This is a genomic window from Nautilia lithotrophica, assembly GCF_054656815.1.
In genome coordinates this window covers 459883-517046 of record NZ_BAAHXN010000002.1, presented here as the reverse complement: position 1 = coordinate 517046, position 57164 = coordinate 459883, and the positions used below count along the sequence as shown (strand labels likewise).

Sequence of the window (57164 nt, the reverse complement as noted above, 5' to 3'; positions counted from 1 at the left end):
TTTGGTCCGCTTGCATCAGCTGTAATAAACGGCAAGTTGATTTCTGTTTCATCTTTTGTTGACAATTCTTTTTTAGCTGTTTCAGCTGCATCTTTTAATCTTTGAAGAGCCATTTTATCCTGGCTTAGATCTATTCCAGTTTCTGCTTTAAATTCACTAATCAACCAGTCAACGATTCTATTATCAAAGTCGTCCCCTCCAAGGAATGCGTTTCCGTCAGTTGCTAATACCTGGAATGTTCCATCACCAATTTCCAGAACTGTTACGTCAAATGTTCCCCCACCAAGGTCGTAAACTAAGATTTTTTCTTCACCTTTTTTGTCAAGTCCGTAAGCTAATGCCGCTGCAGTCGGTTCGTTAATAATTCTTAGGACATTTAATCCTGCAATTTTACCTGCTTCTTGAGTTGCTTTTCTTTGGCTGTCGTTGAAATATGCTGGCACTGTAATAACAGCTTCGGTTACTTCTTCACCAAAGAACTCTTCAGCGTCTTTTTTAAGTTTCATTAAAATTTTTGCTGAAATTTCTTGTGGAGTATATACTTTTCCATCAACTTCTACGGCACATGCTCCGTTTTTATCTACAATTTTATATTGAACATGTTTTTTAGCTTCCTGAGCTTTTTGCTCATTACACATCATACCCATAATTCTTTTTACAGAATAGATTGTTCTTTCAGGGTTTGTAATTGCCTGTCTTTTAGCAGGTTCACCTACTAAAATTTCACCTTTATCAGTAAAAGCAACTACTGATGGAGTAGTGTTTCTACCTTCTTTATTAGGAATAATTTTTGCGTCTTTTCCATCATAATACGCCATTGCTGAGTTTGTTGTTCCTAAGTCAATTCCTATAACTTTTCCCATTATTTCCTCCTTAAAATTTATTATTTTTTATTAATTGTAACCATTGAAGGTCTGATAACTCTACCTTTTAAAGTATAACCTTTTTGGTAGATGTCAACTATTTGACCCTCTTCATGTTCTTCACTGCTAACCTGTTGAATTGCCTGATGAATTTCAGGGTTAAATTCATTATGTTCCACAGGTTCAATTCCATGATTTTTGAACGTGTCAAGCATTTTTTTAAGTGTTAGCTCAACACCTTCAAGCAGTTTGTCAAATGCTTCTGCTTTATTTTCAATATCACCTGCATGGGCTATCGCAAGCTCTAAAGAATCAACAACCGGCAACAGATCTTTTGCAAATTTTTCATATGCATACTCTATTGCATTATCCGCTTCTTTTTGAAGAAGCTTTTTGTCATTTTCACATTTTGCGTATGCTCTTAAAGCTTCGTCAAGTTTTGCTTGAAGTTCTTCATTTTGTTTTTGAAGAGCTTCTATATCAACCTGATTTTCATTTTTTTCTTCATGCTGTTTTTCATGGTGCTTTTTTTTGCTCATTTATTCCCCTCCTTTCACGGGTTTGGTAATTTCAAAGAAATCAGTATAAACATCCCCTATAATAAGGACATGTTTATATAAATTTTCCTCATTTTGTAAAGTTTTCATAATCAAATAATTATTTAGAAAACTGACACCTTTAGGAAATTTGTTAAATTCATAATTTTCAAAAGTGTGACTTGCAATATTTTCTTTATATATAAATTTTCTATTATATGTTTTGTATTTATAAAGATGTTTTATTTTGTCATACTCTTTTTTAAGTCCTATATGTAAAAGATATTTTCTAAGTTCGTCTAATAAAATACCTTTTACGGAACTAAAAAGAGTATATAAATTATGGTCATATTTAAAAACGACCTCATCTTTTTCAAATTCCAAAACAATAAATTTATTATTAAGGTTATATACATCAACAAGCAACTGATTTTCAAACATCTCTATCATAATATATATATCTAATTCTTTGGCTTTTTCTTCTAAGTCAATTTTGTCATTGATAGTCCTGTTTTTCAGACTATCCTGCCAAAATGATTTCATAGCTTTGACACTCGGATATGACCCGCTGGAAAAATGTTCTTTTACAACCAGGTCATACTCTTCAAGTTCTTTTAAATAACTTCTTATACTTGAAGCAGAAAACGGCAAATTTGCTATTTCTTTTAATTTAGTTGAGCTAAGCGGTTTACTTTTCATTAAGTAAACCTGTATTAATTCATTTAATACTAACTCAACTTTTTCTTTCATTTTGGCACTCTTTTTTGTTTTTTGACAATGTGATTATACAATATTATAAAGAATATGTCAAGTTTTTTAATTGTATTTTTTAAAAAACTTGAGTTAATCTGACTAAATCTTCTCATAAAATCGTAATATTGATATAAACATTGCCGTAACCGCTGGTCCAATAATGATTCCCCAAAGCCCGAATGATGAAAGCCCAGCCACAATAGAGAAGAAAATAAGAAGAGAATTAAGTTCCGTATCAGCCTCAAATGTTTTTTTGACAAACTCTATTATAATAGGTTTTATAAACGTATCAGCTATAATTGATATCATTATAATAGAATAAACAGCGACAACTATAGCACCCGTCGTGTTACCTATAGAATATAAATACAAACTGACAGGGCCCCACATTATAACCCCTCCAATTACCGGAATCAAAGAAGAAAAGGCATACATTATAGTAAAGAAAAAGAAATTAAAACCATAAACCGAAGCAATTATTCCAAAAAGTATTCCTTCAAGAATAGCTGTAAAAACGGTTGAATAAAAAACTACACTCATCACTTCGCTTGTTCCAAAAAAAAGTTTTTCCAATTGTCTTTCTTCCAAAGGAATTACATTCTTAAAAAATTCCATAATCTCTTTGCCATATAAAGTCGCAAAAAAGAAAAACACAACAATTAAAAAGGCATCTTTTATAAACACGGCGCTTTTTGCGGTCAATGTTCCTATTATAGGCACAATTGTATTATAAATTTGGGCAATGTTATCCGGATTTATATATTCCTGGGCTTTATTAGCTACAAACCCCGGAAGATACTGCAATAAATCCTGTGCCTTTACGATTATATTTTTTATATCTTCTATATCAATATGTGAAATAAATTTTCCTGCCGTTATTACAAAATATAAAATAGGCCCAAAAATTAAAAGCGCAAATAATAATGTAACAATGGTAGATGATAAATATTTGTTTTTTATTTTATTACTAACAATAACGCCTACTTTTCCAAATGCAATAGCCATAAGAGAGGCTATCGCAATATCCAAAAGATAAGGCTTATAGGTAAGATATACAAAATATCCGACTACCAGTGTTAAAAAAGTTAAAAATTTCATCCTTTTTCCTTAAAAAAGACTTCCGGCCGGAAATCTTAATATCTCATACGCTTTACGGGTAGCCATTCTGCCTTTTGGTGTTTTTTCCACAAATCCGTTGGCTATCAAAAAAGGTTCGATTACATCTTCTATAGTCCCTTCATCTTCACTTAACGCCGCCGCTATTGTTGAAAGACCAAGAGGTTTTTTTGCATCCGCCAGAAGCGTTAAAAACTTAATATCCAGTTCGTCAAATCCGTGTTCATTTATTCCGAGCTCATCAAGTGCGTATTTTGTTGTTTTGTGTGAAATTTTTTTCTCATCTTCAATTTCTGCGAAATCCCTCACTCTTTTAAGAAGCCTCAGTGCGATTCTTGGTGTTCCACGTGAGCGTTTAGCTATTTCTTCCGCGGCATTTGGTTCTATTTCTTTATTAAGTTTTTTACTTGCAAGCCTTATTATTTCGGCAAGTTCAAACGTATTGTAAAAATTAAGCCTAAAACTCATACCAAATCTGTCACGAAGAGGATTGGAAAGCATTCCAGCCCTTGTAGTGGCACCTATAAGTGTAAACTTCGCAACATCAAGCTTTATAGTTTGTGCCGCCGGTCCGCTTCCTATAACTATATCAAGTCTAAAATCTTCCATTGCGGAATATAGCACCTCTTCAATTGAAGCTTTAAGGCGGTGAATTTCATCTATAAATAAAATATCCCCGTCTTCCAGGTTTGTAAGAATAGCAGCCAAATCTCCGGATTTTTCAAGCATTGGCGCCGAAATGGTTTTAAGATTGCTTCCCATTTCACTTGCAATTATATTTGCAAGAGTTGTTTTTCCAAGCCCAGGGGGTCCGAAAAAAAGTATATGATCAAGCGATTCACCTCTTTTTTTGGCGGCCTGGATAAAAACTTTCAGGTTTTTTTTAATCTGCTCCTGACCAATATATTCATCTAAATTCTGAGGTCTTAAAGATTTTTCATAAGCCTCGTCAAAACTTACTTTTTCAACTTCAACAATTCTCATTAATAAATTTCCTCTTCACCCGGGAATTTCCCGTTATTTACATCATTTACGTATTTTTTAACAGCTTCCCTTACAAGCTCGGCTCCGTTTAAATACCTGCGGACAAATTTAGGTTTGAACTCTTCAAAAAATCCAAGCATATCACTCCATACAAGCACCTGTCCCGTCGTATATCTTCCCGCTCCGATTCCTATAGTCGGAATATTTACACTCTCGGTAATCTCACGTGCCACATCTTCTTTTACACCTTCAATTACAAGCAAAACTGCACCCGCTTCTTCCACGGCTTTAGCGTCTTCAAGCAGTTTTTTTCTTGAATTTTCGTCTTTTCCTTTTACTATATAACCGCCTTCGCTTCTGCTGAACTGCGGCATAAGACCGATATGTCCCACCACCGCTATTGCGTTGTCTGTTAGTAATTTAATGTGGTCTGCCTTCTCAACACCGCCTTCAAGTTTTACCGCATCGGCTTTCGTTTCTTTATAAATTCTTACGGCATTTTCAAGTGCGATTTCCGGTGTCACATAACTTCCAAACGGCATATCGCAAACTATATAAGCTTTTTTTGCGCCGTTACATACTGCTTTTGTATGATATATCATCTGATCGATAGTAGCATTTAAAGTATCGCTTTCTCCAAAAAAACTCATATTAAGACTGTCTCCAATTAAAATAATATCTGCAATATCATCAAAAATTTTTGCAAAAAGCGCATCATATGCGGTAATCATAGTTAGTTTGTCTTTTTTATACAATGTTTTCAAAGTATTTTTCATTACCATCCTTTGGTATAATTTCACTAACTTAATTATACCAAAGGAAAACGATGAAAAAATTAATTTCATACGTAACAACAGGTTATCCTGATAAAAATTTTACCAATGATTTGATTTGGACATTAAAAGAAGCCGGAAGCGACGCTATAGAACTTGGTATTCCGTTTTCAGACCCGGTGGCAGATGGACCTATTATTCAGGAAGCAAACAAAAGAGCCCTTGAGAGAGGCTTTAGATTAAACGATGTTTTTGAAGTAAGTGAAAACGTTGCAAAAGATATCGATACTTACTGGATGGGATATTTTAACAATTTCTACCACAAAGGGTATGATTTTATGGTGGAAAAAGCAAAAAATTCCGGTGTTAAAGGGTTCATTATTCCGGATCTTCCTTATGAAGAAGCCGTTGAATATAAAGAAAAATTTCCGCTAATTTCTTTTGTAGCTCCTACTGATTCAAAAGAAAGGATTCGAAAAATTTTAAAAAACCCGAAAGAATTTATATATATGGTAGCATATGCTGGTATTACCGGTGCAGACAAACAAGAAGACTTGAGCGAAATTATAAACACTATAAAAGAAATCACTGACACACCTCTATATATAGGTTTTGGTGTAAACGAAAAAACAGCCCGCCAAAAAGCCCAGGGAGTTGATGGCGTAATTGTGGGAAGCGCATTTATAAAAGTGCTTCTTGAAGATATAAATAATTCGGAAAAACTTAAAAAAATATCAAAAATAGCCAAAATCATCAAAGAAGAAATCAATTCATAACAATCGGGAATATCCCTAATCCCTTTCCCATCTTTAAATACGACATTATTTGTCAAAAAAATATTTTATAATTCATTAATAAAATTACGCTTTCCTTAAAAAAACCTTAAGTTTTACTTGATTTTTTAAGGAAAATTTGATATTATTACACAGGTCATTCGCGGATAGGCTTCAATGAAGCCCTTCCGGGGATGACATGGATTTCGACAGGGGTAGAAAGCCCTAAGCTGCACGCGCGCCTGGGTAAGCGCTAAAACGGCCCAAAAAAAATAAACGCAGCAAATAATACAAATTACAGCCCAGCAGTAGCTAGAGCTGCTGCTTAATCGTTAGTAGTTAGGGCGCCTCTCTCCAACAAGGTCTTCCGCCGCCTTGGAGAGAGAGTAAAGTGCGGATAGGAGGTTTTCCACCGGGTGCGGGAAAACTTCCGAAACCAAAGCACCCCTCTCTTCCAATAAGGCTTTGTCCGCTGAGCCTGGAAGAGCAGTATAATCAACGGACTAAGCGTGTAGACGCTTAGGGTAATCTGCTTCTGGACTGGGGTTCGATTCCCCACATCTCCACCATTTAAGATTTAGTGACAGACACTAAATTTTATATTAAAACCCATAATAATTTTAAAGCTTTTACTTCTTATATTCAATAAACACATTTTCTATCCAACTTTTATAATAAGTTTATTATCACCATTAAATGTTTGAAAAATGTATTCAAGTATTTTTAAAAATCATCATCTTTTTACAAATCAAAAACATTTGCCTGATTTTTGAAATTAAATTATTTGTTTCTTTGAAAAAAAGTATATGTCTTTTACCTTTAATATAAACTAAATCCAAAATTTGATTGATAAATAAATGTAATTCCTCTTTTTATGTAAGTTTAATTTTAAGTTTTTTTGTTTTAGTTTAACAAACTTATTTGAATCTTTATTATTTATATAAATTTCAATACATTGTATATTAGAGTTTTTAAAAAATTTTTCCCAAGAATACTATTCATAAAATACTCTATTTTATTAGTATCAATATTAAAAAATTTTCCTATTTTTTAATATAATAAGAAATATATAATATTTATTTTATAAATATTGTCAAAATCAGCCATTCCAAGCGCTTCAAATCTAAGCTGACTCACTCTTTTAACCAAAAGAGGGATAGAAATAATAGAATCAGTTTCCGAATATATTGTTTTGATATTTAGTGGAATTAGAGTATGCATTTTATACCTTCTTATATATTTATCATTTAAATGTTCTATTATGACTGCTTTATGAAAAAAGAAAAATAAGTCTATCTTTTGTTGATTCTTTTATCGGATATTTAAGCGATAGATTCAAATCTTTGATTTTCAGTGTTGTTTTATAATATGCTTCAAGAGATTTTAAAATATTTTTATCATCTTTAAAAGATATTAGACTATCTGGCAGTGAAAAATTACCAATGTAAAAATCACCATTTATATATAAGCCAATAGTTTTGTGAGTGGTAAAACTGTCTAAATAATCATTTGTTTTAAATACCAAATTATCTATCATACTTGTATTTGGCAAATCTCTTTCATTCGTAACATTTTTCAATTTTCCAAACCACAAAGTATAATCAACTTTTACTGTGCGAGTAGAAAAATAGTTTATTTTAAAGCTATAAATTCCGCTTGTTATATAAAAACTCTCGCTTGCTCCGTTTTTAGCATCCGTCATATCTCCACTGAAAATTATGTTTTCCTCTTTCCATTCACTATTCCAGCCTATTTTTTGCTTTTCGTTTGTAGCGCTAAAATCCAAATCAATACTTTCTCCAACAACATTATGCCAATATACTCCAACAACATTAAATCCGGAAATTTTAGTGCCAAATGGCACATCGCCTAAAAACTGCTTACCACTGACAGGTACTGCATAGTCTTTTATTTTGTCAAAATCCAGGCTAAACTTTTTTTCTTCTATTTTCAATAAAACTTTTTCCTTGATTCTATTTAACAAAATGTTTTTAACTTCTAAATATTTCTCAATATTGCCGAAATCTTCTTTTTGTATAAAAATTTTGCCGTTTCTAATTTTGTAAAATCCATAACCGATGTTGTTTTCAATTAAGTATATTCTATAATTAACGGCATTATAAAGTTTCGTTAAATAGCTTATATCCATATTTTCAATAATTTTTAAAAATTTAATCATGTCAAAATTGTTTTTTTTAATACTCTCTGTAATTAATAAATAATCAGGCAGTTTATATGGTTTATGATACTTTTTACTGAATTTTGAGATTTTATTTATAAGTTTTTTATTTGATTCTTTAACGGCAAGAAATAGTGTTTTAAATCGGTTGAAATTCTCGCAAAGCGGAATAATTCCGTATTTTTCTATATATGAATGAATATATTTTATAATTTTCTTTTGATTAATTTTAAAACTTTCAATGGTTTCATCGTTTTTAACAAACAATGTTTTATTGGTTGCTATATAATTTAAAAATCCAAAAAATTCATCAATATTTTTCGGAATTATCGATAAATGTTTGTATAAAATATATTTTATTTCTTTTGAAGGAATTGAAGTAATGTCTATATCAAGATTTGAGATATAATTTTTTATAAATTCAATTTCTTCATTGCTCCATTGTAAAGTTGTATATAAATCTTTAATCACTCTTTTATTAAATTCTTCTATTGATATACTCTCAATAAATATAGCTTCTTTTTCAATTTCTTTAAAATAGGGATTATCAATATAAACATCCTCTCCTTGTAGATTAAATCCGTATGTGGAAACATAATGCAATATTTGCTTAAATGCTCTAATTTCATCTGGAGTATTTTTAACTATTTTAAAAGTTGAAAAGGTTTTTGAAGTTCTGGCTTTTGTAATTTCACTATTTAAAATTTCTTTTATTGAAATTAAACTTTCTTTGGAAAATTTATCGATATTTTTAATAACAAACGGATATAAATCTTCAAAATTTTCATTTCTTCCATTGTCATATACGAATTTTTTGTATCTCTTATACGAAAATTCCTGAAAATTCATATTTTTCCTTTAAGTGTATTAAGGAGCTGAGAGGTAAAAACACCCTAAAATAACCTCTTTTAGCCCCGGCGGGAAGTATCTGTAGCTGTTCCAAATTTAAGGAACTTCCTTTGCCTTGAAAATTATAAGAAGTTTAAATTTCTATTGTGGCGGGTTTTGTTAAATTCTAAAACTTTTTTGCAAATCTGTTTTAACTTCACTCCAAACATCAAGTTTTGCAGTTACTATTCTTAACCCGTAAGCGTCAATAAGCCTCCATAAAATATGATTAACTTCAATATCAAGCTCGTAAATTTTTAAACTGCAAGGGCTTAAATCAAAATTCTCAAAAAGTATCCAATCTTCAAATATAACATCGCCTGCTATATTAAAAAATTCAATATGCCCCATTAAGTTATAATCCCACAAATTCATATTTTTGATAAAGCTTTTTGTTTTGTAATATTTCTTTTTTAAATCATTCATTAAAGCATTATAAATTTTATTCTTGTTCTTAATAATCGGAATAAGAGTTTTTTTATACTCTTTTTCCAATTCATTAACTTCTTTTGGTGTAATTCTTTGATTTTTATGATATATATCATAATTTTCATCTATCATTACATCAAGATAACTTATATAAAACGGGAAGAGTTTTGGCTGAATGATAAAGTTTTTTTCTTTTTTCTCTATTGCATTCCAGTTTAGAATAAAATGTTTTGCGTAAATATCCTGATATAAAAAATGTAAATCATAATCCCTTATAAAATGAGTGCAAAACCGCTCACCCAATTTCTCTTTTGCTTCTTTTGATACATTAAAGGTTAACAATGAAACCTTCAAATCTAAAATTTTTCGTGAGTATCTTTTGGTATACGCTATATCTTCAAAGTAATTTACCAATTTATATACATTTTCATTTTCCATCTCATAAAATCTATTTTCTCTTTTTTCAAAAGTGTTAACGTTTACATAACACTTATCCAAATAAATTAAATAATAAATATGACTATCCTGTAAAACAAATGAAATAGCCATTTTAAATTCCTTGCAATAATTTATAATTATTTTTAATTTTTTTATTAAGGTAATTTAACATCCCAACTTCTTAATATTTCAACTAAACTTTCAATGTTTTCGTCAGACATATGTCCTCTACTGAAATGAGGTATCAATATTATTCTTTCATTTTCAAATATTTTAAAATGTTCTTTGTTTTTAAAATTTTTATTCTTAAGTTCAAAAACTTCCATAAACTCATCCCAATATGTTTTTCCAAAACATATAATTGCTTTTGGGGCATATTGTTTTTTCAATTTTCTTATTAAAGGAAATCTGATTGTTTTAACAGTCTCTATGTAAGTATTTAAATTATTTTCGGTTATTCCAAATAATTCTTCATAACATTTAGGAAAATTTTTATATATTGTTTTTCGACCAAGCGGATATATATTACCATTAAATATTTTGCTGTTTTTTTTCCATAAAATATTATCTCTATATTCAGTCCAATTGTTACAATTCGCAGACAGCTTACACCCTATTTTTGCACAACCATTTGCAACAGGCCAATTTAAATTAGAACCTTCTTCTTCAATAAAAGATTGGCATAATTTTGACTTTATCTCTTTTTTTACCTCCTTAATATCATTTTTACACCACTCACCACCTTCTTCAATACCAATTGTCCATAATCCATTTATAGGGTCACCCCAACCTATAAAATTTAAAAGACATTCAAATTCTTTAGTAAATACATTCATTTTCTATCCTTTTTTTTAATTTTTCATAATTAAATCAAATATTTTTTGTTTATATGTTTTACATATTCAAATTACATTTCTTCCCATGTTTTCTTTCTCTCTTCCCATATTTCTAATGCATCTATATACTTCATAACCCAAAGCAAAGTTGTATCGTTAATAAAATCCTCACCAAAAAGATTTCCCCATTTTTCAGTAATAATTTCATACTCTTTTGAGTTAATATCCACATCAATAGCAATAGTTCCAAGATATGGAAAAATTAAAATCTCAAGAGGTAAATAATCTCCTACTTCAGTTAGTTTAACATTAGGCAAATTCTCTTTCATAAACTTTAAAAACTCTTCTCTTGTTTTGTAGTCAACATTTTTTTTATCAATTAGTTCGAACATATCGTTTAACTTTTTTCTCTTTGTCAATACTTTATTGTAAACTTCGTTGAATACAATATAAATCGTGTCTTTTTTTCTAACATTTATAATGTATTCACATATAGTCATCATAGTTCTTGCCATTCTTAATCCTTTAAATTTATTCCGGTAAAAATCAGATTAATTTCTATTTCTTCATTTTCAGTTGTTTCACTTCCAAATATTATATCCGCATCCTCATCTGATATTTCATAAATAAAATTCATAAATTTTTCAATCTCAATGAGTGATAAATCATCGCTGATTTTAAATTTTACAATTACACCTTTCGGATTAAATCTGAATTTTTTAATTTTTTCTACACATTCATCTATTTGTTTGCAATTAATCGTTTTTACATATGCAAATCCTTCATGTGAAAAAACCGTATCCAAATCATTAATGTCTAAATTTATATCGTTTTTGTTTTTAATATCTATTATTTCACTTATTTTCATATAGCTTCCTTAAATTCATTTACAAAATCAACAATCACTTTATAATCCTTATTATTTACCCTTGAATTTGCAAAACCTCGTGCCTGAATAAGTTTTTTGCTTGTAATATCGAGTTCTATTGCGTATTTTAGTCTGTTTTCTTCGTAAACGCCAAAAATCAATGATTTATTGTTATGGATTTTAATATAGGATTCAAGGCAGTTTTTCAGCTCAAATGAATATCTAACTAAATCAAATGAAGTTTTTGGTAGTTCAAAAATAAAATTTTTAAATTGATATTTTCTATTAAATTTATAAACATATTCAATTTCATCAGTTGTTTTTAACAATGTATTTTCAATACTCTTTTTATCTATTATCGTTATTTCTTTATCTCTAAAAAGAGAAATATATTCACTTAAATTTTTTGATTTTATGGTTTTTTGTAAAAAGTTGTAAATTTTTCTTTGAGTAAAATTGTTTTTTAAAAACTTTGCAAACTCTAAAATTTCCTCATCATTTGAATAAAAAACGGTATTTAAATTTGTAGCTTTTTTAATCAGTTCTCTTTGTAAATTCACATCATCTATCGCATTAAACACAAGCAAATCAAAATAGTAATTATATTTCCACTTTTTAATTAACTTTTTATATCTGTAAAACACTGCTTTTTTAATTGATTTAGGTTTGTCTGTTAAAAATTTCTCTAAAAATTCTTTTACACTTAATTTATGTATTTTTTCAATATCTACATAACTCCATAGTGCCATTTCCGGGTCTTTATGGATTATTAAAAGTAAAACAAAAGCGTTTATTTTCATTCTCTCCAAAAGAAAATAATATTTTTTCCATTTGTTTTCTCTAATCATTACAAGCTTTACAAATTCGGCTATTAAATCATCTTTGTTTTTAGCATCTCCTGACAAATCTTCAAATTTCAAAAAATCCTCATATTTAAAAATAACTTTTCTTTCAATTTTAATGTTTCCTCTGAATACAGGATACTCAAAAAATGCAACATATCCGTTTTTAATTTTCTCAATTTCGAGTAAATTGACATTATAATTTTTTATATCATCATAATCATAAAATCTACTATTTCCGCATTTACATATTTCATTACCATTATTTGAAACAAACTCACTTCCACATTCGCAAAAGTAATGATAATCAATTTTTGAAGGGGTTTTAGGAACTGGAAGGATAAAAGATTTCATTATTCCCCCTTTTTTGAGGGAATAATAATATTTTTCCTGCTCTATTGTGGCGGGTTAATTTTTGTTTTCTAATATATCTATTTTATTCGTTATTTCGTTTATTATTTTTTCAAGACATTTCTCTTTATTTTTTAAATATTCTATGTATAAATTTTTATAATTATCATCATTAAAAGAATTAATCCAGTTTTTTTCGAAACACCTGTTTTGAGAATCGTCAATACACGTATAACAGCTTTTGCTTTTACATAACTCAAAAATACAAGGTAAATTATCGCATTCGTTTTTTATATATTTACATAAATAAAGTTTATAATAATTTTGATATGTAGTAAGCATATAGATATATTTTAAATTTTCTTTTTTAAATAGAATATATGCCATTTTATTAAAATCACCAAAAGGAATGTGACCTTCTAAATATTCGTAATTATTTGTTATGTAATTTTTTATTGATTCAATTATATCAACTCTGATTAATTTAAAAATTTCTTCTAAAACTTCATCTAATTTTTCCTCTTCAATAATTTTTTGACATTCTTCATCGTTTTTTACATAGTTATCAAATTCTTCTTTATTTTCAACTAATGTAATCAATACGTCCTTGTTTTTTTCTTTTAGCAAATAATCTTTCAGATTCATTATTCCATCCTCCTTGTTTAAAACTTTTTTGACAACTTTTATATATTGTGTTATTGCTTCTCTTAAATTGCTGATATTCTCCACCGCTTGGAGGTTTTTATACATCCAGATTAAAATTTCATCATAAGAAATACATTTTATTTTTGCTTTTTTTTCACCATTTTTGTCTAAATAACCGTTTTTTATTTTATAATAATCTAAACTATATTTTGAGGGTAAATGTTTGTCTTTTGTAAGATATAAGACCAAAATATCATCTGGATTCAACTCATCTTTGTTTTCTTTATACAAACACTCAACATATTTGAAAATTTGAGCCTCTTGGTCTCCTGCTTCAATCTTGTTTTCTAAAATAATATGTTTTTTACCGTTTGTCAGATATATATCAATTCTTCCCTGTCCCTTGTCAATACAATTTCCCACAAACCTTTCTGTAGTGACATTCCATCTATCAATATTAAATGGTATATCCAATATTTTAAAAAAATTTTCTAAAAAAATTTTTCCCTGATAATGATTGCCGTCAGGATTTAAAAATTCGGCAATTATCTTTGAATGTGTATTTTCATCATCAAATCCCTTTAAAAGTTCAATATAATTAAAATCGTTAAAACCTCTTAATCTCATTTCTTCTTTTTGTCTTCTGAATTTTTTAAGAAATTTACACACTCTTTCAAATTGTTTGTTTTTTTCTTTTTGATATTCTTTAAAAAAATTACAAATTTTTTTTATATCTTTCATCCTCTCTCCTTTCATTTTCCAATATTCTACCAGAATTACTCTTCATATTTATAAAACCTATCTTCCATAAAATTATAAATCCACAAATCCTTATTCAACTCTTTTGAAAATTTAAAAGAATACTAAGTGTCTCTACTTTTACCTTCCAAAACGTAATACCGATATTCGATTCGTCCCTTTTTCCCAATTTGGATAATACATTTTAATTGAAATTCAATGTTTTTTTTGCATATTTTTGAGCCAAAATGTCAGCTCTATCAGCACTACCACTTACAAACTTTACATCTTTAAAATCTTTCAAAAATTCATCCATTATCTCTTCAAACTTTTCATTAACGTTAAATTTTTTACTTCCAACCACAGCTATTTTCATTACTCCCCTTATTTTAGAAGAATAATATGTATTGATATCGTATTATGGCGGATTTAACTCTTTAAATAATCTTTTATATCTTCTTTTAATTCCTCATCAAGCCATTTTGGCTCAATTACCTTAATTTGAGGTAAGAAACTTTTGATAAATCTTTTTATTTCCATTTCATGGGTTATTTTTATTTCAAAAACACTTCCTCCATTAGGCAGTGTTTCTATTTCTCGTTGCGTTGGATTTAGTGGGATTCTTTTTAAGTATTTACTTGCCCACTCGTCAGCTTTTAAGATAACTCTAAAAGGTTTTTTATCAGGCTCAAACCATATATTTATTGCATTATCAAGTTTTTCAAGAAAAGCAGGGGAAATTTCAAAAGTTTTATCTGTTTTAGTTATATTTTTCATAGATTTTAGATGAAAAGTTTTGTATTTATTGCTATCAAGTGCCAAAAGATACCAATATCCTTCAAAGTTTGCAATTTTAAGAGGTTTTACTTCATATTCGTATCCGTTATCATAAATAAATTTAATAACTCTTTTTTGTTTTATGGCGTGTTCTATTAAATTAACTTCCTTAATATAATCTCCGATGTTTTCAATATGAAGTTTCATATATGTTGATAAAGAGTTTTGTTTGATTGTTTTAATAAAATCTTTAATATCATTATAAAAACCCACTTCTTTTGCAAAATTTTCAATTGCTTCAATCGCTCCCGTTATTTCAGGATTTTTGTTTGCAAGTCTGAATTTTCTACCGACTTTTTCAATTGGAAACCCTGCATCAGGTAAATATTCGTTCAAATACCTGCTGGCAGTCCTTTCACTCATTCCGTAATCATTCATAAGTCCTTTAATAGTTACATATCCGCCGCTGTAAAGAATATTGAGAATTTTAAGAAGATTGTTTAAAGTTTCTTTTGTTCTCATATATTGCCTTTTTAATACAATTATAACTTTTTAGCGTCATATTGTGGCAGGTTTAGTTTATAATAATCTTATTATTTTGGATTTTTTATCAGTTATCCTCTTATAATAATTTAGAGTATTCATCTTATTCTTATTCTTTCAAAATTAAGCATGTTCTATGTAAAATTTATATTTTTTTAAACTAAATAATTTTATTATTTTTTCGCAATAATAAATCCTTTTGGTAACCTTCCGGATAATGTGATTTTAACAATAACATCATAAACTACAATATTAAATTTTTCTTTTGTTATAATGCGTTAAAAAAGGCATACAATGAATTTCATAGAAGGAAAAATCGCTCTTATTACAGGTGCAACTTCCGGAATAGGAAAAGCAACTGCAAAAGCTCTAAACGACATGGGTGTAAATCTGATACTAACCGGAAGAGACGAAAAAAAACTAAACGAACTTAAAAACACCCTTGATGTTCAGACTCTTGCATTTACATTAGATGTAAAAGACAAAGAAGCGGTAACTAAAACCATAGAGCAAATTTTACAGATTACCCATATAGATATTCTTATAAACAATGCTGGACTTGCTTTAGGGCTAGAACCAATTGATGAAGGGAATATTGAGGACTGGGAAACAATGATTGACACAAATATCAAAGGTGTTTTATACGTGACAAAACCTATATTTAAACACATGAAAGAACGAAACGAAGGTCATATTGTAAACTTAGGCTCAGTAGCAGGCAAAACACCTTATCCCGGTGGAAATGTTTATGCAGCTACCAAAGCGGCTCTTCATTCCCTAAACGAAAGTATGAATATAGATGCATACGGAACAAACATAAAAGTATCAAACATTGCACCGGGTGCGGTTGAGACGGAATTTTCAAACGTAAGGTTCAAAGGTGATAAGAAAAAGGCAAAAAAAGTATATGAAGGATACACTCCACTTAATGCTGAAGATATCGCAAACGCAATTATATGTGTGCTAAACACTCCTCCTCACGTAAACATCCAGTATATGGATATAATGCCTACCAATCAGAGAAACCCTTATATGCTTTATAGAAATTAATTTTTCATAAGCTTCCAAATAAAAAACACAAACGGCACTTCAAAAAGCACTGAAAGTCCTATGGCTTTCAGCGTTCCCTGTGGATCCTGCGTAAAAGGAAGTCCTCCGGTATTCATACCGAAAAACCCTGTAATTAAGGTAAGTGGGAGGAAAATCGCAGAAAGAATTGTCAAAATGAACATTATATTATTCATTTTTTCATCCTGCTTTGCTTTAAAAAACTCATACAGATAATCAAGTTTTTCTATTGCGTTTTTAGAAAACCTGAATGCCCTGTCTATATGTTCGGCCAAATCTTTAAATGCAAGTTCATCCAAATTATTTTTGTAATATTTCATAAATCTCTCAAACGCTATAAGACTATGACCCATTAACCTCTCAATCAATACAAGCTCTTTTTTATATTTAAGCCAGCTGTTTGAAAAATCCACAGGCATATCATTTTCATACAAATCATCTTCCATTTTAGCTATTGCTATATGAAGTTTGGATATCTTGGCTAAGATTTTATCCACTCTTACATCAAGGTATTCATACAAATCACCAAACGTCCCCAAAAGTTCAAACTCTTTTGTTTTTCTGTCATATTTATATACTTTATTCTCTTTAATCAAAAAAGCATATGAAACCACTTCAACATTTTCTTCATTTATAAAAGGAAGTCTAAGAATTAATATCGAATAATCACCTGTTAATTCAAAGTCACTAGGATGGTCTTTGTTTTCGATATCATCAATTAAATATTTGTTTATTTTAAATTTCATAAAAATTCCTTTTTTAAAAACCTGCTGAAAAGATAAAGCGTCCAAAGATGCTGTTTATACCTTTTATGCCCGGTTTTAATTATTTCTTTTAAATACTCTTCGTTAAATATTTTCGTTTTTCTATTAACATCTATTATCAAACGAAGTTCATTCTCTTCTTTGAGCCACTCCAAAAACGGAAACGCAAAACCTTTCTTTCGGCGGTTGACTATTTCCAAAGGAACGTATTTTTTAGCTATTTCTTTTACAATCCATTTATTTTTACCTCTAATTTCTTCAGGCAGAGAAAAAACGAAGTTTACCAAATCTCTGTCCAAAAAAGGACTTCTTGCCTCAATATTGTTTGACATAAACATTTTATCAAGTTTCATTAACAAAACTTCACCTACCCACACTTTTAGATCAAAATAGGTAAAATCAAAACTTCCCCATCCTTTCACAAATCTCTTGTAATCAACTTCATGAGCGTTTTTTTTAAGGGCTCTGTTTATCTGTCTTTGAAAAAACGTTTCATTGATTCCCCTAAATACAACTTCATCCGCAAAAAACCGCCTGAATATTTCCCATTCCTTTATATCCTCGGGATATCTTTCAAGGTATTTTTTCAGCCATTTTTTATTCGGTAAAAACGCATCAAAAAAACCCAAATATTCATTATATCTTCTATATCCCAAAAACAGCTCGTCACTTCCCTCACCACTTAATACCACTTTTAAAGGTATGTTTTTGGCAAGGTAATTTGCGGGGAAAAAACTGCTGTCGGCTACAGGTTCGTCCATTGAAAAAAGCACATTTTCAAATTCGTCAAAAAACTCTTTTTTAGTGTAATTTACTTCGTAATGTTCGCTTTCGATATATTCGGCTGTTAATTTTGCATATCTTCTTTCGTCATAATTTTCATACCCTTCATAACCTATACTGAATGTTTTAATCCTGCCGTATCTTGACATAATGGCCGCAATCAGACTGCTGTCAACCCCGCCGCTCAATAATGAGCCTATCTCGACCTCCCCCATAAGTCTTTTTTCAACAGAGCTTGTTAAAAGTTTTTCAACTTCAATAATACAATTCTCAATTCTCCATTCTACATTCTCAATTCTATTAAAATCGTGCCACCTTTTAATATCCCCGTCATAATAACATCCCGCAGGTAGTTTATAAATTCCCTCATAAATGGTATTCGGGGCAATTGAAGAATTGTATGCCAGATATTCGCTTAAAGCATGGAAATTAAGATTTTTTTCAACAAAAGGCAATATTGCTTTTATTTCGCTTGCAAAAATACCGCTTTTGGTAAAATAAAGAGGTTTTTTACCGAATTCATCCCTGAAAAGATAAAGTTTTTTATCATACACGGCAATCGCAAACATTCCATCGAGTTTTTTTACGAATTCAACACCGAATCTGCTCCAAAGCTCATACAAAACCTCAACTTCTGTATTCGCATTTAGCCGGTAGTCGTCAATCAGTTTTTTATAATTATAAATCTCGCCATTAAACATTACAACAACACCATTTTTATATAACGGCTGAATATTCTTATCCCTGTTTTCGATTGCAAGCCTGTTAAATCCGAAAATCCCAAAAGGAGTCTGTATTATTCTTTGATAATCAAAGCCTCTGTGGGTCATTAGATTTAAGGCATATTTAAATTTTTCTATGTTATTATTATCTAATATTCCAAGTATTGCACACAAACCGGACCTTTTTTGTTAAAATTCTACCAAAAAGGATTTCAATGAAAGATATTTTCAAATATACGTTTTTAACAGTAGCTGAAATAAAAAAATTTTTACTTGTAATTGTTTTGGTTTCAATATTATCTGTTATACAGGCATTCCCGGTTATAAGTATTGTTTCATTTATTTTTGAAAAACTTATTTATTTAAGTATTGGGGTATTATTAATTTATATCGTTAAAATAACAAACAATGACAAAGAATATTATGCAACTCTTGAAAAGCAGCCTTTTAGCACATTTTTGCTTCATTTTATCCCGAGTGCTATGGGAATAATGCTTGGCTTATTTTTAATCATTACATTTTTTGCCGCATTTTTTATAATTATTTTAAAATTTACAAATTCTATTTTTATTTTGGCTAATCCTCACGATTTTATATTAGCTGTATCAAAAACAACTCTAATAACAAAAATACTGCTTGGTTTTTTCAGTGTATATCTGCTGTTTTATTCATACATATTTTTAGGAAAACTAGGTGAAGCTTTAAGTAAAGAAACATTTAAAGAAAGCTTCTTAAGTATAATCTCAAGCGTTATAGATTTTAAATTCTGGGTAAACACATTTAATTTAAAATATATAGGAATTTATTTTGTTTGGAGTTTATTGGTAGGAATAATTTATTCTATAATATCGTTTGCTTATCTGTTTTATATTTTTCCGCTTATTCTTACACATCCTAATATGAGTCTTATAATAATCCCTCTACTTGTAGCTATTACGACTATTATGACTTACTTTACTTTTTTCAGTGCATATTTTGCATATAAAACCACAAAGAATTAAGCGATATCCATCGCACTTTGCGGTTTTTCTTCTAATATTTGAATATTTTCAGCATTTTTAGGAACTTCAACAATTTTTGTTTTGGTAATTACCCTTTTTGGTAAATAAATCTCTTTTCCTCTTACATGAATTGTAGTAGGTGAAATTTCCATTTGATATGATACTTTTACGCCCCATACTTTATTTCCGAATTTGTTTTTATATTCCCCAGGACCTTCTATTGAAATATTTTGTGCGTTTTTTGGAAAATAAATTCTTTTAGCATATTCTCTTTTTCTTACAGGATGATAATAAACAAGCCACAATACTCTCGCTCCTTCTTTATATTTCATTTCGGTAGGAATATATGTGCTTGCTTTTTCCTCTTCTATCAATAATTTATCAAGATATGCTTCAGGCGTTGTTTCAAAATCGTTTTCATTAATTGACTGATAATATCTATCCCATTCATTTACCTGAGCAATAATGTTTATGAGCTCAATACTTCTTTCTTTTTCAGTGTTTATAAGTTTATCTATTGCTGCAAGGACACCTTCATCAAAGTGTATTTTGAAGCTTTCCAAGTAAGGCAGTGTAGAAATAATATCAACGGCTCTTTTTAATTTATCCAAACATTCTACATCTTCACATAATACTGCTGCTTTTCTAATTTCACAGAAATTGCTTCTTATATCTTCTAATATTTCTACGCTGTTTTGAAGTGTAAATACAGACGAAGTGAGTTCCTTAACAACTTCTTCAGGAATTTTTTTCAGTTCTTCATCAATATTAATTTCTTTTTTCCAAGGCTCATATTCTTTACTAAACCCTTTAAACTTAGAAACATAATTTGCAGTTTTTACACTCGCCCTATTTTCTTTTATAGCTACATCTCTTAACTTTTCGATCTCGTCACCGAATTTCTTTTTCCAAAAAGGTGAAAATGTAAGTGTGCATAAATAATCACTTCTCTTTTTTAGATCAGTAAGTTCAGCGGCACTATTAACTTTAAGCATTTCATCACGTATTAAGCAGTTAATTCTGCTGATATCTTCTATATTCTCAACTTTTCCGTATATTCTTCCCATCTTCCCCTCCTCTTTTTTATATATTATATCAGAAAAGTTGAGTATATGTCAATCAGTTTTATTAAATCTTTTTCTTGATACAAATAAATAAATTAACGCCACGGCAGGAACAACGCTAACACCAAATAAAAAACTTATATAATCAAATATATTGTTTTTACTAAGCCATAAAAAACCAGCTATAAGTGCAACATAACCAAAAATTCTAATAAAATTAAAACCGCCTTTGAAATAAAAAAGAATCGCCTCATACCATTTAAGTTTTCTTTTTTTGTATTTTTCAAGTTCTTTTTGTTGAATTTCATCCTCTTCGTCATCAAGATTATAAGGATCTTCGTATTTTTTCAAAATATCTTCCCCGACATTCCCGTTTTGTAATTGTGCTTTTACCATATTGGAATATCCTATAAAACTGCCTAAGATTATTAGAGAAACGCTAAAAAACGCTATTTGCGTGTTATACAGCCATATCATATTGTCTTCAAGATAACAAAAAACGACAATACCAACATCTACCGCAATAAGGACTCTTAACACGTTTAAAAATTCTCTCATTATACTCCTTAATTTTTATAAATGTTTTTTACAAAATTTCTTATTTTCCATTGTCCATTTTACATTTTCCATTAAATTAGCGCCTTATAAAACTTAATTCCGCCTACCCATACTTCTTCTATTAAATTTTCTTTCATTGCATCGTTAAATATTCTCAAAGTATGCTCATCAAAAATATTTTTAATATCAGTTTCACTAAAAGGTCTTTTTTTCAGTGTTGTTAAAAGTTCTTCTTTTGTCAAATTCTCTATTTTAAAATTAATTTTTTCTCTTGTCGGTATGAAAATGTGCTGATTTTCTATTTTTCTTGAAAGTTCAAACAGCTTTTCAATACTTACACCTTCAACATTGTAAGCGGGCGGTCTGTCTATTGTGGAAATATCCACTCTGTCGGGTTTGATATTTCTCAATACCTCGTTTATTTTTTCAAATTCTTCTTCTTTGTCGTTTATTCCCTTTACGACTAAAATTTCTATAATCAGTTCACCTTCATATATTTTTCTAAATTCAATCATTCCTTCAATTATTTTATCTATATCTATACTTTTATGAGGTCTGTCGATTTTTTTAAATATTTTAGGGGTTACGGCATCAAGGGAAAGTTTTACTATGTCAAATTTACAAAGAGTGTTTTGAATATTTTTATTGTGTATTGTAGATGAATTACTCAAAATCAGAAGTTTATGCTCTTTTATTTTATCAATTAATTCATCAAGATATGGATAAAGAGTCGGCTCGCCATTGCTTGTAATTGTCAATACCTCAAAATCAAATTTTTTAACGGCCTGCTTAATTTCATTTAATATCTCTTCTGGATCCGGTGGATTGTCATATATCACAACAGGCTTGGCAGGTTCAAGTTCGCAGTAAATGCAGTCGAAATTACATCTTTTCTTATCGGGGGAGAGGTCCACTCCAAGACTCATTCCAAATCGTCTTGAAGCAACAGGACCGAAAATATATTTCATAACATATCCTTAACTTTTCATTATTAGCTTTACACTTTTAATTTAATTAATGTTCGCCTTTATGCATGTAATAAAGAGCAAGCGCCAAAGCCAAAATACTGCCGGCAAGATAAAGCATCTCTATAGGGGTTGCAAATTCCATATGCATAACTTTTTTAAAGAAACTAACAATCAAAACCATAACAACTACTTTTCCGAGTTTGTCTTTAAGCTCATCAAGACTGTGGATTGCAAGAATTTTATTACCCACTTCGCTGTTTTCAGCATCATCTATTTCACTTATAAACAATTCATAAATACCAAAAGCAAAAATCAAAAGCACCACAGCAATCAGATATAAATCAACCGCCCCTATAATCCCGCCGATCAATTCTTCGTGGAAATTGTCAGGATGGTAGTGCATAAAGAAATATTTATAAGTTATAACCGCCATATGCCATATATCCGCACTCGCAATTAAAAAAAGCGCAATCGCTCCTATCATTCCGAAAATTACGGCCAAAACCGATATCAGCCTGCCCTTCCACAGAGCACCTTCAAATAATGCTTCAATAATTCCTCTTTTTTCCATTATTTTTCCCCTTCCATTTCAATCCATTTTTTAGCAATTCTAACTGCATTTGTAGCGGCACCCACTCTAATCTGATCAGCCACATTGAAGAAATGTAAAACTTTTGGGTCATATAAATCTTTTCTTATTCTTCCCACATATACATAATCCGTATCAGTCGCAATTATTGGCATTGGGTATTCGTTTTTTTCAGGATTGTCTATTACTTTTACATCTTCAAAAGCCGACAATACTTCTCTTGCTCTTTCCACGCTGACCTCTTTTTCACAATAAATGGTAATGGCTTCGCTGTGACTTCTTAAAACCGGCACCCTTACACATGTAGGTGCAACCTGTATGTTTGAATGCATAATTTTATTTGTCTCGTTTACCATTTTCATCTCTTCTTTGGTAAATCCGTTATCCATAAATTTATCAATATGAGGTATCACATTTAGAGCGATTTGATGCTGAAAAACTTCTCTTTCTTCCACTTTTTTGTCAAGTTTAAAGTTAAACAAAGCCCTCATCTGTTCAAACAGCTCTTCCATTCCTTTTTTCCCTGCACCGCTTACTGCCTGATAAGTAGCCACATCAACTCTTTTAATTCCAAATTCTTTGTGAAGCGGTGCAAGAGAAATTACCATCTGAATGGTTGAACAATTGGGATTTGCAATAATCCCCGTTTTTTTCCATAAAGCTATGTCTTCCGGGTTAACTTCAGGCACAACCAATGGCACATCCGGGTTCATTCTGAAATAACTTGTATTATCAATCACAACAGCACCCGCTTTTGCAGCGCATGGCGCAAATTTGGCACTAACACTCCCCCCAGCTGAAAAGAACGCAATATCGATTTCCTCTTCTTCAAACACTTCACAAGTAAGCTCTTTTACTTTTAATGTTTCACCTTTAAACTCAACTTCCCTTCCCACGCTTCTTGCACTTGCAAGCGGCACAAGTTTTTTAACCGGTATATCATACTCTTCAATAACCCTTAAAAGTTCCTCACCTACTGCTCCTGTCGCTCCTGCTATAGCAATGTTATACATTATTACTCCTTATATTAAAATCAAATCTTCTTTTTTTATTACATCAGAATCACTTAATATAACAGCCCTTTCTATTACATTAATAAGTTCTCTTATATTTCCGGGCCAATCATATTCAAGCAGTCTATTTTTGGCTTCCTCGCTTAATATTTTGTTTTCAAAGCCGTATTCCTGAATAGTTTTACTTAAAATACTTTCCGCAATCGGAATTATATCGTTTTTTCTCTCTCTTAAAGGCGGAATTTTTATAGGAATGGTATTAAGTCTGTAATATAAATCTTCTCTAAATTTATTGTTTTTAATCATTTCATCAATATTCTGATTTGTCGCACTGATTATTCTTACATCAAGCTTTATAGGTTTAGTCCCTCCAAGTCTGAAAAACTCTTTTTCCTGTAAAATTCTTAAAAGTTTCGCCTGAAGATTATAAGGCATTTCACCTATTTCATCCAAAAAAATCGTCCCGCCCTGTGCGAGTTCGAAAAGTCCTGGTTTACTTTGCGTGGCATCGGTAAAAGCACCTTTTTCATACCCGAAAAGTTCACTCTCAATCAGGTTTTCGGGAATAGCACTCATGTTTACTGCTATAAATTCGCCCCTACCTGAATTTTTATGAATAAATCTCGCAAATTCTTCCTTTCCGACCCCGCTTTCACCCAAAAGCATCACGTTTGCCATTGTAGGTGCAACTTTTTTTGCTATTTCAAGTATTTTGAGTGTATTTTCGTCATTTGCTATAAATTTCGGTTTAAATTCCGCTTTTTTACCTTTTGTTTTTTCTTTGACTTTTCTTTTTCTCTCAATCGCTGCTATTAAATCCTCAATTTCAAAAGGTTTTGTCAAAAAATCCTTCACACCGAGTCTCAATGCTTCTATAGCTTTATTAAGCGTTGCATTTCCAGTAATCATAATTACGTCATATTTTCCGTTTAGCTCTTTTACAAACTCAATTCCGTCCATTTTAGGCATCGTAATATCGCTTATTATCAAATCAATACTATCATCAAGTTTTTTAAGAGCATCAAGGGCATGCCTGAATTCGACCACTTCATACCCTTCACTTTTAAGTGCAAGTGAGAGTGATTTTCTCATATTTATATCATCTTCAACCACGGCTATTTTCATTTATCACCTTTTAGATAAAAGTATGCTGTCTGATTTTTTATAATAATATCAAATCTGTGAGGTAAAAAAACTATTTTAACCCTGTCATTTTTAGAATATTCAGCATTAATTATAGTTTTATATTGCAATAAATGATCGATTATTTCATTTTTATATTTTTTACATATTTTTATAGCATCATTATAATTTACATCTAATTTAAATAAAAATTTTTTATTTGAGTTTATATTAGTTAAACATTTCGAACATTCAAGTTTTGAGGAAATAAGAACAGAATTTTTAATAACAGCAGTATATGAGAGATAATAATCGGCAAAAAGAAAAAGGGGAAGACTAATTATTGTTAATATATTTATTCCATTTCCTTACATCAAGTTTAACACTCATAATAACTTTATAAATCCCGTCTTTAAAAGTCTCTTCTTGGATACATGCACCTCTGATAAGCCCGTAAACATCTGTTCTAACTTCTGAATTTTTAAGCATCAAATCTTTAACGGTTTCCCTTCCTTTTACCCTAATTCCATACATTTTTTCTGCAAGAGCCCTGTATGCATCGGCAATTGCCGCACGTCTTGCCATTACTCTTGCTTGAGGAACACTTTGTGCATTAACTGGTGCCACACCAAGTCCTTCAACCTGCAAAGTCACAATTGGACTCTGTTTAAGAACAGGTGTGTTTTCTATTGTCGCATCTACATTTATAGAATTGATTTCAACATTTTCTTTTTTATTATTTTTTGTTGCGCTATTTTTAGCTTCAGGCTGTTGAAGAGGCGGTAAAATATTAACCTCATTTTTAATCACCTGCTGTGAGTTATACGGCTGAGGCTGATTATTTTGAGTTTTTGCCGGCGTATCACTCGTAGTAGTGGCACATCCTAAACTAAACAGAGCAAAAGATGCGATTATTAATTTTTTCATTCTTAAGCCTTTTTTGTTTTCAATATCGGCATTTTTAAAAATAATTTTACTCTTCATCGTCAAAAAGAGTCCCTTCCTCTTCTTTTTCGCTTGGTGTTTTAGCAAGTGAAACAACTTTGTCATCCGAATCAAGTTTAACTACCCTTACACCTTGCGTATTTTTACCGGTTTTTGAAATGCTTTCAATTGACACCCTGATCATTTTACCACTGCTTGTTAACACCATTAAATCATGATCTTTTTCTGTTGCCACTACACCTACAAGATCACCTGTTTTGTTTGTAAGTTTCATAGCAATTACACCCTTACCTCCTCTGTTTGTAAGTCTGTAAAGACTTGCTTCAGTTCGTTTTCCAAATCCTTTTTCACTAAGTGTCAATATTTCCTGAGATTCATCTTTTAGGGCCAGTGCACCCACAACCTCGTCACCTTCGATTTTGAATCTTATTCCTGTAACCCCTCTTGCAGTTCTTCCCATTTCCCTAACAGTATCGACCGGAAATCTGATTGCCATACCTTTTTTTGTTACGATAAAGAGTTCTTTATCGTCAGGTTCTACTATTTTGGCTGTTACAAGTTCATCTCCCTCATCTATGGTTATGGCTCTTACTCCGGTGCTTCTAATGTTTTTAAATTCGCTTAGATTCGTTCTTTTTACTATTCCGTTTTTAGTAAAGAACGCCAAAGATTTATTTTCATCAAAATCTTCCGTTTTGATAATTGTCTGTATTTTTTCATCCTTATCAAGATTGATAAGGTTTACAATCGCCTTACCTTTACTCGTTCTGCTGCCTTCCGGAATTTTATAAACTTTTAGCCAGTGCAGCTGTCCTTTATCCGTAATAATCATAAGCGTATCGTGCGAATTCGCCACATAAAAGTCTTCGATAAAATCGTCTTCATAAATCGTGAGGGCTTTTTTACCTTTACCGCCCCTGTTTTGTCTTTCATACGCTTTTAGAGGAACTCTTTTTACATATCCCCTGTGAGTGATGGTTACAACCATTTCCTCATTAGGAATTAAATCTTCTATATCGATTGCGTCGTAATCCTCTTCAATGTTTGTAAGTCTTGGGGTTGGATATTTTTTCTTAATTTCAAGAAGTTCGTCTTTAATAACCCCGTTTAAAATATTTTCGTCTTTAAGAATAGAATTTAAATATTCTATTTTTTCCATTAATTCTTTATATTCGTTTTCAAGTTTTTCAACTTCAAGAGATGTTAATCTTGCTAGTCTCATATCAAGAATGGCCTGAGCTTGAATATCTGTAAGCTCAAATCTGTTAATTAAATTTTCTTTGGCTTCTTTCGTGTCGTTTGATTTTTTGATTATTTCAACAACTTCGTCAATGTTTGCAAGCGCAATTAAAAGCCCTTCTAATATGTGTGCTCTTCTTTTTGCTTCTTCAAGTTCGTAAATGGTTCTTCTGATAACAACCGTTTTTCTATGCTTAATGAAAATATCAAGTAACTCAAAAAGATTGAAAAGTTTAGGCTGTTTGTCATAAATTCCCAGCATATTAATACCGAAGCTTACCTGAAGCTGGGTGTGTTTATAAAGATTGTTAAGAATAATTTCGCTCATTGCATCTTTTTTAAGCTCAATTACAACCCTGATACCTTCCCTGTCACTCTCATCTCTTACTTCGCTTATTCCGTCTATTACTTTATCTTTTACAAGATCACTTATTTTTTCGATTAATTTGGCTTTGTTCACCTGGAAAGGAAGTTCGTCTATTACGATTACCTCTTTATTTCCTTTATGTTCAATGTGGTGTTTTGCCCTGATTTTAATGCTTCCTCTGCCCGTTTTATAAGCTTCAATAATTCCGCTTTTTCCAAAAATCGTCCCGCCTGTAGGAAAATCAGGACCTTTTACGAATTGAAGAATATCTTCAAGCGTAGCGTCTTTATTATCAATCATATAAATAAGCGCGTCAATCAGCTCTTCTAAATTGTGAGGCGGGATGTTTGTAGCCATCCCTACGGCGATACCGCTGCTTCCGTTTACTAAAAGATTTGGAAATCTTGCAGGAAGAACTACCGGTTCTCTTTCCGTTCCGTCGTAATTCGGAATAAAATCAACGGTGTCTTTATCTATATCTTTTAACAATTCCTCAGCAATTTTAGTAAGTCTGGCTTCCGTGTATCTCATAGCTGCGGCGTTGTCGCCGTCAATACTACCGAAGTTACCCTGCCCGTCAATTAAAGGCATTCTCATAGAAAACGGCTGAGCCATTCTTACAAGCGCTTCATATACAGCGCTGTCTCCGTGAGGATGATATTTACCGATAACATCCCCTACGATTCTTGCTGATTTTTTATATGCACTTCCGGCTGTTATGCCCATTTTATACATTGCGTAAAGTATTCTTCTGTGAACAGGCTTAAGTCCGTCTCTAACATCCGGAAGAGCACGTCCTACAATTACACTCATTGAATATTCAAGATAGCTTTTTGAAAGTGTCTCTTCAATACTAACAGGAATTACTTGCATCAATATCCTTTAATCTATTTTTGGAATATATTATACCAAATTATTTTTTTAAATTTGCCAAAACTACGCTTAAAGCAACATTTACACCTCTTTTTTCAAGACACTCTTTAGCTTCGTTTAAAGTAATTCCCGTTGTAGATATGTCATCAACCAAAATCACATCTATATTTTGAGGTCCGGAATATTTAAAATTTCTCGGATTTTGAAGTCTAAACTGCAGAGTTTTTCCGGCATATCGGACTTTGTTTGTAGAATGCAAGACATTAAAAAGAGGGTTTAAATATCTTGTTTTCATGGAATTCGCCATAACAGCTGTATGAGAGTAACCTTTATCGATTCTGTCATCAATGGGTATTATAAAAAATTTTTCATTTAATTGACTTGCAAAAAACTTAATGGAATTTTGTGAAAGTATTTTAAAAACCCTGTCTCCGAATTTATGGTATTTATATTTTATGAAATGTTCTATTGTTTCGTAATCGTAAAAAGAAAGAATATTGTCTTTTTTTCTTATTCTCGGTTTCAGATACCTGTTTTGACACTCTTTACAAATTATGTCAAACGAAAATTTTTCACATACAATACACTTAAAAATCGTCTTCCTTTTTCTTTCCGTATTTTATAAGCAAATAAACGGCTATAACCGCACCGATACTGAAAAGCGCCGCACCTGAATAAAAAACTTTGTCATTACCAGCAGCAGTCCCGCCCATTATCATACCAATGGCAATAAACATAATAAAAGCGGCACTAACACCAGCAATTTCCGGAAGCGTAAATTTTCTGTCTTTGTAATCCTGCATTGTTATTCCTTTTTATATTTGTAATTAAAGTTATAAATTTTAACAATATACAACCTTAAAAGGTTTTAGCGTAATGCTTTTTATAAAAATATTGCATTATATCTTTTTCATTTTCGCACTCTGTAATAGAAATATATTCCCCGCTGTTGTAAAATATTGAATGTTGATCAAATTTTCTGGCAATTTCAAGTGCGTCTTTTTTTTCAATGTCATAAATTATAAACGATTTTTCACTATAATCAAAAAGTTCGCCGATACTTAAATAACTCTCATATCCAAACGCCTTTATAACACTTTCAAGCTCCGTGTTTCTTAGAAAATTAAGAAAGTCATTATAAATCATCCCTTTGGGATTATAGGCGGTTATAATAGCAAATTTTCTTTTCAAAACTTCAAAATTTTGAGGTAAAAACTGAAATGAAATCCATTCCCTTCCGCTTAAATTATGAATCATAAATTTTGTATATTTTAAATAATCTTTATATTTTTTTTTAAAATCAAGCACTATTTCACCATCTACCAACAGAGCGTCTTCCGCCTCGTCGTAAACACATTTTCCTATATAATCCCCTATACCTATTACGTTGAATCTCAACAGAATCCTTTTTTTGTTATAATTTAATCAAAAAAGGTATATAAATGAAAAATATTTTACTGATTTTTATGCTTATATTTACCGGATGTAGCATCAAAACCGCTTTAAAACAAGATCCGTTATACGAACAAACATTAACCTATACCCAAAGAGGTCAAATTATTAATTCTCTTGAGACAAAAGCCTTAATTGACGCCGTTTATCTCAACCCTCTTTTCAAAGATAAATTTTCAAACCCTACATTCTTAATCGGTGTATATAATGATTTTGACAACGTATTGACAAATGATGAGTTTAATTTAACCCTAAACGGCCAAAAACCGGTAAAAATTTCCAAAGACATACCTTCTTTTATTTTATATAAAAAGTTTCCTTTTTATAACGAATGGATGAATTATTATATCGTAGAATTCAATCAAACACAAAAACCTTATGTTTTGGAATACAAAAGCAAACACTGGGGTGAAGTCAAATTTAAGTTTTAAAAACAAGAAAGTAAAGGTGCAAATACAATAGTAGGGATGTTTAAATTAGGTTCCTTACTTACCAAGCACATTTATTTTTCCATGAAGCAGTTTATGAAGAGTTATGTTTTTATCCCCGAAAATATGGCTGTAAATTATATAATTGGCTATAACCTTTTTTCCGTATTCCCTGCTTTCATCATACGGCACGAGTTCCATACTTAAAAACGGCTCATATTTGCCTTTGTATTTAAAATAACTTTTAATTTTTCTGTTTACAAAACCGATTCCGCCGTTGTATGCATACGCCACCATTAACGGATCTTCAAGTTTTGAAAATAGCCATTTTATATGCTTTACACCAAGCTTGATATTTTCATTGTAATCAAACTGATTAAAAACATCGCTTCCGTAATCCCTTATTAGAAAAGGCATTATCTGCATGGTTCCCAAAGCATAGCTTCTACTCACACTTGCTGGAATAAACCTGCTCTCCTGTCTTGCAATGGCATAAACAAATGCTTTTAAAGACACATTATTATCATTATAAAAATCCGGCGTTATAAAAATATTGTATTTAAATTTAAAAGCTTTATCCAAAACAAGTGCTTTTAGTGCGATACTTTTGTTTGAATCAAGTTCTTTTGCAAAAGAAAAAAGGTCTTTTCTTTTTTTAAATTCGTCCCAAAATTTCAAAACATCCCAAGGATTAGTCTGATCGTATTTCGGTTTTTTCACGCTGTTGTAAACTATTTTATTTTTAATAAAAAACTTTTTATTTACCTCTTCATAGGCATATAACGTATAAATATCCACCCTTGGATTTTGAAGAAGCTGTTCTTTAGCCGCTTTGTTTCCGAGTGTCCACATCCAAAACAGAATTTTAGAATTCTTCTTGTTAATTGAATACAATATTTTTTTTGCCAGTTTTTCGTTTTTGTTTTTCAATGCGTTTAAAAAAAGCCACCATTTGACTTTATCGTTAAATTTTTTATAATTTAATTTCATTAAAGAGTGCTGAATTTTAGGGAGATTGTTTAAAACGGAATATTTAACGAACAGATGAAAATACTTATCTTCAAAAATTGAAAAATCACTAATGTTTTGATCAATTTTATTATCAGGAAAATTTAAAATAAAATAATACCCCAAATCCCTGTCTTTAAACACATTACTGAAATTATTGCCAATAAATGCATTCACCGCCTTTTTTATTTTACCATCAGGCAGATTTTCATACAGATATTTCAAATCATCCTTTTTAAGCTTTGAAATCGTTCTTAAAGAAAGTCCGTTATTAAGAATACAGCTTATATCCACTTCCTTTAAATATTCGGGCTTTACGTTTATACATCTGTATATATCCCTAAAAAGCCAGTCTTTTTGAGACAGAATCCTTAAATGTTTAAACGGCTTTTGTTTATACATTGCATTATATGCTTTATAAGCCAAAACGGAAGAATTACTCTCCCTCATAAACTCGGTAAGGTAAAAGTCCCTCACATAGCTTTTGGGATGGGTAAGAATTTCCGAAAGATTTAAAGAAAAAAGAAAAAGCGGAATCAGTAGGAAAAAGAGCCTCATAATGAAATTATTATATTATTTATAAGTATCTGTAAAAACTGAAGCGCTAAAATCAATATAATAGGCGCAATATCAAATCCGCCGAATGTAGTAGGAATATAGCGTCTTATCCATCTGTAAACCGGTTCCGTTACATTCCACAGAAATCTTACAATAGGATTATACGGATTTGGCTGAACCCATGTAATTAGTGCCGCAATTATAACAACCCACATATATAAATTAATAACGATTGATATAAACTGAAGTATCGATATTAATAGCGTATTCATCTATACTCCTTAATTATCATTTTAAGATACGGCTTCATTATAGCATATAAATCTTTAATTTCAGGCCCCTGCTTACTGCCGACCATAAGCATTCTAAGAGGCATAAATAGTTTTTTACCTTTTAGCCCTGTATTTGCGATAATTCTGTTTTTAAACTCATTATAATCATCTTCAAACTCATTATCTAAAATCTCTTTTTTAAGAATTTCAATCTCTTCACTAAACTCGTCAAACTCTTTTTTTTCAAAAATCGAATCTAGCTTTTCTTTTAATTCTTTGATAGTTGAAACTTCATCAAGGTAAAGTCTCGCCAGAGGTTCATACTCTTCGTGATATCCGATATATCTTGTAAGTTTTTCTATTTTTTTCATATGTTCTTTGTTGATAAATCTGAGTTTAGCCAAGTCAAATTTAGCAGGTGCTTTTGAAATTTTGGTAATATCAAAAAATTCAATGGCCTCTTTAAGGGTAAATATTTCATTTTCAAAGCTGTTTCCAAGCAGTATTAAATAATTTGCAATCGCTTCAGGTAAAAACCCTTCTTCCAATAACCATTTAACCGAGCTTGCGTTATCACGCTTGCTCATTTTTTTACCTTCTTCATTTAAAATAATAGGCAAATGGGCATATTTGATCTCTTTATCATAACCTAAAGCATCCCTGATTGCTATCTGTTTTGGAGTATTGCTTAAATGATCTTCCCCCCTTATTACCAAAGAAATATCATAAAGCATATCATCAACTGCACATGCAAAATTGTATGTAGGTGTAAAATCTTTTCTCATAATTATAAAGCTGTCAATTTCAAACGGCGAAAAATCAAATTCACCTTTTATCAAATCATTAAATTTTATATTGTTTTGAGGTTTTTTAAGTCTGACTACAAAAGGTGTTTTTTTATCTAAGTATTTTCTTATCTCAGTTGAACTTAAATTTTCACACCTTCCGCTGTATCTGTAAGGTCTTTTTTCTATTTTGGCTTTTTCTCTTTGAAAATTTATTTCATCCTCATCACAAAAGCAGACAAAAGCTTTTTTATCATCTAAAAGTTTTTTTGCCATTTGTTGATGAATATGCAAATTTGCGGACTGATAAACTACGTTATCGTATTCGATTCCAAAAAGTTTTAAAATATCGAGTATTTCTTTATCTTTTCCTTCTATATTTCTTTCTTTGTCGGTATCTTCAATTCTGATTAATAATTTTTCATTTTTCTGTTTTGCCACTATATAATTAAAAATGGCAACCCTTAAATTTCCTATATGCATATCTCCCGTTGGACTTGGCGCAAATCTTAACATTTTACTCCTTAGACTTTTCTAATAATTCAGCCACAATATTGTTTTGTGTGGCATATTCAGCAAGTTTATCCAGTTCTGAAAACGTAAGTTTAGCATATTTTTCAAGTTCAACCAGTTTTTCATAATACCAGTTTGGATTATATTTTGTAATTCCTTCTTCTTGAACTTTCATTAAAATTTCTCTACCAATATCATGTATTTTTTTATGATATTTAATTAAATTATTCATTTCTTTAAAGTTTTTCAGCAATTCTTTAATTTCAGGTTTATTTAGCCATTTTCCAAGTTTGCATGTTTCTTCATTTATTTTAAATATAGCTTCATCAACTTCTTCTTTGGTAATTGCAGAATAAATATTTGATTTATAAATTATATGACCGATTTTGAATGTTATAAAAATTAGTTTTAATGTGTTTTTATCAGAAATCATACTTACATCTGTAAGCTCTTTTTTTAACACATCAAGAACCTGCTCGAAATTTTGAAGTGTTTCATATGATTTATCACCGATTTTAACTACCTGATTGGTGTTTTCCTCTATTCCGTTAAACTGCTGTTGAAGGGTTTGAATTGTTATTGCTATTTCATTTGTAGCTTTTTGAGTTCTCTCAGCCAAATCCCTTACATTATCTGCTACTACCGCAAAACCTCTCCCATGTTCACCGGCTCTTGCAGCTTCAATTGCAGCATTTAATGCCAAAAGATTAGTCTGATCCGCAATATCTTTAATAAGTTCTACTATATTGGAAATGGAATGTATATTTTCTGCCATTTGAGTTATTTCATGTGAAGTTTCCTGAACTTTTTCACTTAGCATTGAAAAATCATTTTTACTTTCCTGCATCAAGTAATATGTTTTATCGGCTTGATTTGTAGAATCTTTAACTTTTGTTGTAATTTCTTTAAAGGCGTGATCTATTTCAAATATTTCATTCCCTATTCTCTCAAGATTTGCAGTTACACCACCATCTATTTCTACAAATTTTTTTGAAAGTTTACTTATTCTTTCAACTTTTTTAGAAACTTTTAATGACTCTATCGCCTTTTCAAACTCTTCCGCCACGTTTCTAAACTCGCCATGAAGCCCGCTTGGCATTATATATCTATATTCATCCCCATTTATTATTGCTTGAATAGTGTTTTTAGATTCTCTAAGTAAATCTTCAATTTGATCTAGCATTTCATTGATATTCCAACCAATTTTTGTTTCAAGAGTTTCCTCACCATCTAAAATAATTCTACTGGAAAGTTTCCCGTTATATGCTGCCTCTACCGTTTTATCGATTTTTTCAAAAATTTCTTTTTGCTGAGCCTCTATTTTATTTTTATTTGAAGGTAAAAAATGTGCAAGTGCTATAAAAACAACATATAACCCTACCGCTATATATTCTTTTAAATAAATCAAATATGCAAGCAAAATAAAATTAACAAATAAAATAGCAATCAATCTCAACGTCAACATCTCTTTAAACTTTTTCATTTTTTACCCTTTTTGTAAATTAAAAACTAATTCATGATATTTATCTACCACATTTTCATCATTAGCATCAAGCACTTCTTTAAGCAGTTCGTAACTTGCAGCAATACCGCCACTTTTCTCAGCTTCTACAAGCTGCATATAAATTGGTTCTAAAACCTCTATCCCCTTACGTGATGGCTTTTTTCTAAAAGAGGTATAGCCTATAATATTTCCGTTTAAATCCAAATCCGGTGTAATATAAGCTAAAACCCAATAATAGCCGCCGTCTTTTCTTAAATTTTTAACGAATCCGAAAAACTCTTTTTTTGCCTGAATAAGATCCCATAATATTTTAAAAGCGATTTTGGGCATATGGGGATGACGGATAATGTTATGATTTGCTCCTATTAACTCTTCCCTGCTCCAACCTGCCATTTCCACAAATATTCTGTTGCAGTAAGTAATGTAACCTTTTAAATCCGTTTTAGAAACTATAAAATCATTCTCATTCATTACTTTTTCATCATTTGTAATCGTTTTAGGAGCATCAAGTTTTGAGAGTCTTTTCCCCTGTTTTAATTTTTCTTCAATCCGTGCTTGGTCTATCATTTTTTCTCCTTTTTTCCTATTATCCTCTCTTTTCCTCAAATTTTTATTAAAAAGGTTTAAAAAGCGTCAGATAATACATTGAACCAAACATTATGATAGATATCCAATAAATAATTCTTGCTAGCTTAATTGAAATATTTTTATTTTTAAACACAACAAAAGCAAGATATATATTTAAAAGCATTGCTAAGATGTCAATTGAAAGTTTTGTATGTATCCATAAACCGCTTTTTGCGACTTGAGGGAAAGCAAGCATCAATTTTGTTCCGACAAACAGCACAGATAACATTAAAATCAAACTAAGTAAGCCTAATATTTTTGAGTTTTCTCTACATTCAACAGATTTTACAAGTGAAACCATAAAAACTGCCCAACCAAAAACTAACAACATATGCAAATACAATAGATTCATTTTAACCCTTCGTTTTGGAAAAATTATATAAATTAATATTCACTTTGTCAAATAATTGTAATATCAATTTTTGGTATAGTCACTCTTTTGACACTATTGTAGTTTTACTTTTAATACTTGTATATTACATCTAATTTCAATTGAAAACAAACATTAAATCTATAAGAAAAAATTATAGCAATATAAATAAAAACTTATAAAAGTAAAGTGCCAGACACCATATTACAATAGAAAAATTGCAAGGGATTATTTAGGATCCCTTGCAACTTCAGTGCCGTTAACTCTGATGATGATATTGTTATCATCGGCATCAAATTCAACTCTGTCGCCTTCTTTAACTTTTCCTTCAAGAATAAGTTCGGCAAGTCTGTCTTCGATAATTTCAGCAAGCGCTCTTTTAAGCGGCCTAGCACCGAAAATCGGATCGAATCCGACCTCAGCGATAACTTCTTTAACCCTGTCTGTAAGAGTAAGTTCGATTTCTCTCTCAGCCAGTCTTTTTGTAATTTTTCTAAGCAAGATATCAACAATTTCTTTAACCTGCTCTTTGCCAAGTGGATTAAACACAACCACGTCATCAAGTCTGTTTAAAAACTCCGGTTTCATTCTTCTTTTTAGTTCCGCCCAAACTGCTTCTTTTCTGGCTTCTGGGTCTTTAATTTCCATAATAATATCGCTTGCGATATTACTTGTTAAGATAATAATTGTGTTTTTAAAATCAACCGTTACACCTTTGTTGTCAGTTAATCTTCCATCGTCAAGCACTTGTAACAGGATGTTAAATACATCCGGATGCGCTTTTTCGATTTCATCGAACAATATTACGCTATAAGGTCTTCTTCTAACGGCTTCTGTAAGCTGTCCACCTTCCTCATATCCAACATATCCAGGCGCCGCACCGATTAGTTTAGATACGCTGATTTTATCCATATATTCACTCATATCAAATCTAATCATCGCTTTTTCATCATCAAATAAAAATCTTGCCAACGTTTTAGCCGTTTCTGTTTTACCTACCCCTGTAGGTCCTAAGAACATAAAGCTACCAATTGGTCTGTTTGGATCGCCAAGACCCGCTTTATTTCTTTTAATTGCTCTCGCTACGGCTTTAATTGCTTCATCCTGTCCTACCACCCATTTTTTAAGCTCGTCTTCAATATGCAAGATTTTTTCAAGCTCGCTTTGTAACATTTTATTTACAGGAATACCTGTCCATTTACTTACAACATCGGCAACCGCTTCTTCGTCAACCGCATTTTTAAGAAGTGTTCCCTCTTTTAGCATTACTTCCCATTTTTTCTCAAGTTCTTCAAGCTTTTTAGTAAGTTCTACAACTTTTCCGTATTCAATTTCTGCCGCTTTTTGGAAGTTACCTTCTCTTTTAGCGATATCAGCCTGAACTTTTAGCTCTTCAATTTGTTGTTTAATTTCTGCTATTTCTTTTAAAACTCTTTTTTCTTCTTCGAATTTAGCCTCAAGTTTTCTTTTCTCTTCTTCAAGGTTTGCTAGTTCTTTTTCAATTTCCGCAAGTCTTTTTTTGGATTTTTCGCTCTCGCCTTCCATTTGAAGAGCTTCTTTTTCAACCATTAACTGCTCGATTTCTCTTTTAATTTTAGCAAGTTCAAACGGTTCGCTTTCGATTTGCATTTTAATTTCAGCCGCCGCTTCGTCGATTGCGTCTATAGCTTTATCCGGTAAAAATCTATCACTTATATATCTATCAGTAAGTTTAGCCGCAGCAACTAACGCTTCATCTTTAATAATTACGTTGTGGTGCGCTTCAAGTCTTTCTTTAAGTCCTCTTAAGATTCTAATAGCTTCATTTACACTTGGTTCATTAACCATTACAGGTTGGAATCTTCTTTGAAGCGCCGCGTCTTTTTCAAAATATTTTCTATATTCTTTTAAAGTCGTCGCACCGATAGTTCTTAGCTCCCCTCTTGCAAGTGCTGGTTTTAAGATGTTAGCCGCGTCCATACTACCCTCACTCGCACCAGCACCTACAATTGTATGAATTTCGTCTATAAATAATATGATATTAGGATTTGCTTTTACTTCATCCACAACGGCTTTTAATCTGTCTTCAAATTCACCTCTATATTTTGCACCTGCTATAAGTGCGGTCATATCAAGTGCTACGATTTGTTTATTCTGAAGTGATACAGGCACTTCTTTTTTAACGATTCTTTGAGCAAGCCCTTCTACAAGCGCTGTTTTTCCAACACCCGGTTCACCAAGTAAAATCGGGTTGTTTTTAGTTTTTCTTATAAGAATTTGCATCATTCTGTTGATTTCTTCGTCTCTTCCGATTACCGGATCAAGTTTACCTTCTCTGGCTTTCGCCGTTAAATCGATTCCGTATTTGTTAAGTGCGTCAAGTGTTTCATCAGCACTTTTACTTTCAATTTTTTTATCACCTCTTATCGCTTCAAGAGTTTTTTTAAGCTCAAACAAATCTACAAATTTACCTAACGTATCTTTAAATAAATCCATATTTGCAATTAACCACGTATCAACCGCTACATATTGATCTCCAAGTTTAGTGGCAAGTCCTTCTGCTTTTTCAAGAGACTGGATAAGTTCTCTTCCGATTTTAATAGATTCTTTAGTAATATTATCTACTTTTGGAAGTCTGTCAACCGCGCTTTTTAGCTCAAGTTCAATTGCAACCTTATCAACTCCCATTTTATTTAAAGCCTGGTTTAATACAGTATTAGTATTAGTTACAAGCCCCCAAACTATGTGTAATGGATGAACTTCAGGGTTTTTGTTGTGCAATGCTAAGCTTAAACCGCTCTCAAGTGCTTCCATCATTTGATTTGTTAGTTTTTCAAATAATCTTTCCATTTTTCCTCCTTAAAAGTTTTATGTTAATCGTATTATATCACTTTAGTCACTTTATGTCAAGGTTTTTTATACAAAAACTTAAAGTTTTCTTAAGGTTAACTTTTTCTGTAATTAATGTTTTTATCTATTAATACTTTTTTGGGCTATTCTTACTTTTTCTTGCTTTTTTTGTTAGAATTTCAAAAACTCCAAGGAGTAACTTTTGAAAAAATTATTAATCATTGCATTTTTTATAGTCTCTTTATTTGCGGAAAACCAGCAAACAAGACTTGCTGCTTATGAAAAATTTGTTAAAGTGGTCAATATGATTGAAGCGTATTATGTTGATGATATTAATACCACGACAATAATAAATAAAGCACTAAAAGGCCTTTTACCTGAACTTGACGCACATTCTAGCTATCTGGACAAAAAAGCATATAAAGAATTAAAAGTTCAAACTACCGGCGAATTTGGGGGATTGGGTATTGTTGTCGGAATGAGAAACGGCGTATTAACCGTTATTTCACCAATTGATGACACTCCGGCATACAAAGCCGGAATTAAAGCCGGTGATATTATTCTTAAAATTAACGACAAAGCAACTATAGATATGACGCTTGACGAGGCGGTTAACCTTATGAGAGGAAAACCGGGAACCAAAATCACTCTTACAATAGTAAGAAAAGGTCAAAAACCATTTGAAGTAGTAATAACAAGAGGAATTATTAAAATCAAATCCGTAAAAGCCAAAGATTTGGAAAACTATCCTGAAATTGAATATATTAGAATTTCATCATTTGATAAAAACGTCGTAAGTAAATTAAAAGAGATTTTACCTAAACTCAAAAAAGACGGGAAAAAAGGAATTATCATAGATTTAAGAAACAACCCCGGCGGTCTTTTAAATCAGGCTGTCGGAATGCTTGATCTGTTTATTGATAAAGGTGTTCTTGTATCGCAAAAAGGAAGGGTTAAAAGCGAAAATGAAGTATATTATGCCCACAGCACCGGAACATATAAAAACATTCCTATTGTGGTATTGGTAAATGGCGGAAGTGCTAGTGCGAGTGAAATAGTTAGCGGCGGTCTTCAAGATCACAGACGTGCTGTAATAGTCGGGGAAAAAACATTCGGAAAAGGAAGCGTTCAGGCAATACTACCTGTTAATAAAGACGAAGCTATAAGATTGACCGTTGCAAGATATTATTTGCCAAGCGGTAGAACCATACAGGCTAAAGGCGTTACACCCGATATTATTGTGCATCCCGGAAAAGTTGAAGAAGAAAATCTGACAGAAGCAGCGATAAAAGAAGCAAACCTTAAAGCCCATTTAAAAGCCGAACTTAAAAAAATAGACAAGAAAAAAGTAAAAAAAGAAAATAAAAATGTTCAAAAAATTGACGGCGACCTGCAACTTTTAACAGGTGCAAATATATTAAAAGCGCTTATAATAAGCAAAGAAGCCAAATAATCAAGTCCTTTTCGGACTTACAAAGCATAAAGCTGAGGACTTGAAAGTTTTGAGCTTTACGCTTTAATTTAAGCTAAATAATAAAGGAGCATTATGAAGCTATTATATGAAGGAAAAGCAAAAAGAATATACGAAACAGAAAATCCAAACGAAGTTATCTGTGAATTTAAAGATTCATTAACTGCGTTTAATGGTGAAAAAGCAGATGAAGAAAGCGGAAAAGGTGCATTAAACTGCGCAATTACAACGCTTATTTTTCAAGCACTCGAAAAAGAAGGGATTCCAACTCACTTAATCAAGCAAATTGATGAAACTAAACAGCTGGTTAAAAAAGTCGATATTATTCTGATTGAAGTTGTTGTAAGAAACATTGTTGCAGGCTCTCTTGCCAAAAGATTAGGACTTAAAGAAGGGACAAAGCTTCCTTTTACGATTGTAGAATTTTATTACAAAAACGATGAATTAAACGACCCGTTAATAAATGACGATCATGCAATGGTTTTAGGCCTTGTAAAATCAAGAGAAGAGCTGGATCTTTTAAGAGAATACGGACTTAAAGTAAATAAATTTTTAAGCGAATTTTTTGACAAAGTCGGACTTACTTTGGTAGACTTTAAAATAGAATTCGGAAGAGATGAAAACGGAAATATAATTTTAGCAGACGAAATAACGCCTGATTCTTGCAGACTATGGGACAAAGAAACAGGTAAAAAACTAGACAAAGACCTTTTCAGATTTAATTTAGGAAATATAAAAGAAGCATATACTGAAGTATTAAACAGATTAAAGGATGTGAAATGATTGTTGCTGTAAATGTTCATCTAAAAAAAGGTGTTTTAGACCCTCAGGGAAAAGCTGTTCACCATGCACTTGAAACATTAGGTTTTAAAAATATAAACGGCGTAAGAGTCGGAAAACAGATTTTACTAGACATTGATACGGATGATAAAGAAAAAGCTGTAGAAATTGCCAAAAAAGCTGCTGACGAACTATTGGCTAACCCTGTTATTGAAAATTACGAAATAGAGGTTAAATAATGAAAGTAAGCGTTATTGTTTTCCCCGGAACGAATTGTGACAGAGACACTAAATGGGCATTTGAAAAAATAGGTGCAAACGTTGAATTTATCTGGCATAACGAACATGATTTAAAAAATCCCGATTTAGTAGTCCTGCCGGGAGGGTTCAGTTACGGGGATTATTTAAGAAGCGGTGCTATTGCCAGATTTTCGCCGATTATGCAGGAAGTTAAAGAATTTGCCAATAAAGGCGGTTATGTTTTAGGTATATGTAACGGATTTCAGATACTGCTTGAATCCCATCTATTACCCGGTGGAATGACGAGAAACGAAAATTTACATTTTATTTCAAAATTTCATCATTTAAAAGTGGTGAACAATGACAATAAATTTTTACAAAACCTAAATGTTGGTGAGATTGTAAATATTCCAATCGCTCATGCGGAAGGTAACTATAAAGTCGATGAAGATACCCTTAAAAAGATGTATGACAACGGACAGGTTATTTTGAAATACTGCGACAAAGACGGAAACGAACTAAACCCTAACGGAAGTGTCGATTCAATAGCCGGAATATGTAACGAAACAAAAAACGTATTTGGTCTAATGCCTCACCCGGAAAGGGCAATGGAATCAATTTTAGGTGGGACTGACGGCATTAAAATGATAGAAGGATTTATGAAGTGAAAAAACTTTTAATTTTAATTTTAGTTCCTTTTTTCCTTTTTGCTTATAAAGTCGATATATACAAATGGGGTAAAAAGGATACATTTTACGGATTTTTAAAACAAAACTCACTGCCTCTTAGTATATATTACAATCTTCCGCCAAAAATCAAAAGATACGTAAGAGCGATACCAAGAGGCGAAAGTGTTTTTATTTTAAAAGACAACAACATAATTAAACAGGCGTTAATACCTATTAACTCCAAACAGCAACTCCAAATTATAAAAACCGAAAAAGGCTATGTAACCAAAATCGTTCCGATTATATACGAAACAATAACCAAACGGGTTTCCACGGAAGTTAAAAACTATTTAAGTTATGATTTATATAAAGCCACAAAGCTCAGAAGTCTTGCTTCCAAACTGGCTTATATATTTTCCGACAGAATTAATTTCAGAGCACTTCCAAAAAATACAAAAGTCGATATAGTTTATGAAGAAAAAATCAAATTCGGTGAAGTTAAAGACGTAAAAGTTCTATATGCCAAATTGTCAAACAGACAATACAGCGTTGATGCGTTTTTAAATCCATATGACGGAAGATATTATGACAGCAACGGGAAAAGTTTAAAAGGTATGTTTTTGGCAGCACCTTTGAGATATAAAAGAATTTCTTCAAAATTCGGAATGAGATTCCACCCTATTTTACATAAATGGCGAATGCATGACGGAATAGATTATGTAAACAGAATAGGAACGCCTATCCATGCGGTTGCTGATGGTAAAGTAATATATAAAGGCTGGATTAAAGGTTATGGCAGAACCGTTAAAATTAAACACAAAAACGGATATATCACAATGTATGCCCACCTTCACGGATATCCAAGAGGCATTTATGTCGGCAGATGGGTAACACAAGGACAGACAATTGGATATCTTGGAAACAGCGGTTTATCAACAGGACCTCATCTGCATTTCGGTGTAATGAGATACGGAAGATGGATAAATCCTGCAAAACTTAGAAATTCGGTAAAAGTTACTCTTTACGGAAAACAGAAAAAGAAATTTTTAGCGTATATTCAAAACTTTACAAAAGAGAATAATATAGCACTCAAATGAGATATTTAATTATACTTTTTCTTGCTTCTTTTGCATTTTCTGCAAATCTTATCATTCAATACCCTAATCTAAAAAAAGAATACTATGAAAACCAAATAATAGACCTAAACATAAAAGTCATAACACCAAAAGAAACAAATTTAACCTTTATTCCACCTTTAGGTGGTGAAATAAATGTAAGTAAAGAAAATCCTTTTGTATATAATGTAAATGTTAAATATAAAAATGATGATGACATTAAAAAATTATTTATAGTAAGCAAAGATTTATATAAAGAAATATCGTTAAATGATTTATATTCAACCAAACAATTGGACAAAATAAAAAATTTTTGCAATGTATTAGCAAAAAATTTAAAAGTTAAAAACATCATTTCAAGTAAATACGACAATAAATATAATATGGTGTCATTTACTTTAATCGGTGAAGATGCGAATTTAAATGATTTCACTCTTCATTTAAAAGATGAAAATCTAACGATTGTTTCACCGCAAAAGGCCACATATTTAGGTTTAATTGAAAACAACCAAAAAAACATTGATTTTTATTACTTTAATACACAGAACGATAATTACCAAAAAATAAAAATACCTATCAATATAAAAGAAGAAACAATAAGCACACAAACGGATCTAAACCCTGAAGAAAACACTCTTTTTACACCGGTAAATATTTTTATACTTTCAACTATAGCGATTTTAATAGTTATATTTTTAGTTTATCAGCAAATATGGCTTATTTTTCCGCCTCTATTGTTAACAGCATACTTAATATACGCAAATTTGCCAAAAGGCGAAGCATATCTAACAAGAGGAACCAAAGTTTATATATTACCTACAAAAAACTCAACCATTTTTTATGAAGCACCGATAGGCACTAAAGTAAAAATACTTAAACAAACAACAAATTACACAAAAATACAAATTCAAAACAAAATAGGATGGGTAAAAAATGAAGATATTAGATAGTATAATAAGCATTTTTAAATTAATAGCAGGCGGGATTTGTGTATTTATTACATCAATCCTTTGCGGAATTGATCCAAAAAACGAATTAAAATACAGAAAATGGTGTTCAAAATTTTTAACTTCTTTGGTTGCCAAAGATATAATTATTGAAGGTCAACTTGACCCGGAAGCAAAACTTTTAATAGGAAATCACACAAATAATTTAGATATTGCTCTTATGGAAAGTGTAATTCCCGAAAAATTAATATGGGTAGCAAAAAAAGAACTTGGTGAAACACCTGTAATCAAATATATGCTTACCAAAACTGATATGATTTTAGTTGACAGAAGCGATAAGCGATCGGTTCTTAAAATGCTTCGAGAAATTAAAGACAGAACTGAAAGAGGATTTAAAGTCGTTTTGTTTCCAGAAGGCACAAGAAATAAAATAAACCCTAAAAAAATGATAAAATGGAAAAACGGAGCCAAAGCGGTAGCGGAAAAATTAAATTTAAGAGTTCAACCTTTTGTAATCGTAAACCTTCCTTTTGCTTTTAAGAAAAAACCTTTCAGAATCGAAAAACAAACCATTAAAGTCATATATCTTCCAAGCTTTAATCCAAATGAAAATCCAAACTGGTTTGAAGATACAAAAGCAAAAATGCAGAAAATTTTGGATAAAGAGTATAATACTTAAAACTTTTTTCATAAATTAATATTATAATATTAATAAATTTTATTTATAAGGAGAAGTTTTGAAATTTGATACAATGCTTGCTATCGGAATCGGTGGGTTTATAGGTGCTATTTTAAGGGCATACACAGCAGGGCTTGTAAATAATACAATCAAACACGACATTCCGTTTGGAACGCTGAGTGTAAATTTAATCGGAAGCTTATTACTTGGAATATTCATAGGTGCTATACAATACGGGGGAATTCAAAACCCTTATATAAAATCACTTCTTACAACGGGAATGATGGGTGCTTTTACCACATTTTCCACATTTGCGGTTGAGAGTTTCTTTCTTTTTAAAAACGCTCTTTATATTCAGGCCCTGTCTTATATACTATTAAATGTGATAGGATGTATAATTTTAGCCGGGGCCGGATTTAAAGGTATAGAAGCAATACTTAAATAATGGAAAATTTTAAAATTTTTCTTTTAATCCTTTGGGGATTATTTTTAATTTTTCTGCTTTATCTTTTTATAAATCATATTCGTTATAAATATTGGTTAAAAACGCTTGAAAACACTCCACTAAATGAAGAAGAAAAGAAAATATTAAATAAAATTGAAATATATAATAAACTTCCTGAGAATTTAAAAAAAATATTAACATTTAAAATACACAGATTTAAAAAAGAAAAAGAATTTATAGGTATTAATATTCAAATTAATGAAGAAATAAAAACCATAATTTCTTTTTTTGCTTGTCTTCCAACTCTTTATTATAAATATTTCTGTTATCCGTCTTTAAAATATATTTACGTTTATCCCTATTCGATAATTTTAAATTCAAAAACAAATAAAAACGGCATCATATCCCAAGAAGAATTTCTTATAAGCGGAGAAGCAGTCGGTGAAAGTGTTGTTGTTGTATGGAATGAATCTAAAAAAGAGGCTTATCATAATTTAGGAAGAAACGTAATTATTCATGAATTCGCGCACGAACTTGATTATGAAGAAGGTATGATTGACGGAATCCCGCCCCTTGCGTATTCTCAGTATAATGAATGGTGTAAAATTATGTTTAAAGAATATAACAAATTCAAAAATAAGATACTAAAAAGACGATTTTTAGGAAAATATTCATTTATAGACAGATATGCTGCAACAAACAAAGCCGAGTTTTTTGCTGTTATGAGTGAATATTATTTTATGAAGCCTTGTCTTTTAAAAAAACATTTTCCGGATATTTATAAAGAACTTAAAAATTTTTACAAGGTTGAAACTGATGTATGTTAATATAAACTATTTGGAACTTATCAAATTTAATAACTGCAGAGATTGTATCGAATGCTGCAAAAACAAATTAATGGCACCTTTGGTATTAGATGACTTCGAAAAAGTTTATAAATTTTTTCCGATACTAATTGCAAAACTTGACTATCTTAAACCTGTTATGCTTCTTAGTAACGGGACTTCATGTCCATATTTAAAAAACGAACTATGCAGCATTTACGAATCCAGACCCCCTGCATGTAAAATATACCCTTATTCACCATGGTATGACAGAATTTTACTGGATTTATCCTGCAAAGGTATAGGCATAGATGGTGAAATTCTTCCTACAAATCCGGATGATTTTAAAAATTCTAACTTTTACGAAGAAAGATTTGAGAATATCGACAAAAAACTCGAAGAAACTTTAACGTGGACAAGTAACTTAAAATTAAACTATATAACAAAAATAAAAAATATCGAACTTTACATAATAAATAATAATTTTAAAGACAAATATATTTTTTTTCACAAAGCATCTTTAAATCATTTAAAAAAATATAATATTAATTTTTAAAATCACAATTATTATCTCTTAGTCTATAAAATTCTTCAATTAATTCATAATAAACTTTTTCCTTGTTTTCCTCTAAATCTTGCGCAATATCTATATCAACATTAATATTATTATTTTTAACAAACTCTTTTAAATCGAATACGTTATCAATTTTTAGAGCTTCTAAAGCTTTTAATTTATATTTTATACTAATATTTTCTGTTTCAAGGAGATGTTTTAATATTTTTTCTTCTGACTTCATTAAGTTATCCTGCAATAAGAAGGTATTTTATTTATTATACATTACTTAAATAAAAATTTTAAAATATAAAAAAAATTTAAGATTATATATAACTATAGATGTAAGATTTTTGTAAGATTTAAATAAGTGACAGGCACTAATTGAAGGAAATTTAAATGGCGGAGCCGACGGGACTCGAACCCGCGACCTCCGGCGTGACAGGCCGGCATTCTAACCAGCTAAACTACGGCTCCACACTTGGCATTGTAGATGGTGGTCGCTGCAGGGCTCGAACCTGCGACCCCCAGCTTGTAAGGCTGGTGCTCTCCCAACTGAGCTAAGCGACCAACAATTTTTTAAAATGGATTAGGACTTTTGAAGTGGTGACCCCTACGGGACTCGAACCCGTGTCGCCGCCGTGAAAGGGCGGTGTCCTAACCGCTAGACGAAGGGGCCATTTGAGTGGTGACCCGTGCTGGATTCGAACCAGCGGCCCTCTGCTTAAAAGGCAGATGCTCTACCGACTGAGCTAACGGGTCAGTTTTTCTTTCACAACTTGTCGTTGTGGACTGAAATTATATGTAAATTATTTTTTAATGTCAATACATTTTCGGAAAAAAACGAAAAAATTTTTTATTTTTTTTCAAAATTTAAAAAATTGTTTGTGGGATTATTGGGAATAATCTCTTTTAAAGTGTCTTTATGGCATTTGGTGCAGGTTTTTAGCTTTTGATGTTCAGGTATTGGTGTATTTATAAGTTTTTCCCTGCTGTGGCAGTCAAAGCAGTCCGCCCCACATTCGCTCATTGCCTTTTTATCATGATTTGGATGACATTTGGTGCAGGTAATTAAAAAATGATGCTCTTTATAATATTTATTGTTTTTATCGTATTCCAAAGGTTTTAGTTTCGGATGACATTCAAGACAATCACTACTGCATGCAAATGAAATTACCGCTAATAATGCCAAAACACTAATTTTTTTCAGCACTATTTCTCCTTTTCATAAAAGATTTTCAAACAATTTCTCGGTTTCATTCCGTTCAAAAAGTCTTCAATGTTTTCAAGTGAAATTTCCATAATTCTAAAAAGAGCTTCTTTAGTGTAATATGCCATATGAGGTGTCGCAATAATATTTTCTTTTTTCGCCAGGTTCCAGTCAGGTAAAACATCTGCAGCAATTACCCCTTCAAACGTTTCATAAACCTCTTTTTGTATTATTTCGGCACGTGCCGGGTTTATTATAACGTTACCTTTGAATTTTGTTATATTTTCCATATTAATCATATTTCTTGTTGAATTTGTAAGAGGAAGCGCAATAAACAAAAAATCCGAATATTTTAATACATAATCTAAATTATTGGTATATTCTACATCTTTTATATATCTTTCACTTCTGTTAAATCCTATTACGTCAGCTTCAAATCCTAATGCAAGTTTAGCAATATATTTACCTATCGTCCCAAGCCCTAAAACTCCTATGGTTTTTCCGGCAATTTCAATACCTTTTAGATCTAAATAGTTTAAATTGCCTTCTTTGACTCTGTTAATTGCTATATATGTCTTTCTGATTGCTTCAAAAAGAAGAGAAAATGAAAATTCACCTACTGCAGGCCCGGCATATCCGACTACATTACTTGCCAAAAGCCCTCTTTTGTAAATTTCTTCTAAATCCATATGATCAACCCCGGTTGAGCGGGTTTGGATATATTTTAATTTAGGAAATTTATCAAGAATATTTTTATCAACTTTTGAATGTATAAAAATCGAAATTATTTCAAAATCGCAGTAACCTTTATATTCGTTTAAAGTTTCGGGAAAAAAATAGAGTTCATGACCTTTCAGATTCTGCTCAAAGAAAGACTTTTCTTCAGGTTTTATTTCAAAGAAGGCGATTTTCATAACAAATCCTTATGAATTTTTGTTCATAAGGTATTATACACCTAAAAAAAGAAAAAAGAAAGTTATTCTGAAGCTTTAGCTTTTGCGGCTTTTGCAGCGGCTCTTTTGGCTTTTTTGTATTCGGCGAGTTTAACCCTGCTCTCAGCTGCCCTGATTTCAAGTTCCCGCCATTTTTTTTCAACATCTTTAGGATTGTCCATTGTATTGATAAAATACCCGAGTTTAGGATTTTTAACCACGCTTTCACCCATTACAGGCGTTCTTGCGTCTGATTGGATAAGACAACCTTCTTCTGCCTTAGGACATACATCTACGCAAGCCCCGCAGTAAATACACAGATACGGATTATAGTTATACTGCTTTTTTCCGTTTTCGATATCCGTAACTTCAAATTTTATAGCCCCCGGAGGACAGATGTTTTCACATTTGTCACAGAAAATGCAAAGCTCTTCGTTATAAAGAATAGTCCCTCTGTAACCTTTCGGTTCTGGTGAAGGGGCAAAAGGATATTTTATTGTTTCAGGTTTTGAAACAAGGTTTTTAAGTGATTCTATAAACATTTGTATCATAACCGCTCCTTTATCTCGCCGTGCAGCTCATACACGGGTCAAAACTTAAAACTATCGCCTGGGCATCCGAATATTTCTCGCCTACAAAAAGCTCTTTAAGAACGGGTATATTCGCATACGTAGGGACTCTTATTCTAACTCTTTCAAGAACTTTCGTTTTATTGCCTTTTAGATAATAAAAACATTCACCTCTTGGTGCTTCAACCCTTACAAACGTCTCACCCTCAGGTCTTCCTTTTACTTTAACCCTGTGTTCGCCTTCAGGGATTCCGTCAAGAATATTCAGACACATTTCGATTGAATTCATAATTTCATCAAATCTCACCATATTTCTCGCCCATACATCACCTTCCGTTCTTATCTGAAGCTTGTATCCCACTTCTTCAAAAGGAAGATAATCATATTCAGCCCTTGCATCCGTTTCAAGTCCGCTCGCCCTTGCAATAGGACCCGCTGCGTTGAATTTAGCCGCCATCTCTTTTGAAATGGTTCCCACTCCTTTTGTTTTTACACCGAACGTATAGTCGTTTTCAAAAAACTCTATCAGTTTTTCGGTGTTTGCTTTAAGTTTTAGAAGTTTTTCCCTTGCAAAATCTTCCGTTTCCTTATCAAAATCCCTTGCAACCCCTCCTATTATCTGGTAATCATACTGGACTCTGTTACCTGTAATTCTTTCAAGTATGTCCATTACGTCTTCTCTGTATCTGAAAGTCTGCATAAATAGATTTTCATACCCTACCACTTCCGCAACGTGTCCGTTAGCGAGCAGGTGTGAATGGATTCTGTCAAGCTCTACGACAAGCATTCTTAAATAATCTATTTTTTTATTCGTTTCAATTCCCAAAAGCTTTTCAATGCCGTGCGTATAAGCCCCGGCATGGGTAATGGAACAAAGCCCGCAAACCCTCGCGACAAGATAAGGCAGCTGTGTATATTCGAACTTTGTAATCGCAGCTTTTTCTATACCTCTGTGAACATATCCTATATTTACCGTAACATCAGTAATCACTTCGTTTTGCGTTTCAAACAAAAAGCTCACAGGCTCAGGCAATGCAACGTGCTGAGATCCAAAAGGCACTATAATCTTATTTCCCATTTGCTTCCCCTTTTCTAAGCGGTGCCTGAGGCGCGTCGGGTTCTATAAACACACCTTTTGCCGCATTTTCTACATCAAGTCCGAACAAGTCTGCCAATTCCCATTCAGCAATCCAAGCACTTGGAACCACGCTTACGATTGAAGGGATTTTTGCATCGTAAGATACATTTTCCGCCCTAAACACCACCAATTTGTTTTTGTCGTAATACTTTGAAAATATCCAGTCAATAGTTACATTTCCTCCGTTATCAGTGGCGTTTACCGTTACGTAATGATATTTGTTTTCGTCATACCACGCTTTTATCAAGTCAACCACATTTTCAAGTGTGGCCTCAAAAAATGTTATTTCAGGATTAATCATCATTTCTCGCTCCTAATTTTTCTAATAATTCAAAGCTGTGTCCTCTCATATACTCTTTTTCTTTCGTTTTTTTCTCCCAGATTTTAACCGCCTCAACCATTCCGTCAATTACTGCTTCAACTCTCGGGGCACACCCCGGAATCCATACATCTACGGGGATTATGTTGTCAACCCCGTTTTCCACATGGTAAAAATCTCTGAATATTCCGCCGCCGTGTGCGCAAGCGCCCATCGCCACTACAACTTTGGGCTCCGGCATTTCAAGATAAAGCCTTCTTAATACGTCACGGCATCTTTTCGTAACGGGACCGGTTACAAGCAGAATATCCGACTGCTTAGGATTACCCCTATTTAACATTCCAAATCTCTCGATATCGTATTTCGGTGCAAGTGCGGCTAATATTTCAATATCGCACCCGTTACATCCGCCCGTGTTGTAATGCAAAATCCAAGGCGATTTTTTCCTGAATTTACTAAATATTCCCATGACTACCTCCATAATGCCAAAAAGATGATATTAAGAGCCGAAATCGGTATAAGCACAAACCAGCTGAATTTAACCATTCTTCTGAAATCAAGCCTTGCTGTAGCATTGTCAAGCGCATTTACGAATAAAAATACAAACAATACCAGCAGCGCCCCTAACCAGTAATGACTTCCACCAAATAAAAACACAAAGAAAAACACGTATACATATTCAATCCATTTACCTGTATAAACCGCCTCGTAAAAAGGACCGCTGTATTCTATTTCAGGACCGCCTATTAATTCCTGATGGGCTTCGGCTACGTCAAAAGGAGACTTGTGAAGCATCATAGGTATTGCGAGCACAAAAGCGACAAATACTACCGGCAGTTGTAATAAAGGAATTCCCTCATAATTTAATATATCCTTTAAATTAAAACTTCCAACCACTTCATAAAACGCAACCACCATTAACACCATTAAAGGTTCGTAACTAATCATATGCATAAGTTCTCTCATAGCACCTATTACGCTGTAAGGGCTCCTTACACTAAAAGCCCCGATAGTTAACGCAAGCACAGCTATTACATGGAAAAATACTGCCACCAATAAATCATTACCCAAAAACAGAACCAAAAGTGCAAACCAGCACGCTATAAAATACATAATTCCCATAACAGCATGCAGGGAATGCACCATTAAAGGTCTTTTATCCATTAATTTAAAAAAGTCATAAAACGGCTGCATCAAAGGAGGCCCCACCCTGCTTTGCATTCTTGCTTTCACTATTCTCTCAACCCCGTAAACGAATCCTCCGATAATTGGGGCGAAAAGAGTTAAAAGTAGCATTAACGTTTCAAACTTCATAATAAACCTCCTCCAAGAACTAACACCATTACAAACAGAGCAATACTAAACGCAATAAGATAATTTTCATATTTTGAAATACATACGAAGTTGTATGTTTCAATGTGTCTCGGAAATGCTTCCCCGCAGTTATAAGGCATAGCCGTATCAACATTTTTGAAATGAACGAAAAACGGCAAAGCATGGATAAGTAAAAGAATTACCAATGCCCCCATAATCTGCCAGAAATAAAGTGTGGAATTGTTAATTACAAGTGAGAGATTATCCGCATAAATATTCACAGAAGCCGAGCTTAATTCATGTGCGATCGGAACTATCTGATTTGCTATAAAAGGAGCTATAAATACTGTTAATGCAAGCAACCATATGTAATACCAAACTGAAACGAAATTAAACCTAATTGGCAGCGGCAGAAGTTTTACTTTTTCAATTCCGTGTGATTTTCTAACACTTATACCCAAAACTTTCATGTATAAAACACTTAAAAACGCACTTCCAGCGCCAACATATAAAATTAAAAGCACATAACTTCCATGACTTAAAAATCCACTGGCCTCTTCTATCATAATCCATTTACCTATAAATGTTCCAAACGGCACAAATGTCATATTTAAAAATCCAAAAAATATAAACATAAGCGTAAGCGGCGCTCTTTCAATAAGTCTTCTCATCTCTTTAATGTATTTAACATGAAACACTTTTTCCAAAACCCCGGCTTCGATAAATAAAAACCCTTTTGCAAACGCATGGAAAAGAATTAAAATTAAACTTGCAGTAATCGCAATCGGCGTTCCAACTACAGCTGCAAGCATCATAAGCCCAAGCAGTGAAATAGTTGAATACGCAAGTATTTTTTTGAAATTATCCTGTGTAAGAGCAATGACTGCTGCAGCAACAAAAACAAATCCGGTAGTAATAATTAAAAGTTTTGCTAAAAGAGTCCCTTTGATGACAGGTGAAATTCTAAGAAGCAGATAAGGTGCAATTTTTACCATTGTAGCCGAATGTAAAATAGCACTTACCGGCGTAGGTGCAACCATGGCACCTAAAAGCCATTTATGAAACGGCATCTGAGCACCTTTTACTAAAGCACTTAAAGACAGAAATCCTAAAGCTGCAAGTGAAATTACTTTAGGATCGGCGTTTAAAAGATCCGTAAAATGATACATTCCGCTTGTTTTTATAAACGTAAGCAGTGCAAAAAGTATTGCAACCCCTCCTATCTGGTTCATCCATAAAGCCAAAACGGCATTATTTACAGCTTCTTTATCCATTCTGAATCTAATAAGCACATACGACGCAAGTGTAGTCGTTTCGAAAAGTGCAAAAAACCATTCGATATTATTTACACTAACGGCAAAATTCATAACACCCAAAAACCAGATTAAAATAGCCACAAAGCTGTGTTTCCCTTTTTCGTCATATTCCATATATTTAGTTGAAAAAATAGCAATAGGAACACCAACAATAGCTACAATCATATACATAAACGCGGTAAGTTTGTCCACATATATATTTGCAGTAACTGAATGTTCAATCATTAAAACAACAATAATTAATAACACCAATTGAAGAATTGCTAAAGCAGATACCAACATACTTCTGTTTTTCACACCCTGATACAGAAAATATCCCAAAAGTCCGAAATCATAAATTGTAATTAAATAATTTACCCAATTCGGTGTATCCATCAAATAAGGCAAATCACCGCTTGCATATACCATCCACGCAAAAAACCCAAGAATCGGAAGCATTGCAGATGTCAAAACATTGGTAAGAAAATCGTTTTTTGCCAAATAGATCACCAGTGCGACAATCCAAGGCAACACGATACTCATCGTAATAAAAAGATCCATATTACCCTCCAAATAAATATTGCAATAATAAAATAATAACAAATGAATATTCATTTATAAAGCATATAATTATTACTTATACTATTTGTAATAAAAATGTCCAAAAATGTTACATAATTAAAACATTTAGAATTTTTTGAAAATAAAAAGTAGTTTTTAAATTTTTGATTTGTTTAATTTTCTTTCATATCTTTTAATCATTGTAGAATTTCCCAATATTCCACCCTGATGAATATATAATACATCCTTTAAACCATAATATAATAACGTATCCCATCCTATCGGATCATAAAGAAGGTCAAATTCAATACCTGAATTTTTTAATTCTTTCCATAAATTATAGAGATCCGGATACAATTTTCCAAAATGATATTTTTTACGAGGCTTAAGAATTGTAGGAATTTTACCTCCGCCAAGCCATTTAAACTGCTTTTTCAAATAATTTTCATCACCAACGCATGGAACTGTCATAACCTCTACGTTTACATGTTTTGATAAAAAATAAGCAGTAGTTCCTGTGCCGCTTGGAAGAAATATTTTCAGGTTATGTTTAAGTGCATATTCATTCACTTCTTTGGCAAGTTTTTTTATTCCGAATTCACTCTCTTTAACCCTTCCGCCTTCTTCAATTATCAATGTCTCTTTGTCTTTTAAAGATTTGACAAACTTAATAAGTTTTTCGCCTGAAAGTTCCGTTTGTATTATATTTGCTCCGTTTTGCAGGGCTTTTAAATAATTACCTTCAGGATTTTGCTTTAAAATCTTTGGAATATGATTTGTATAATAAACAAAATCCCATTTTTTTATTTTGCAAAGCTCGCTTAAACTCATCATAGCATTGGACTGGTTGGAGCCAAACGATATAACTCTTCTAATATCAGGAAATTCATTGTTTAAAAAATAATAAAACTTTCTTGCTTTGTTGCCGTTGAATATCGGATCTAATAAATCGTCTCTTTTTATGTGATAGAAAGTGTTTTTGAAGAAAAAAGGGGTAATTGGAGAATTTTCTATTCTCCAAATTTTATTTTTCATTAAATCGCTCTTAAATCTTTATAAGCTTCGATTACTCTGTTTTTCATAGATTTTTCACCCTCTCTTAGCCATTTTCTCGGATCGTAATATTTTTTGTTAGGTTTGTCTTCACCTTCAGGATTTCCTATTTGAGACTGAAGATAATCTTTAAATTTTTCAATATACCCTTTAACACCGCTCCAGAAAGCCCACTGAGTATCGGTATCAATATTCATTTTTACAACGCCGTAATCAATAGCTTCATGAATTTTACTAAGCTCGCTTCCACTTCCGCCGTGGAATACGAATCTGATAGGTTTTTCATCGTTTAGATTAAATTCTTTTTTTACGTATTCCTGAGAATTTTTAAGAATTATAGGCTCTAATTTTACGTGTCCCGGTTTATAAACACCATGAACATTTCCGAAACTTGCCGCAATTGTAAACAGATCGCTTACTTCGCTAAGCTCTTTATACGCATACGCAACATCTTCAGGCTGGGTGTAAAGTTTTGAATTTTCAATTCCGGTATTGTCTACGCCGTCTTCTTCACCGCCTGTTACACCAAGTTCAATCTCAAGCATAATATCAAGCGCACTTAATTTTTTAAGATATTCTTTACATGTCTGAACGTTTTGCTCCAAAGGCTCTTCGCTTAAATCAAGCATGTGTGAACTAAATAGAGGTTTTCCGTATTTTTCTTTATGTTTAGCGTTTGCTTCTATAAGCCCGTCAATCCATGGAAGAAGTTTTCTTGCTGCATGATCGGTATGTAAAATAACTGGTATTCCGTAAGCTTCAGCCAATGTATGGATATGTTTGGCACCTGCAATAGCACCAAGCACGGCTGCTTTTTGCCCGTCGTTATCAAGACCTTTTCCAGCCCAGAAATGTGCCCCGCCATTACTGAATTGAATAATAATCGGCATATTCACCTCTTTTGCCGCTTCCATAACGGCATTTACGGAATTCGTTCCAACAACGTTTATTGCCGGAAGGGCAAAACCTTTTTCCTTGCAGTAGTCAAGAACTTTTGCCGCTTCAGATCCGCTTAAAACTCCAGGCTTTACAAAACTAAAATCCATTTAAGCCTCCTTATTTAACTTTAATATCAACTTTTGAAGAATCTTTAAGTTTTTGGATCTCTTTTTGAAGTTTTTCTCTTTTTAGATATTCAATGATTTGAAGTTTAACTTCATTTAGAGGCATATAATTTTTCTCATTTTTCTCTTCTACTAAAATTACATGATATCCGAATCTTGTTTTAACCGGTTTTAGGGTAAGTTCACCCGGTTTCATTTTATTTACAGCTTCCGCAAATGGCTGAACCATCTGTTTAGGATCGAACCATCCAAGTTCACCTCCGTTTACTTTCGTAGGTCCAGTTGAATATTTTTTAGCGAGTTCAGCAAATTTTTCTTCAAGAGCTTTACCTTTTAAACCTTTAAGTTCGTTAATAAGTTTTTCAGCTGTTTTTTCGTCTTTTACAACTATATGTCTTGCTTTAACTTTAGGTGTAGTTTTGAAATAAATATCTTTGTTTGCTTCATAAAACTTTTTAACTTCTGCATCAGAAATTTTCATAGTATTAAGTTTTTGTTTAAGCCAGTAATCAACTGCCATTTTTTTAACAAGCGCCTGAAATTGAGGTGTTTTTTCAACTTCTTTAGCTTTTTTATATAAAACCATAGTATCAACATATTGTTTTACAAACTGACCAACATGCTGAGCCGGAAGATCCTGAAGTCTGATTCTGTTATCAGCCGTCATTCCCTGTAAAAAGTTATTAATATCTTTAACAGTAACTTTTTTACCATCAATAGTCGCAACCACAGTATTATCATTTAAACCTTTCATAGGTTTTCCAGTTATTGCAGCATTTCCCATACCACCTTGCATTCCAGGAAATGCAAATGCTGCTGCCGCTATTAATCCGCCTAAAACTATTTTCTTCATAAATTCTCCTTATTTTTTAATTTTATTAATTGTATTTGTTTAACGTTAATTTTATCTTAATTAAGCCATGTTATGAATAACATTTTGAACATCATCAAGTTCTTCTAATACTTCTATAAGTTTTTCAACTTTTTCAGCTGTTTCATCATCAACTTCGCTCTCATTTGTAGCCACAAGCTGAACGTTACTTTCAATAATTTCAATTCCATCAATATTATTTACCGCTTCTAATACATTATTAAACTCTTCAGGTGCCGTTTCTATTACCAACACCTCATCAAGTTCTTTTATATCTTCTGCACCCGCTTCAATAGCTGTTTCCATAACTTCGTCGTCTTTATCGCTTCTGTTTACGACAATTACACCTTTTTTTTCAAACAT

At 31.8% G+C, this 57164-nt stretch carries 64 protein-coding genes, 4 tRNA genes and 1 other RNA gene (2 of these 69 only partly in view); 15 read left to right on the top strand and 54 right to left on the bottom strand.

Annotation, left to right across the window (positions count from 1 at the left end; translation table 11 throughout):
• From dnaK to panB, 6 genes are all read right to left on the bottom strand, one after another.
• Nucleotides 1-863, bottom strand: partial view of a molecular chaperone DnaK gene (gene dnaK / locus ACYQ19_RS07285; protein ID WP_459978772.1) — the 5' portion only. The gene continues 1015 nt to the left of window position 1, outside the view; 863 of the gene's 1878 nt are visible here — the first part of the coding sequence; its start codon is at nucleotides 861-863; the stop codon falls past the left edge of the window.
• Between the two features lie 20 nt (nucleotides 864-883).
• Nucleotides 884-1402 (bottom strand): nucleotide exchange factor GrpE, encoded by a 519-nt coding sequence (locus tag ACYQ19_RS07280; protein WP_459978771.1) that lies wholly within the window; start codon nucleotides 1400-1402, stop codon nucleotides 884-886.
• Nucleotides 1403-2149: a hypothetical protein gene (locus ACYQ19_RS07275; RefSeq protein WP_459978770.1), complete on the bottom strand. Its 747-nt coding sequence runs from the start codon at nucleotides 2147-2149 to the stop codon at nucleotides 1403-1405.
• Nucleotides 2150-2251: 102 nt separating this feature from the next.
• Nucleotides 2252-3250: an AI-2E family transporter gene (locus ACYQ19_RS07270; RefSeq protein ID WP_459978769.1), complete on the bottom strand. Its 999-nt coding sequence runs from the start codon at nucleotides 3248-3250 to the stop codon at nucleotides 2252-2254.
• Nucleotides 3251-3259: 9 nt separating this feature from the next.
• Nucleotides 3260-4252 (bottom strand): Holliday junction branch migration DNA helicase RuvB, encoded by a 993-nt coding sequence (gene ruvB / locus ACYQ19_RS07265; protein ID WP_459978768.1) that lies wholly within the window; start codon nucleotides 4250-4252, stop codon nucleotides 3260-3262.
• Nucleotides 4252-5028, bottom strand: a complete 777-nt coding sequence (panB, locus tag ACYQ19_RS07260; protein WP_459978767.1) for a 3-methyl-2-oxobutanoate hydroxymethyltransferase — start codon at nucleotides 5026-5028, stop codon at nucleotides 4252-4254. Before panB ends, ruvB begins: the two co-directional genes overlap by 1 nt.
• A 50-nt stretch (nucleotides 5029-5078) precedes the next feature.
• On the opposite strand from panB, the gene trpA reads away from it, so the two are divergent.
• On the top strand, nucleotides 5079-5801 hold the full coding sequence (trpA, locus tag ACYQ19_RS07255) for a tryptophan synthase subunit alpha (protein ID WP_459978766.1): 723 nt from the start codon (nucleotides 5079-5081) through the stop codon (nucleotides 5799-5801).
• A gap of 187 nt (nucleotides 5802-5988) precedes the next feature.
• Nucleotides 5989-6367, top strand: a transfer-messenger RNA (tmRNA) gene (gene ssrA, locus ACYQ19_RS07250).
• A 481-nt stretch (nucleotides 6368-6848) separates the two neighbouring features.
• On the opposite strand, the gene ACYQ19_RS07245 is transcribed toward ssrA, so the two are convergent.
• From ACYQ19_RS07245 to ACYQ19_RS07200, 10 genes are all read right to left on the bottom strand, one after another.
• Complete coding sequence (locus ACYQ19_RS07245) at nucleotides 6849-7019, bottom strand: hypothetical protein (RefSeq protein WP_459978765.1); 171 nt, start codon at nucleotides 7017-7019, stop codon at nucleotides 6849-6851.
• A 49-nt stretch (nucleotides 7020-7068) separates the two neighbouring features.
• The gene (locus ACYQ19_RS07240; protein ID WP_459978764.1) at nucleotides 7069-8826 is read right to left on the bottom strand and encodes a hypothetical protein; all 1758 of its coding nucleotides are present in this window, start codon (nucleotides 8824-8826) and stop codon (nucleotides 7069-7071) included.
• Between the two features lie 159 nt (nucleotides 8827-8985).
• Complete coding sequence (locus tag ACYQ19_RS07235; protein ID WP_459978763.1) at nucleotides 8986-9843, bottom strand: hypothetical protein; 858 nt, start codon at nucleotides 9841-9843, stop codon at nucleotides 8986-8988.
• A gap of 44 nt (nucleotides 9844-9887) precedes the next feature.
• Entirely contained in the window at nucleotides 9888-10568 is a 681-nt protein-coding gene (locus tag ACYQ19_RS07230; RefSeq protein WP_459978762.1) for a hypothetical protein, read from the bottom strand.
• A gap of 71 nt (nucleotides 10569-10639) precedes the next feature.
• Entirely contained in the window at nucleotides 10640-11083 is a 444-nt protein-coding gene (locus ACYQ19_RS07225) for a hypothetical protein (RefSeq protein ID WP_459978761.1), read from the bottom strand.
• 2 nt (nucleotides 11084-11085) lie between these two features.
• Nucleotides 11086-11436, bottom strand: coding sequence for an FtsZ/tubulin family protein (locus tag ACYQ19_RS07220; RefSeq protein ID WP_459978760.1), 351 nt, complete (start codon nucleotides 11434-11436; stop codon nucleotides 11086-11088).
• Entirely contained in the window at nucleotides 11433-12632 is a 1200-nt protein-coding gene (locus tag ACYQ19_RS07215; RefSeq protein WP_459978759.1) for a PcfJ domain-containing protein, read from the bottom strand. Before ACYQ19_RS07215 ends, ACYQ19_RS07220 begins: the two co-directional genes overlap by 4 nt.
• A gap of 54 nt (nucleotides 12633-12686) precedes the next feature.
• Nucleotides 12687-14015 (bottom strand): PDDEXK-like family protein, encoded by a 1329-nt coding sequence (locus tag ACYQ19_RS07210; protein WP_459978758.1) that lies wholly within the window; start codon nucleotides 14013-14015, stop codon nucleotides 12687-12689.
• Between the two features lie 202 nt (nucleotides 14016-14217).
• Nucleotides 14218-14388 (bottom strand): hypothetical protein, encoded by a 171-nt coding sequence (locus ACYQ19_RS07205; RefSeq protein WP_459978757.1) that lies wholly within the window; start codon nucleotides 14386-14388, stop codon nucleotides 14218-14220.
• Between the two features lie 53 nt (nucleotides 14389-14441).
• Nucleotides 14442-15311, bottom strand: a complete 870-nt coding sequence (locus ACYQ19_RS07200) for a helix-turn-helix transcriptional regulator (protein WP_459978756.1) — start codon at nucleotides 15309-15311, stop codon at nucleotides 14442-14444.
• A gap of 315 nt (nucleotides 15312-15626) precedes the next feature.
• Between ACYQ19_RS07200 and ACYQ19_RS07195 the strand changes: the two genes are divergently transcribed.
• A complete protein-coding gene (locus tag ACYQ19_RS07195; protein WP_459978755.1) occupies nucleotides 15627-16382 on the top strand; it encodes an SDR family NAD(P)-dependent oxidoreductase in 756 nt (251 codons plus the stop codon).
• On the opposite strand, the gene ACYQ19_RS07190 is transcribed toward ACYQ19_RS07195, so the two are convergent.
• Together ACYQ19_RS07190 and asnB are read right to left on the bottom strand one after the other, a co-directional pair.
• Entirely contained in the window at nucleotides 16379-17146 is a 768-nt protein-coding gene (locus ACYQ19_RS07190; RefSeq protein WP_459978754.1) for a magnesium transporter CorA family protein, read from the bottom strand. The two genes, ACYQ19_RS07195 and ACYQ19_RS07190, sit on opposite strands and share 4 nt — an antisense overlap.
• Entirely contained in the window at nucleotides 17143-18843 is a 1701-nt protein-coding gene (gene asnB, locus ACYQ19_RS07185; RefSeq protein WP_459978753.1) for an asparagine synthase (glutamine-hydrolyzing), read from the bottom strand. The genes ACYQ19_RS07190 and asnB overlap by 4 nt, the downstream gene beginning before the upstream one ends.
• A 41-nt stretch (nucleotides 18844-18884) precedes the next feature.
• On the opposite strand from asnB, the gene ACYQ19_RS07180 reads away from it, so the two are divergent.
• Nucleotides 18885-19670, top strand: a complete 786-nt coding sequence (locus ACYQ19_RS07180; RefSeq protein WP_459978752.1) for a hypothetical protein — start codon at nucleotides 18885-18887, stop codon at nucleotides 19668-19670.
• Here ACYQ19_RS07180 and ACYQ19_RS07175 read toward each other — a convergent pair.
• From ACYQ19_RS07175 to ACYQ19_RS07120, 12 genes are all read right to left on the bottom strand, one after another.
• Nucleotides 19667-20737: a hypothetical protein gene (locus ACYQ19_RS07175; RefSeq protein ID WP_459978751.1), complete on the bottom strand. Its 1071-nt coding sequence runs from the start codon at nucleotides 20735-20737 to the stop codon at nucleotides 19667-19669. The genes ACYQ19_RS07180 and ACYQ19_RS07175 overlap by 4 nt on opposite strands.
• A 48-nt stretch (nucleotides 20738-20785) precedes the next feature.
• Nucleotides 20786-21292, bottom strand: a complete 507-nt coding sequence (locus ACYQ19_RS07170; RefSeq protein ID WP_459978750.1) for a hypothetical protein — start codon at nucleotides 21290-21292, stop codon at nucleotides 20786-20788.
• Between the two features lie 71 nt (nucleotides 21293-21363).
• Entirely contained in the window at nucleotides 21364-22260 is an 897-nt protein-coding gene (locus ACYQ19_RS07165) for a radical SAM protein (protein WP_459978749.1), read from the bottom strand.
• A 46-nt stretch (nucleotides 22261-22306) separates the two neighbouring features.
• The gene (locus ACYQ19_RS07160) at nucleotides 22307-22831 is read right to left on the bottom strand and encodes a YqhA family protein (RefSeq protein ID WP_459978748.1); all 525 of its coding nucleotides are present in this window, start codon (nucleotides 22829-22831) and stop codon (nucleotides 22307-22309) included.
• A complete protein-coding gene (locus ACYQ19_RS07155) occupies nucleotides 22831-23862 on the bottom strand; it encodes an aspartate-semialdehyde dehydrogenase (RefSeq protein WP_459978747.1) in 1032 nt (343 codons plus the stop codon). The genes ACYQ19_RS07160 and ACYQ19_RS07155 overlap by 1 nt, the downstream gene beginning before the upstream one ends.
• A 9-nt stretch (nucleotides 23863-23871) precedes the next feature.
• Nucleotides 23872-24987, bottom strand: coding sequence for a sigma-54-dependent transcriptional regulator (locus ACYQ19_RS07150; RefSeq protein ID WP_459978746.1), 1116 nt, complete (start codon nucleotides 24985-24987; stop codon nucleotides 23872-23874).
• The gene (locus ACYQ19_RS07145) at nucleotides 24984-25115 is read right to left on the bottom strand and encodes a hypothetical protein (protein ID WP_459978745.1); all 132 of its coding nucleotides are present in this window, start codon (nucleotides 25113-25115) and stop codon (nucleotides 24984-24986) included. Before ACYQ19_RS07145 ends, ACYQ19_RS07150 begins: the two co-directional genes overlap by 4 nt.
• 205 nt (nucleotides 25116-25320) lie before the next feature.
• Nucleotides 25321-25911 carry an LPP20 family lipoprotein gene (locus ACYQ19_RS07140; protein ID WP_459978744.1) on the bottom strand — a complete coding sequence of 197 codons (591 nt, stop codon included), beginning with the start codon at nucleotides 25909-25911 and terminating at the stop codon, nucleotides 25321-25323.
• A gap of 46 nt (nucleotides 25912-25957) precedes the next feature.
• On the bottom strand, nucleotides 25958-28408 hold the full coding sequence (gene gyrA / locus ACYQ19_RS07135; protein ID WP_459978743.1) for a DNA gyrase subunit A: 2451 nt from the start codon (nucleotides 28406-28408) through the stop codon (nucleotides 25958-25960).
• A gap of 40 nt (nucleotides 28409-28448) precedes the next feature.
• Complete coding sequence (locus ACYQ19_RS07130) at nucleotides 28449-28703, bottom strand: ComF family protein (RefSeq protein WP_459978742.1); 255 nt, start codon at nucleotides 28701-28703, stop codon at nucleotides 28449-28451.
• A 292-nt stretch (nucleotides 28704-28995) separates the two neighbouring features.
• On the bottom strand, nucleotides 28996-29211 hold the full coding sequence (locus ACYQ19_RS07125) for a hypothetical protein (protein ID WP_459978741.1): 216 nt from the start codon (nucleotides 29209-29211) through the stop codon (nucleotides 28996-28998).
• A gap of 55 nt (nucleotides 29212-29266) precedes the next feature.
• Nucleotides 29267-29806: a DUF3293 domain-containing protein gene (locus tag ACYQ19_RS07120; RefSeq protein WP_459978740.1), complete on the bottom strand. Its 540-nt coding sequence runs from the start codon at nucleotides 29804-29806 to the stop codon at nucleotides 29267-29269.
• 44 nt (nucleotides 29807-29850) lie between these two features.
• Between ACYQ19_RS07120 and ACYQ19_RS07115 the strand changes: the two genes are divergently transcribed.
• On the top strand, nucleotides 29851-30291 hold the full coding sequence (locus ACYQ19_RS07115; protein ID WP_459978739.1) for a hypothetical protein: 441 nt from the start codon (nucleotides 29851-29853) through the stop codon (nucleotides 30289-30291).
• A gap of 54 nt (nucleotides 30292-30345) precedes the next feature.
• Here the strand turns inward: ACYQ19_RS07115 and ACYQ19_RS07110 are convergent, their stop codons facing one another.
• The 7 genes from ACYQ19_RS07110 to ACYQ19_RS07080 all read right to left on the bottom strand — a co-directional run bounded on the left by ACYQ19_RS07110 (nucleotide 30346) and on the right by ACYQ19_RS07080 (nucleotide 38754).
• The gene (locus tag ACYQ19_RS07110; protein WP_459978738.1) at nucleotides 30346-31854 is read right to left on the bottom strand and encodes a lytic transglycosylase domain-containing protein; all 1509 of its coding nucleotides are present in this window, start codon (nucleotides 31852-31854) and stop codon (nucleotides 30346-30348) included.
• Nucleotides 31851-32126, bottom strand: a complete 276-nt coding sequence (locus tag ACYQ19_RS07105) for a YggT family protein (RefSeq protein WP_459978737.1) — start codon at nucleotides 32124-32126, stop codon at nucleotides 31851-31853. The genes ACYQ19_RS07110 and ACYQ19_RS07105 overlap by 4 nt, the downstream gene beginning before the upstream one ends.
• Nucleotides 32123-33427, bottom strand: a complete 1305-nt coding sequence (gene gltX, locus ACYQ19_RS07100) for a glutamate--tRNA ligase (protein ID WP_459978736.1) — start codon at nucleotides 33425-33427, stop codon at nucleotides 32123-32125. Before gltX ends, ACYQ19_RS07105 begins: the two co-directional genes overlap by 4 nt.
• A gap of 1 nt (nucleotide 33428) precedes the next feature.
• Nucleotides 33429-34907 carry a methyl-accepting chemotaxis protein gene (locus tag ACYQ19_RS07095; RefSeq protein WP_459978735.1) on the bottom strand — a complete coding sequence of 493 codons (1479 nt, stop codon included), beginning with the start codon at nucleotides 34905-34907 and terminating at the stop codon, nucleotides 33429-33431.
• Nucleotides 34908-34910: 3 nt separating this feature from the next.
• The gene (locus ACYQ19_RS07090; RefSeq protein ID WP_459978734.1) at nucleotides 34911-35495 is read right to left on the bottom strand and encodes a PAS domain-containing protein; all 585 of its coding nucleotides are present in this window, start codon (nucleotides 35493-35495) and stop codon (nucleotides 34911-34913) included.
• Nucleotides 35496-35541: 46 nt separating this feature from the next.
• Nucleotides 35542-35907, bottom strand: coding sequence for a hypothetical protein (locus ACYQ19_RS07085; RefSeq protein ID WP_459978733.1), 366 nt, complete (start codon nucleotides 35905-35907; stop codon nucleotides 35542-35544).
• A gap of 246 nt (nucleotides 35908-36153) precedes the next feature.
• Nucleotides 36154-38754 (bottom strand): ATP-dependent Clp protease ATP-binding subunit, encoded by a 2601-nt coding sequence (locus ACYQ19_RS07080; RefSeq protein WP_459978732.1) that lies wholly within the window; start codon nucleotides 38752-38754, stop codon nucleotides 36154-36156.
• 202 nt (nucleotides 38755-38956) lie between these two features.
• Here ACYQ19_RS07080 and ACYQ19_RS07075 point away from each other — a divergent pair, with 202 nt between their 5' ends.
• From ACYQ19_RS07075 to ACYQ19_RS07030, 10 genes are all read left to right on the top strand, one after another.
• Nucleotides 38957-40207 carry a S41 family peptidase gene (locus tag ACYQ19_RS07075; protein ID WP_459978731.1) on the top strand — a complete coding sequence of 417 codons (1251 nt, stop codon included), beginning with the start codon at nucleotides 38957-38959 and terminating at the stop codon, nucleotides 40205-40207.
• 93 nt (nucleotides 40208-40300) lie between these two features.
• Nucleotides 40301-41008, top strand: coding sequence for a phosphoribosylaminoimidazolesuccinocarboxamide synthase (gene purC / locus ACYQ19_RS07070; protein WP_459978730.1), 708 nt, complete (start codon nucleotides 40301-40303; stop codon nucleotides 41006-41008).
• Nucleotides 41005-41244 (top strand): phosphoribosylformylglycinamidine synthase subunit PurS, encoded by a 240-nt coding sequence (purS, locus tag ACYQ19_RS07065; RefSeq protein ID WP_459978729.1) that lies wholly within the window; start codon nucleotides 41005-41007, stop codon nucleotides 41242-41244. Before purC ends, purS begins: the two co-directional genes overlap by 4 nt.
• Entirely contained in the window at nucleotides 41244-41912 is a 669-nt protein-coding gene (purQ, locus tag ACYQ19_RS07060) for a phosphoribosylformylglycinamidine synthase subunit PurQ (protein WP_459978728.1), read from the top strand. Before purS ends, purQ begins: the two co-directional genes overlap by 1 nt.
• Nucleotides 41909-43009 carry a peptidoglycan DD-metalloendopeptidase family protein gene (locus tag ACYQ19_RS07055; protein WP_459978727.1) on the top strand — a complete coding sequence of 367 codons (1101 nt, stop codon included), beginning with the start codon at nucleotides 41909-41911 and terminating at the stop codon, nucleotides 43007-43009. Before purQ ends, ACYQ19_RS07055 begins: the two co-directional genes overlap by 4 nt.
• The gene (locus tag ACYQ19_RS07050) at nucleotides 43006-43977 is read left to right on the top strand and encodes an SH3 domain-containing protein (RefSeq protein WP_459978726.1); all 972 of its coding nucleotides are present in this window, start codon (nucleotides 43006-43008) and stop codon (nucleotides 43975-43977) included. Before ACYQ19_RS07055 ends, ACYQ19_RS07050 begins: the two co-directional genes overlap by 4 nt.
• Nucleotides 43961-44653, top strand: coding sequence for a lysophospholipid acyltransferase family protein (locus tag ACYQ19_RS07045; protein ID WP_459978725.1), 693 nt, complete (start codon nucleotides 43961-43963; stop codon nucleotides 44651-44653). Before ACYQ19_RS07050 ends, ACYQ19_RS07045 begins: the two co-directional genes overlap by 17 nt.
• Before the next feature lie 58 nt (nucleotides 44654-44711).
• A complete protein-coding gene (crcB, locus tag ACYQ19_RS07040; RefSeq protein ID WP_459978724.1) occupies nucleotides 44712-45098 on the top strand; it encodes a fluoride efflux transporter CrcB in 387 nt (128 codons plus the stop codon).
• Nucleotides 45098-45925, top strand: coding sequence for a M90 family metallopeptidase (locus ACYQ19_RS07035; RefSeq protein WP_459978723.1), 828 nt, complete (start codon nucleotides 45098-45100; stop codon nucleotides 45923-45925). Before crcB ends, ACYQ19_RS07035 begins: the two co-directional genes overlap by 1 nt.
• Nucleotides 45915-46478: a YkgJ family cysteine cluster protein gene (locus ACYQ19_RS07030; protein WP_459978722.1), complete on the top strand. Its 564-nt coding sequence runs from the start codon at nucleotides 45915-45917 to the stop codon at nucleotides 46476-46478. The genes ACYQ19_RS07035 and ACYQ19_RS07030 overlap by 11 nt, the downstream gene beginning before the upstream one ends.
• Here the strand turns inward: ACYQ19_RS07030 and ACYQ19_RS07025 are convergent.
• The 17 genes from ACYQ19_RS07025 to ACYQ19_RS06945 all read right to left on the bottom strand — a co-directional run.
• Nucleotides 46468-46719, bottom strand: a complete 252-nt coding sequence (locus tag ACYQ19_RS07025) for a hypothetical protein (RefSeq protein ID WP_459978721.1) — start codon at nucleotides 46717-46719, stop codon at nucleotides 46468-46470. The genes ACYQ19_RS07030 and ACYQ19_RS07025 overlap by 11 nt on opposite strands.
• A 156-nt stretch (nucleotides 46720-46875) precedes the next feature.
• Nucleotides 46876-46952 (bottom strand) — tRNA-Asp (locus tag ACYQ19_RS07020).
• A 17-nt stretch (nucleotides 46953-46969) separates the two neighbouring features.
• A tRNA-Val gene (locus ACYQ19_RS07015) sits at nucleotides 46970-47045 on the bottom strand.
• Nucleotides 47046-47079: 34 nt separating this feature from the next.
• A tRNA-Glu gene (locus ACYQ19_RS07010) sits at nucleotides 47080-47154 on the bottom strand.
• Nucleotides 47155-47161: 7 nt separating this feature from the next.
• Nucleotides 47162-47237: transfer RNA gene (locus tag ACYQ19_RS07005), tRNA-Lys, on the bottom strand.
• A 94-nt stretch (nucleotides 47238-47331) separates the two neighbouring features.
• A complete protein-coding gene (locus ACYQ19_RS07000; protein WP_459978720.1) occupies nucleotides 47332-47688 on the bottom strand; it encodes a hypothetical protein in 357 nt (118 codons plus the stop codon).
• The gene (locus tag ACYQ19_RS06995) at nucleotides 47688-48599 is read right to left on the bottom strand and encodes an NAD(P)-dependent oxidoreductase (protein ID WP_459978719.1); all 912 of its coding nucleotides are present in this window, start codon (nucleotides 48597-48599) and stop codon (nucleotides 47688-47690) included. Before ACYQ19_RS06995 ends, ACYQ19_RS07000 begins: the two co-directional genes overlap by 1 nt.
• A gap of 62 nt (nucleotides 48600-48661) precedes the next feature.
• Entirely contained in the window at nucleotides 48662-49168 is a 507-nt protein-coding gene (locus ACYQ19_RS06990) for a 4Fe-4S binding protein (RefSeq protein WP_459978718.1), read from the bottom strand.
• A 10-nt stretch (nucleotides 49169-49178) separates the two neighbouring features.
• Nucleotides 49179-50264 carry a hydrogenase large subunit gene (locus ACYQ19_RS06985; protein ID WP_459978717.1) on the bottom strand — a complete coding sequence of 362 codons (1086 nt, stop codon included), beginning with the start codon at nucleotides 50262-50264 and terminating at the stop codon, nucleotides 49179-49181.
• On the bottom strand, nucleotides 50254-50628 hold the full coding sequence (locus ACYQ19_RS06980) for an NADH-quinone oxidoreductase subunit C (protein WP_459978716.1): 375 nt from the start codon (nucleotides 50626-50628) through the stop codon (nucleotides 50254-50256). Before ACYQ19_RS06980 ends, ACYQ19_RS06985 begins: the two co-directional genes overlap by 11 nt.
• Nucleotides 50618-51112 carry an NADH-quinone oxidoreductase subunit B family protein gene (locus tag ACYQ19_RS06975; RefSeq protein WP_459978715.1) on the bottom strand — a complete coding sequence of 165 codons (495 nt, stop codon included), beginning with the start codon at nucleotides 51110-51112 and terminating at the stop codon, nucleotides 50618-50620. The genes ACYQ19_RS06980 and ACYQ19_RS06975 overlap by 11 nt, the downstream gene beginning before the upstream one ends.
• Nucleotides 51113-51114: 2 nt before the next feature.
• Entirely contained in the window at nucleotides 51115-51957 is an 843-nt protein-coding gene (locus tag ACYQ19_RS06970; protein ID WP_459978714.1) for a respiratory chain complex I subunit 1 family protein, read from the bottom strand.
• On the bottom strand, nucleotides 51954-53813 hold the full coding sequence (locus ACYQ19_RS06965; RefSeq protein ID WP_459978713.1) for a proton-conducting transporter transmembrane domain-containing protein: 1860 nt from the start codon (nucleotides 53811-53813) through the stop codon (nucleotides 51954-51956). The genes ACYQ19_RS06970 and ACYQ19_RS06965 overlap by 4 nt, the downstream gene beginning before the upstream one ends.
• A gap of 156 nt (nucleotides 53814-53969) precedes the next feature.
• Complete coding sequence (locus ACYQ19_RS06960; protein ID WP_459978712.1) at nucleotides 53970-54848, bottom strand: 1-aminocyclopropane-1-carboxylate deaminase/D-cysteine desulfhydrase; 879 nt, start codon at nucleotides 54846-54848, stop codon at nucleotides 53970-53972.
• Nucleotides 54848-55912 (bottom strand): class II fructose-bisphosphate aldolase, encoded by a 1065-nt coding sequence (gene fbaA / locus ACYQ19_RS06955; RefSeq protein WP_459978711.1) that lies wholly within the window; start codon nucleotides 55910-55912, stop codon nucleotides 54848-54850. Before fbaA ends, ACYQ19_RS06960 begins: the two co-directional genes overlap by 1 nt.
• A gap of 10 nt (nucleotides 55913-55922) precedes the next feature.
• Nucleotides 55923-56783, bottom strand: coding sequence for a peptidylprolyl isomerase (locus tag ACYQ19_RS06950; protein WP_459978710.1), 861 nt, complete (start codon nucleotides 56781-56783; stop codon nucleotides 55923-55925).
• A 60-nt stretch (nucleotides 56784-56843) separates the two neighbouring features.
• Nucleotides 56844-57164: the end of a YebC/PmpR family DNA-binding transcriptional regulator gene (locus ACYQ19_RS06945; RefSeq protein ID WP_459978709.1), read on the bottom strand. Its footprint extends 396 nt past the window's final position; the window shows 321 of its 717 coding nt (coding positions 397-717); its start codon lies off the right edge, out of view; the stop codon is at nucleotides 56844-56846.

Coding starts and splice junctions, on each gene's coding strand:
- ACYQ19_RS07245 (WP_459978765.1), bottom strand. CDS start 7,019: ATGCATACTCTAATTCCACTAAATATCAAAACAATATATTCGGAAACT.
- ACYQ19_RS07130 (WP_459978742.1), bottom strand. CDS start 28,703: ATGAAAACAAGATATTTAAACCCTCTTTTTAATGTCTTGCATTCTACA.
- ACYQ19_RS07280 (WP_459978771.1), bottom strand. CDS start 1,402: ATGAGCAAAAAAAAGCACCATGAAAAACAGCATGAAGAAAAAAATGAA.
- ACYQ19_RS07190 (WP_459978754.1), bottom strand. CDS start 17,146: ATGAAATTTAAAATAAACAAATATTTAATTGATGATATCGAAAACAAA.
- ACYQ19_RS07025 (WP_459978721.1), bottom strand. CDS start 46,719: ATGAAGTCAGAAGAAAAAATATTAAAACATCTCCTTGAAACAGAAAAT.
- gltX (WP_459978736.1), bottom strand. CDS start 33,427: ATGTTAAGATTTGCGCCAAGTCCAACGGGAGATATGCATATAGGAAAT.
- ACYQ19_RS07210 (WP_459978758.1), bottom strand. CDS start 14,015: ATGAAAGATATAAAAAAAATTTGTAATTTTTTTAAAGAATATCAAAAA.
- ACYQ19_RS07220 (WP_459978760.1), bottom strand. CDS start 11,436: ATGAAAATAAGTGAAATAATAGATATTAAAAACAAAAACGATATAAAT.
- ACYQ19_RS06965 (WP_459978713.1), bottom strand. CDS start 53,813: ATGGATCTTTTTATTACGATGAGTATCGTGTTGCCTTGGATTGTCGCA.
- ACYQ19_RS07030 (WP_459978722.1), top strand. CDS start 45,915: ATGTATGTTAATATAAACTATTTGGAACTTATCAAATTTAATAACTGC.
- ACYQ19_RS07035 (WP_459978723.1), top strand. CDS start 45,098: ATGGAAAATTTTAAAATTTTTCTTTTAATCCTTTGGGGATTATTTTTA.
- ACYQ19_RS07080 (WP_459978732.1), bottom strand. CDS start 38,754: ATGGAAAGATTATTTGAAAAACTAACAAATCAAATGATGGAAGCACTT.
- ACYQ19_RS07235 (WP_459978763.1), bottom strand. CDS start 9,843: ATGGCTATTTCATTTGTTTTACAGGATAGTCATATTTATTATTTAATT.
- ACYQ19_RS06980 (WP_459978716.1), bottom strand. CDS start 50,628: ATGATGATTAATCCTGAAATAACATTTTTTGAGGCCACACTTGAAAAT.
- ACYQ19_RS07085 (WP_459978733.1), bottom strand. CDS start 35,907: ATGAATCTATTGTATTTGCATATGTTGTTAGTTTTTGGTTGGGCAGTT.
- ACYQ19_RS07225 (WP_459978761.1), bottom strand. CDS start 11,083: ATGGCAAGAACTATGATGACTATATGTGAATACATTATAAATGTTAGA.
- ACYQ19_RS07095 (WP_459978735.1), bottom strand. CDS start 34,907: ATGAAAAAGTTTAAAGAGATGTTGACGTTGAGATTGATTGCTATTTTA.
- ACYQ19_RS07175 (WP_459978751.1), bottom strand. CDS start 20,737: ATGGGAAGAATATACGGAAAAGTTGAGAATATAGAAGATATCAGCAGA.
- purQ (WP_459978728.1), top strand. CDS start 41,244: ATGAAAGTAAGCGTTATTGTTTTCCCCGGAACGAATTGTGACAGAGAC.
- ACYQ19_RS07200 (WP_459978756.1), bottom strand. CDS start 15,311: ATGAGAACAAAAGAAACTTTAAACAATCTTCTTAAAATTCTCAATATT.
- ACYQ19_RS07150 (WP_459978746.1), bottom strand. CDS start 24,987: ATGAAAATAGCCGTGGTTGAAGATGATATAAATATGAGAAAATCACTC.
- fbaA (WP_459978711.1), bottom strand. CDS start 55,912: ATGGATTTTAGTTTTGTAAAGCCTGGAGTTTTAAGCGGATCTGAAGCG.
- ACYQ19_RS07240 (WP_459978764.1), bottom strand. CDS start 8,826: ATGAATTTTCAGGAATTTTCGTATAAGAGATACAAAAAATTCGTATAT.
- ACYQ19_RS07165 (WP_459978749.1), bottom strand. CDS start 22,260: ATGAAATATATTTTCGGTCCTGTTGCTTCAAGACGATTTGGAATGAGT.
- ACYQ19_RS06960 (WP_459978712.1), bottom strand. CDS start 54,848: ATGAAAAATAAAATTTGGAGAATAGAAAATTCTCCAATTACCCCTTTT.
- ACYQ19_RS06995 (WP_459978719.1), bottom strand. CDS start 48,599: ATGAAAATCGCCTTCTTTGAAATAAAACCTGAAGAAAAGTCTTTCTTT.
- ACYQ19_RS07275 (WP_459978770.1), bottom strand. CDS start 2,149: ATGAAAGAAAAAGTTGAGTTAGTATTAAATGAATTAATACAGGTTTAC.
- ACYQ19_RS07180 (WP_459978752.1), top strand. CDS start 18,885: ATGAAAGATATTTTCAAATATACGTTTTTAACAGTAGCTGAAATAAAA.
- ACYQ19_RS07110 (WP_459978738.1), bottom strand. CDS start 31,854: ATGAGGCTCTTTTTCCTACTGATTCCGCTTTTTCTTTTTTCTTTAAAT.
- ACYQ19_RS07125 (WP_459978741.1), bottom strand. CDS start 29,211: ATGCAGGATTACAAAGACAGAAAATTTACGCTTCCGGAAATTGCTGGT.
- ACYQ19_RS07105 (WP_459978737.1), bottom strand. CDS start 32,126: ATGAATACGCTATTAATATCGATACTTCAGTTTATATCAATCGTTATT.
- ACYQ19_RS06975 (WP_459978715.1), bottom strand. CDS start 51,112: ATGGGAATATTTAGTAAATTCAGGAAAAAATCGCCTTGGATTTTGCAT.
- panB (WP_459978767.1), bottom strand. CDS start 5,028: ATGAAAAATACTTTGAAAACATTGTATAAAAAAGACAAACTAACTATG.
- ACYQ19_RS07090 (WP_459978734.1), bottom strand. CDS start 35,495: ATGATAGACCAAGCACGGATTGAAGAAAAATTAAAACAGGGGAAAAGA.
- ACYQ19_RS07195 (WP_459978755.1), top strand. CDS start 15,627: ATGAATTTCATAGAAGGAAAAATCGCTCTTATTACAGGTGCAACTTCC.
- ACYQ19_RS07045 (WP_459978725.1), top strand. CDS start 43,961: ATGAAGATATTAGATAGTATAATAAGCATTTTTAAATTAATAGCAGGC.
- ACYQ19_RS06990 (WP_459978718.1), bottom strand. CDS start 49,168: ATGATACAAATGTTTATAGAATCACTTAAAAACCTTGTTTCAAAACCT.
- ACYQ19_RS07050 (WP_459978726.1), top strand. CDS start 43,006: ATGAGATATTTAATTATACTTTTTCTTGCTTCTTTTGCATTTTCTGCA.
- ACYQ19_RS06985 (WP_459978717.1), bottom strand. CDS start 50,264: ATGGGAAATAAGATTATAGTGCCTTTTGGATCTCAGCACGTTGCATTG.
- purS (WP_459978729.1), top strand. CDS start 41,005: ATGATTGTTGCTGTAAATGTTCATCTAAAAAAAGGTGTTTTAGACCCT.
- ACYQ19_RS07170 (WP_459978750.1), bottom strand. CDS start 21,292: ATGAGAGAATTTTTAAACGTGTTAAGAGTCCTTATTGCGGTAGATGTT.
- purC (WP_459978730.1), top strand. CDS start 40,301: ATGAAGCTATTATATGAAGGAAAAGCAAAAAGAATATACGAAACAGAA.
- ACYQ19_RS06950 (WP_459978710.1), bottom strand. CDS start 56,783: ATGAAGAAAATAGTTTTAGGCGGATTAATAGCGGCAGCAGCATTTGCA.
- ACYQ19_RS07270 (WP_459978769.1), bottom strand. CDS start 3,250: ATGAAATTTTTAACTTTTTTAACACTGGTAGTCGGATATTTTGTATAT.
- gyrA (WP_459978743.1), bottom strand. CDS start 28,408: ATGCAAGTAATTCCTGTTAGTATTGAAGAGACACTTTCAAAAAGCTAT.
- ACYQ19_RS06970 (WP_459978714.1), bottom strand. CDS start 51,957: ATGAAGTTTGAAACGTTAATGCTACTTTTAACTCTTTTCGCCCCAATT.
- ACYQ19_RS07140 (WP_459978744.1), bottom strand. CDS start 25,911: ATGAAAAAATTAATAATCGCATCTTTTGCTCTGTTTAGTTTAGGATGT.
- ruvB (WP_459978768.1), bottom strand. CDS start 4,252: ATGAGAATTGTTGAAGTTGAAAAAGTAAGTTTTGACGAGGCTTATGAA.
- ACYQ19_RS07215 (WP_459978759.1), bottom strand. CDS start 12,632: ATGAAATCTTTTATCCTTCCAGTTCCTAAAACCCCTTCAAAAATTGAT.
- ACYQ19_RS07230 (WP_459978762.1), bottom strand. CDS start 10,568: ATGAATGTATTTACTAAAGAATTTGAATGTCTTTTAAATTTTATAGGT.
- trpA (WP_459978766.1), top strand. CDS start 5,079: ATGAAAAAATTAATTTCATACGTAACAACAGGTTATCCTGATAAAAAT.
- ACYQ19_RS07160 (WP_459978748.1), bottom strand. CDS start 22,831: ATGGAAAAAAGAGGAATTATTGAAGCATTATTTGAAGGTGCTCTGTGG.
- ACYQ19_RS07115 (WP_459978739.1), top strand. CDS start 29,851: ATGAAAAATATTTTACTGATTTTTATGCTTATATTTACCGGATGTAGC.
- ACYQ19_RS07205 (WP_459978757.1), bottom strand. CDS start 14,388: ATGAAAATAGCTGTGGTTGGAAGTAAAAAATTTAACGTTAATGAAAAG.
- ACYQ19_RS07155 (WP_459978747.1), bottom strand. CDS start 23,862: ATGTATAACATTGCTATAGCAGGAGCGACAGGAGCAGTAGGTGAGGAA.